Annotated in this window: 37 protein-coding genes, 1 tRNA gene and 1 riboswitch (1 of these 39 cut by a window edge); of the genes, 21 read left to right on the plus strand and 17 right to left on the minus strand. The window is 30.8% G+C overall.

The window, feature by feature from the left end; genetic code table 11:
• Together nhaA and GFV00_RS05750 are read left to right on the plus strand one after the other, a co-directional pair.
• Nucleotides 1-842, plus strand: the 3' portion of a protein-coding gene (gene nhaA, locus GFV00_RS05745) for a Na+/H+ antiporter NhaA (protein WP_255449740.1). Its footprint begins 322 nt before the window's first position; 842 of the gene's 1,164 nt are visible here — the last part of the coding sequence; its start codon lies off the left edge, out of view; the stop codon is at nucleotides 840-842.
• A gap of 43 nt (nucleotides 843-885) precedes the next feature.
• Complete coding sequence (locus tag GFV00_RS05750) at nucleotides 886-3,801, plus strand: pitrilysin family protein (RefSeq protein WP_160556879.1); 2,916 nt, start codon at nucleotides 886-888, stop codon at nucleotides 3,799-3,801.
• A 158-nt stretch (nucleotides 3,802-3,959) separates the two neighbouring features.
• Here GFV00_RS05750 and GFV00_RS05755 read toward each other — a convergent pair whose 3' ends face one another.
• The 4 genes from GFV00_RS05755 to aroQ form a co-directional block, all read right to left on the minus strand.
• Nucleotides 3,960-4,583: an L-threonylcarbamoyladenylate synthase gene (locus GFV00_RS05755; protein WP_160556878.1), complete on the minus strand. Its 624-nt coding sequence runs from the start codon at nucleotides 4,581-4,583 to the stop codon at nucleotides 3,960-3,962.
• Between the two features lie 32 nt (nucleotides 4,584-4,615).
• Complete coding sequence (msrB, locus tag GFV00_RS05760; protein ID WP_255410572.1) at nucleotides 4,616-5,005, minus strand: peptide-methionine (R)-S-oxide reductase MsrB; 390 nt, start codon at nucleotides 5,003-5,005, stop codon at nucleotides 4,616-4,618.
• Nucleotides 5,006-5,158: 153 nt separating this feature from the next.
• On the minus strand, nucleotides 5,159-6,175 hold the full coding sequence (locus tag GFV00_RS05765) for an AI-2E family transporter (RefSeq protein ID WP_160556877.1): 1,017 nt from the start codon (nucleotides 6,173-6,175) through the stop codon (nucleotides 5,159-5,161).
• Between the two features lie 36 nt (nucleotides 6,176-6,211).
• The gene (gene aroQ / locus GFV00_RS05770; RefSeq protein ID WP_105296851.1) at nucleotides 6,212-6,640 is read right to left on the minus strand and encodes a type II 3-dehydroquinate dehydratase; all 429 of its coding nucleotides are present in this window, start codon (nucleotides 6,638-6,640) and stop codon (nucleotides 6,212-6,214) included.
• A 97-nt stretch (nucleotides 6,641-6,737) separates the two neighbouring features.
• On the opposite strand from aroQ, the gene GFV00_RS05775 reads away from it, so the two are divergent.
• Nucleotides 6,738-6,821 (plus strand) — tRNA-Leu (locus GFV00_RS05775).
• 168 nt (nucleotides 6,822-6,989) lie between these two features.
• Here GFV00_RS05775 and GFV00_RS05780 read toward each other — a convergent pair.
• The 4 genes from GFV00_RS05780 to GFV00_RS05795 form a co-directional block, all read right to left on the minus strand.
• Complete coding sequence (locus GFV00_RS05780) at nucleotides 6,990-8,153, minus strand: HNH endonuclease (RefSeq protein WP_160556876.1); 1,164 nt, start codon at nucleotides 8,151-8,153, stop codon at nucleotides 6,990-6,992.
• Nucleotides 8,146-9,939: a hypothetical protein gene (locus GFV00_RS05785; protein ID WP_160556875.1), complete on the minus strand. Its 1,794-nt coding sequence runs from the start codon at nucleotides 9,937-9,939 to the stop codon at nucleotides 8,146-8,148. The genes GFV00_RS05780 and GFV00_RS05785 overlap by 8 nt, the downstream gene beginning before the upstream one ends.
• A gap of 418 nt (nucleotides 9,940-10,357) precedes the next feature.
• Nucleotides 10,358-10,993: an NAD(P)H-dependent oxidoreductase gene (locus GFV00_RS05790; protein ID WP_160541640.1), complete on the minus strand. Its 636-nt coding sequence runs from the start codon at nucleotides 10,991-10,993 to the stop codon at nucleotides 10,358-10,360.
• A 20-nt stretch (nucleotides 10,994-11,013) separates the two neighbouring features.
• Nucleotides 11,014-11,478: a MarR family winged helix-turn-helix transcriptional regulator gene (locus GFV00_RS05795; protein ID WP_160556874.1), complete on the minus strand. Its 465-nt coding sequence runs from the start codon at nucleotides 11,476-11,478 to the stop codon at nucleotides 11,014-11,016.
• 296 nt (nucleotides 11,479-11,774) lie between these two features.
• Between GFV00_RS05795 and metN the strand changes: the two genes are divergently transcribed.
• The 12 genes from metN to GFV00_RS05855 all read left to right on the plus strand — a co-directional run bounded on the left by metN (nucleotide 11,775) and on the right by GFV00_RS05855 (nucleotide 24,020).
• Nucleotides 11,775-12,806, plus strand: coding sequence for a methionine ABC transporter ATP-binding protein MetN (gene metN, locus GFV00_RS05800; protein ID WP_160541638.1), 1,032 nt, complete (start codon nucleotides 11,775-11,777; stop codon nucleotides 12,804-12,806).
• Nucleotides 12,799-13,452: a methionine ABC transporter permease MetI gene (metI, locus tag GFV00_RS05805; RefSeq protein WP_105296857.1), complete on the plus strand. Its 654-nt coding sequence runs from the start codon at nucleotides 12,799-12,801 to the stop codon at nucleotides 13,450-13,452. The genes metN and metI overlap by 8 nt, the downstream gene beginning before the upstream one ends.
• 31 nt (nucleotides 13,453-13,483) lie before the next feature.
• Complete coding sequence (metQ, locus tag GFV00_RS05810; protein ID WP_160556873.1) at nucleotides 13,484-14,287, plus strand: methionine ABC transporter substrate-binding lipoprotein MetQ; 804 nt, start codon at nucleotides 13,484-13,486, stop codon at nucleotides 14,285-14,287.
• Nucleotides 14,288-14,316: 29 nt separating this feature from the next.
• On the plus strand, nucleotides 14,317-14,976 hold the full coding sequence (gene mtgA, locus GFV00_RS05815; protein WP_160556872.1) for a monofunctional biosynthetic peptidoglycan transglycosylase: 660 nt from the start codon (nucleotides 14,317-14,319) through the stop codon (nucleotides 14,974-14,976).
• A 25-nt stretch (nucleotides 14,977-15,001) separates the two neighbouring features.
• Nucleotides 15,002-16,246: a type IX secretion system plug protein domain-containing protein gene (locus GFV00_RS05820; protein ID WP_160556871.1), complete on the plus strand. Its 1,245-nt coding sequence runs from the start codon at nucleotides 15,002-15,004 to the stop codon at nucleotides 16,244-16,246.
• A 152-nt stretch (nucleotides 16,247-16,398) separates the two neighbouring features.
• A complete protein-coding gene (locus GFV00_RS05825) occupies nucleotides 16,399-16,791 on the plus strand; it encodes a hypothetical protein (protein ID WP_160556870.1) in 393 nt (130 codons plus the stop codon).
• A gap of 36 nt (nucleotides 16,792-16,827) precedes the next feature.
• Nucleotides 16,828-17,835 carry an aspartate-semialdehyde dehydrogenase gene (locus tag GFV00_RS05830; RefSeq protein WP_160556869.1) on the plus strand — a complete coding sequence of 336 codons (1,008 nt, stop codon included), beginning with the start codon at nucleotides 16,828-16,830 and terminating at the stop codon, nucleotides 17,833-17,835.
• A gap of 106 nt (nucleotides 17,836-17,941) precedes the next feature.
• Nucleotides 17,942-19,699 (plus strand): ABC transporter ATP-binding protein, encoded by a 1,758-nt coding sequence (locus tag GFV00_RS05835; protein ID WP_160556868.1) that lies wholly within the window; start codon nucleotides 17,942-17,944, stop codon nucleotides 19,697-19,699.
• A 120-nt stretch (nucleotides 19,700-19,819) separates the two neighbouring features.
• On the plus strand, nucleotides 19,820-20,203 hold the full coding sequence (locus GFV00_RS05840; protein WP_105296864.1) for a DUF3276 family protein: 384 nt from the start codon (nucleotides 19,820-19,822) through the stop codon (nucleotides 20,201-20,203).
• A 216-nt stretch (nucleotides 20,204-20,419) separates the two neighbouring features.
• A complete protein-coding gene (locus GFV00_RS05845) occupies nucleotides 20,420-21,130 on the plus strand; it encodes a C40 family peptidase (RefSeq protein ID WP_160556867.1) in 711 nt (236 codons plus the stop codon).
• A gap of 11 nt (nucleotides 21,131-21,141) precedes the next feature.
• Nucleotides 21,142-21,236: riboswitch (TPP riboswitch) on the plus strand.
• A 58-nt stretch (nucleotides 21,237-21,294) separates the two neighbouring features.
• Nucleotides 21,295-23,433 (plus strand): TonB-dependent receptor, encoded by a 2,139-nt coding sequence (locus tag GFV00_RS05850; protein WP_160556866.1) that lies wholly within the window; start codon nucleotides 21,295-21,297, stop codon nucleotides 23,431-23,433.
• 89 nt (nucleotides 23,434-23,522) lie between these two features.
• Entirely contained in the window at nucleotides 23,523-24,020 is a 498-nt protein-coding gene (locus GFV00_RS05855) for a DUF255 domain-containing protein (RefSeq protein WP_160556865.1), read from the plus strand.
• Here the strand turns inward: GFV00_RS05855 and GFV00_RS05860 are convergent.
• Nucleotides 24,007-26,001, minus strand: a complete 1,995-nt coding sequence (locus GFV00_RS05860) for a ComEC/Rec2 family competence protein (RefSeq protein WP_160556864.1) — start codon at nucleotides 25,999-26,001, stop codon at nucleotides 24,007-24,009. The genes GFV00_RS05855 and GFV00_RS05860 overlap by 14 nt on opposite strands.
• Nucleotides 26,002-26,162: 161 nt before the next feature.
• Between GFV00_RS05860 and GFV00_RS05865 the strand changes: the two genes are divergently transcribed.
• Together GFV00_RS05865 and GFV00_RS05870 are read left to right on the plus strand one after the other, a co-directional pair.
• Nucleotides 26,163-28,625 (plus strand): TonB-dependent receptor, encoded by a 2,463-nt coding sequence (locus GFV00_RS05865; protein ID WP_160556863.1) that lies wholly within the window; start codon nucleotides 26,163-26,165, stop codon nucleotides 28,623-28,625.
• A gap of 188 nt (nucleotides 28,626-28,813) precedes the next feature.
• Nucleotides 28,814-29,422 carry a TetR/AcrR family transcriptional regulator gene (locus GFV00_RS05870; RefSeq protein ID WP_160556862.1) on the plus strand — a complete coding sequence of 203 codons (609 nt, stop codon included), beginning with the start codon at nucleotides 28,814-28,816 and terminating at the stop codon, nucleotides 29,420-29,422.
• On the opposite strand, the gene GFV00_RS05875 is transcribed toward GFV00_RS05870, so the two are convergent.
• Nucleotides 29,419-30,630, minus strand: a complete 1,212-nt coding sequence (locus GFV00_RS05875; RefSeq protein ID WP_160556861.1) for a mechanosensitive ion channel family protein — start codon at nucleotides 30,628-30,630, stop codon at nucleotides 29,419-29,421. The genes GFV00_RS05870 and GFV00_RS05875 overlap by 4 nt on opposite strands.
• Before the next feature lie 95 nt (nucleotides 30,631-30,725).
• On the opposite strand from GFV00_RS05875, the gene GFV00_RS05880 reads away from it, so the two are divergent.
• Together GFV00_RS05880 and GFV00_RS05885 are read left to right on the plus strand one after the other, a co-directional pair.
• Nucleotides 30,726-31,226 (plus strand): DUF456 domain-containing protein, encoded by a 501-nt coding sequence (locus GFV00_RS05880; protein WP_105296872.1) that lies wholly within the window; start codon nucleotides 30,726-30,728, stop codon nucleotides 31,224-31,226.
• Nucleotides 31,227-31,266: 40 nt separating this feature from the next.
• Nucleotides 31,267-32,130, plus strand: a complete 864-nt coding sequence (locus GFV00_RS05885; protein ID WP_160556860.1) for an MBL fold metallo-hydrolase — start codon at nucleotides 31,267-31,269, stop codon at nucleotides 32,128-32,130.
• Nucleotides 32,131-32,189: 59 nt separating this feature from the next.
• Here the strand turns inward: GFV00_RS05885 and pta are convergent, their stop codons facing one another.
• Both pta and GFV00_RS05895 read right to left on the minus strand, forming a co-directional pair.
• Complete coding sequence (pta, locus tag GFV00_RS05890; protein WP_160556859.1) at nucleotides 32,190-34,283, minus strand: phosphate acetyltransferase; 2,094 nt, start codon at nucleotides 34,281-34,283, stop codon at nucleotides 32,190-32,192.
• A gap of 141 nt (nucleotides 34,284-34,424) precedes the next feature.
• Entirely contained in the window at nucleotides 34,425-35,198 is a 774-nt protein-coding gene (locus GFV00_RS05895) for an MBL fold metallo-hydrolase (RefSeq protein WP_160556858.1), read from the minus strand.
• Nucleotides 35,199-35,232: 34 nt separating this feature from the next.
• Between GFV00_RS05895 and GFV00_RS05900 the strand changes: the two genes are divergently transcribed.
• Together GFV00_RS05900 and GFV00_RS05905 are read left to right on the plus strand one after the other, a co-directional pair.
• Nucleotides 35,233-36,660 carry a TonB-dependent receptor gene (locus GFV00_RS05900; protein ID WP_160556857.1) on the plus strand — a complete coding sequence of 476 codons (1,428 nt, stop codon included), beginning with the start codon at nucleotides 35,233-35,235 and terminating at the stop codon, nucleotides 36,658-36,660.
• Nucleotides 36,661-36,672: 12 nt separating this feature from the next.
• On the plus strand, nucleotides 36,673-36,990 hold the full coding sequence (locus GFV00_RS05905; protein WP_160556856.1) for a DUF4286 family protein: 318 nt from the start codon (nucleotides 36,673-36,675) through the stop codon (nucleotides 36,988-36,990).
• Between the two features lie 61 nt (nucleotides 36,991-37,051).
• Here the strand turns inward: GFV00_RS05905 and hemL are convergent, their stop codons facing one another.
• From hemL to GFV00_RS05930, 5 genes are all read right to left on the minus strand, one after another.
• Complete coding sequence (hemL, locus tag GFV00_RS05910; protein WP_160556855.1) at nucleotides 37,052-38,338, minus strand: glutamate-1-semialdehyde 2,1-aminomutase; 1,287 nt, start codon at nucleotides 38,336-38,338, stop codon at nucleotides 37,052-37,054.
• Between the two features lie 14 nt (nucleotides 38,339-38,352).
• On the minus strand, nucleotides 38,353-39,438 hold the full coding sequence (locus tag GFV00_RS05915; RefSeq protein WP_160556854.1) for a glucosaminidase domain-containing protein: 1,086 nt from the start codon (nucleotides 39,436-39,438) through the stop codon (nucleotides 38,353-38,355).
• The gene (locus GFV00_RS05920; protein ID WP_160556853.1) at nucleotides 39,435-40,340 is read right to left on the minus strand and encodes a 1-aminocyclopropane-1-carboxylate deaminase/D-cysteine desulfhydrase; all 906 of its coding nucleotides are present in this window, start codon (nucleotides 40,338-40,340) and stop codon (nucleotides 39,435-39,437) included. The genes GFV00_RS05915 and GFV00_RS05920 overlap by 4 nt, the downstream gene beginning before the upstream one ends.
• Nucleotides 40,341-40,480: 140 nt before the next feature.
• Nucleotides 40,481-41,869, minus strand: a complete 1,389-nt coding sequence (locus GFV00_RS05925) for a peptide MFS transporter (RefSeq protein ID WP_160556852.1) — start codon at nucleotides 41,867-41,869, stop codon at nucleotides 40,481-40,483.
• 33 nt (nucleotides 41,870-41,902) lie between these two features.
• On the minus strand, nucleotides 41,903-43,405 hold the full coding sequence (locus tag GFV00_RS05930; protein WP_185149989.1) for a peptide MFS transporter: 1,503 nt from the start codon (nucleotides 43,403-43,405) through the stop codon (nucleotides 41,903-41,905).
• Between the last annotated feature and the right edge of the window lie 721 nt (nucleotides 43,406-44,126).

Here is a 44,126-nt window from a genome sequence, read left to right on the forward strand (position 1 = left end):
GAATATATGCATATTTAAATTTCGGAAAAGATACCATTTCAGGTGCAGGAATTCCTATGGCAACCGATATAGCATTTGCTTTGGGGGTATTGAGTTTATTAGGAAAAAAAATTCCCTTGTCTCTCCGTGTTTTTCTTACTGCCTTAGCTGTAATTGACGATTTAGGGGCTATTTTAGTTATAGCCTTTTTTTACACTAAAAAACTTTCTTGGATCTTTTTATTTTTTGCCTTATTCATATGGACGATACTATTACTTTTTAAAAAACTAAAGATCAATCATTTATATTTATATATAATCGGCGGTATAGGAATTTGGTATTGCTTACTTAATTCCGGTGTACATGCAACTCTTGCGGGTATACTACTGGCATTTGCCATACCCTTTGAAGGAGGTAATCCCCATGGTCAAGCCATGAAATTACTATCTATACTCCAATTACCTGTCAATTTTATAATACTTCCTCTTTTTGCACTTGCCAACACAGCCTTATCTATTCAATTAAATATTCAAGAGCTTTTCTCTCAATCGTACACTCTTGGAATATTTTTTGGCTTAATCGTTGGAAAACCTTTAGGAATTATTTTATTTACTTATCTGGCTTGTGCTTTGAAATTTTGTAGGCTTCCTTCGGAAACAGATTGGAAGCAAATGATAGGAATCGGTTTTTTAGGTGGAATTGGATTTACTATGTCTATTTTTATTACCTTACTGGCTTTTAATCCGGCTATACATGCCGACTATATAACTCATGCTAAAATTATGATTCTATTTTCCTCCCTATGTTCTGCTTTAATTGGATATATATACTTATATTTTATATTCCGAAAAAATAAAATCTAACAAAAATCTTTTGTATTTTCACACCTTTAAACCTAATAATAATATGAAAAAAATATTTTTATTACTTGTATTAACATTTTTTATAATGACCACGAATGCACAAACCTATAAAACTAAAACAGTAACAGATTCAAAGGGATATACTTATGAAACGGTAACGAACGATCCCTCCAATTCAAGAATTTATACACTGAAAAATGGTTTAAAAGTATATTTATCCCGAAATAATGATGAACCAAGAATTCAAACATACATTCCGGTACGTACCGGATCTGCTAATGATCCGTCCGAGAATACCGGCCTTGCTCATTATTTAGAGCATATGATGTTTAAGGGAACCAGTAAACTCGGAACTTCTGATTGGGACAAAGAATCTGTATTATTAAACCGTATTTCAGATTTATACGAACAACATAAAGCCGAAAAAAATCCAAAAAAGAAAAAGGAAATTTATAAAAAAATAGATGAAGTATCCCAAGAATCATCTAAATACGCCATTGCTAACGAATACGACAAATTAATTTCAGAATTGGGCGCAACCGGAACCAATGCGCATACTTGGCTAGATGAAACGGTTTATAAAAACAATATTCCATCCAACGAATTAGAAAGATGGTTATTTGTTGAAAAAGAACGATTTTCCGAATTAGTTTTACGTCTCTTTCACACAGAATTGGAAGCTGTTTATGAAGAATTTAATCGTGCTCAAGACAACGATATGCGTTTAGTTAATTATGAATTGATGGATGCTCTATTTCCTACCCATCCTTATGGACAACAAACCACTATAGGAACATCCGAGCATTTGAAAAATCCATCCATGAAAGCAATTCATGAATATTATGAGACTTATTATGTTCCTAATAATATGGCAATTGTATTGGTGGGCGACTTAAATTTTGATGAAACCATACAATTAGTCGATACCTATTTCGGCAGTTTCAAATATAAAGAATTGCCCGTTTTGAAAAAACCCATTGAACAGCCGTTGACCTCTGTTGTTAAAAGAGTAGTAAAAAGTCCATCTTCAGAAAGAATCCAATTAGCTTTTAGGTGTAGTGGAGCCGGAAGCAAGGAGGCTCTTTACGTTAAAATGGTTAATATGATTTTGAATAATTCCGGTGCGGGGTTAATCGATATAAATATCAATCAAAAACAATTAGCTCAAGGGGCTGGATCTTACATATCTATTTTTAAAGACTATGGTCTTCATTCCTTATATGGAGCTCCAAGAGAAGGACAATCTTTGGAACAAGTACAAAAACTTTTACTAGATCAGTTAGAAATCATAAAAAAAGGAAATTTTGATGATTGGTTGATTAAAGCTATTGTCAATGATTTAAAAACGCAACGCATCAGCAGCTGGGACACAGCTAACGGAGTAGCAACTCAAATGTATAATGCTTTTATCCAAAATTTATCTTGGCAACAAATTTTAGATGAATTTAATGAGTTGGATAAAATGAATAAAGAGAGTATTGTAAAATTTGCCAATGAATTTTATAAGGATAATTATGTTGTGGTTTATAAAGAAAAAGGAACCAATGATAAACTGGTCCGAGTAGAAAATCCGGGAATAACTCCTATAACTTTAAATCGTACGGAACAATCAGATTTTTATAAAAAATTCTCGCAACTTACCGAAAAAGAAATTCAACCTCAATTTATAGACTATAAAAAATTAATAACTTTTGATCATGTAAAAAATATTCCTCTTTCTTATATTAAAAATTCAAATAACGAATTAGGAAATTTATATTATATATTTGACTTTGGATCAGATAACAATGAAGAATTGGATCTGGCCTTAAATTATCTTTCCCTTCTGGGCACTGATAAGTATACAAAATCCAATCTTGAAAAAGAGTTCTATAAAATAGGAATCAGTTATTCTATTCAGGTTCAAAATGAACAAATATTCCTAAACTTGCAAGGTTTAGAAAAAAATATCCCAAAAGGTATAGAATTATTTGAACATTTTTTGCAAAATGCTAATCCTGATTCAGAAACATATCAAAAATATGTACAAACTATACTTAAAGCCAGAAAAAATTCTAAATTAAATAAACAGGCAATACTGAATGCTTTAGCTTTGTATGCCCGTTATGGAGAAAATAATAGATTAAGAAATTCTATTTCTGAAGCGGATTTATTAAACAAAAAACCTGCGGACTTAGTTAAGATATGTAAAAGTTTATTCGATTACAAACATGAAATATTTTACTATGGACCGAATGAATCTGTTATTAAAAAAGCGGTTCAAAAATATCATAATTTCGGAAGCGGAAAAGAGTATAATTCCCCTATAACTTATAAGGAACTTGCATCTGACGGCAGCTTGTTTTTTGCTCCGTACGACATAGTACAAGCCGAAATACTTTTCCAATCAAGAGGAAATAAATTTGATGTAGCTAAAATGCCTTATGCAAAAGTATTTGGTGAGTATTTCGGCAGAGGTCTGTCTTCCATTGTTTTTCAAGAAATTCGTGAAAGTAAATCATTAGCTTATTCTGCTTACGCCAGTTATACCATCGCCTCTGATAAGGATAAATACGATTATGTTTCTTCCTATATTGGAACTCAAGCCAATAAATTACCACAAGCAGTTGACGCAATGAAAGATTTAATGAACAATATGCCTGAAATTACTAAACAATTTGACAATGCTAAAAAAAGTGCTTTAAAACAAATTGCTTCAGACCGTATTACTAAATCAGCAATTTATTGGTCCTATCTTTCCGCCAAAAAAAGAGGAATTGATTACGATTTAAGAAAAGATATGTATTCTCAAATACAAACATTGCAACTTAAGGATCTTAAAGATTTTTTTAATCGTGAAATCAAGGGAAAAACCTATAATGTATCTTTAATTGGAAAAAAGGAAAATCTCAATTGGAATTCGGTTAAAAAATTAGGAACTGTTCATGAATTGTCTATTGATGAATTATTTAATTATTAATACATCTTATTCTACATGAATTGTTTAAATTAATATCCTATTAAAAAAGAAAATTTTCAAATTTTTATAAGAAAAGAACCGAATAATTATATTCGGTTCTTTTTTACTTTTTATGTAAACTGACTTTTTCGATCAGAAATAGTAAATGTAAATGGAGATTAAATGTACAGATCTAAATCTCCTTTTCCCTGACGGAGTATTTCAGGACTCCCGGAAGTTAAATCTACAACCGTGGAAGGAGTATAACCTCCCGCACCGCTATCAATAACTATATCTACTAATTTATCATATTTCTCGGCTATTAATTCGGGATCTGTAATATATTCTAAAATCTCGTCATCATCATGTGTTGAAGTGGATGCTATGGGATTGCCTAAATTTTCAACGATCATTCTAGGAATACTATGATCGGGAATTCTAATTCCTACTGTTTTTTTATTCTTATAATAAGAGGGCAGCGTATTGGAAGCTGCAAGAATATAAGTAAAAGGCCCCGGCAAAGTTCTTTTCAGAAGTTTAAATAGATTCGTTTCAATGGGCTTAGTGTACTGAGATAAATTTCTTAAATCATTACAAACAAAGGAAAAGTTTGTTTTTTCCAGTTTAACATTTTTAATTCTGGAAAGCTTTTCCATGGCTTTTTGATTAAAAATATCACAACCCAATCCATAAACCGTATCGGTAGGATAAACAATAATTCCTCCCTTTTTTAATACCTCAACTATTTCATTAATTGCTTTCTCTGAAGGATTTTCCGGATAAATTCTTAGGATTTTGGCCATAATGTTATTTCTTACAATTGGTAAACAATGTATTATTCTTTTACAAAATCCAGTGAAGCAGAGTTAACACAATATCTCAATCCGGTTTTTGTAGGGCCATCATTGAACACATGTCCTAAATGACTCCCGCAATTAGCACAAAGGATTTCCATTCGGGTCATACCATGAGAGGTATCTAATTTTTCGATAATTCGGCCTTTGGCTATTTCATGATCAAAGCTGGGCCATCCGCAATGCGAATCAAATTTAGAATCACTATCAAACAGAACCGCACCACAAGCTTTACAAGTATACACTCCTTTTTCAAAATGCATATTGAATTTTCCACTGTAAGGAGCCTCTGTTCCTTTTTCTCTCAAAATGTAATATTCTTCGGGAGAAAGCTGCTTTTTCCACTCTTCTTCTGATTTTGTTACCTTCATTTTTGTTTCTTTTTTTGTTACTTCTAATCTGTCTTTAGAAATGCAAGATAGTATGAGTAATCCCAAACCTATACTAACTGCCGACTGAAACAGTTTATTGAATTTATTCATGGTAAAAAACAAAATTCATTCCAATAGTAGAACTACATTTTCTTAAGGATTATCGCTAAATTCGTTATTGTAAACATCTAAAAGCAGGAAAAAGCTGGATAATAATATAGGACCGAAAATTAATCCGATAAATCCAAAAATATTCATTCCTAATATTACCCCAAAGATGGTAATTAACGGATGCACATCGTCCAGTTTTTTAAGTAATGTAAATCTCACGATATTGTCCGATGTTCCAATAATTATAATGCCGTACAATAAAATAAATATGGATTGCCAGGTTTCTCCGGAAGTGAACAATAAAATGGCAACCGGAACATACGCCAATGCAGAACCTACGATAGGCAACATGGATGTAAAAGTTGTAACCGCAAACCAAAACCATAAATTATCCAATCCTACAATGGCATAGCCGACAGCTCCTACCATTCCTTGAACAACAGCAACTAATGGGATGCCTATGGCATTGGATTGAATCATTTTTTTCAACCTTTGTCCTAGCCTTTCGGTATTTTGTTTTTTTAAAGGAGACCATTTTAAAAAGGTGCTTTCAATTTTCCTGATATTCATAATCATAAAATAGAATAAAACAAAGGAAAAGAAAAAAACAACTACAGAATTTACCGTTGAATTTAATATTTTAGGCACAACCTTGCCTACCCAGGTGGTCGCTTGAATGATATTGTCTTTGCTAAGTATATTTAGTCCGTATTTTGTTTGTAAATCATTTACAATACTGACCAGTGAATTATTTATTTTATCAAAATAAGTTATAGCCGTATGTACCTGAGAATAGGTCAATTCAATAATAAAATAAACCGGAATCGAAATGATCAATAAGGCAAGAAGAAAAACTATACTAATTGATATCCATTTTTTCAATCCCTTTTTTTCTGTCAGATATAAGAAAAAATCTTTGGATAAGGCATATAATGTAATTGCTCCTAAAAAGCTGGGAAGAAATATAGCCAACTGACTTATAATAAGGATAAAAAGAGATATTATTATAATCAAAAACAATACCTGATGTATTACTTTTCCACTTATTTTTTCATTCATTTATACTATCAATTACTTATTATTTATACTCGCTAGTTAAGGTTGCTTCATTTTTATTAAATATTCAATAGCTTCTTCATAACCGGGTAATCCTTTGCCTTTAATCTGATGTACACAAGCATCTTTAATGACTGAAATTTTTCTAAATTCTTCTCTTTTTTCAATATCGGAAATATGAACTTCAATAGCCGGTGCGGTTACTGATTTTATAGCATCGTGTATTGCATAGGAATAATGGGTATATGCTCCCGGATTAATTACAATACCTTCACATTTAAAACCTTTTTCATGAATCTTATCAATAATCGAGCCCTCATGGTTGGTTTGATAGTATTCTAATTCCACATCAATAAATTTTTTTTGCAAATGTTTAAAATAATCTTCAAAAGAATAATGACCGTAAATATCTGTTTCTCTTTGTCCAAGCAGGTTTAAATTAGGACCGTTTATAATTAATATTTTCATAATCTTTTTTTACGAATATAAGGAAGAATGAATGAAATAAAAACATAAATTTTGGCGAAAAAGAATATTTAAGTATATTTGCACACCTGAAAAACATGCCCAGGTGGCGGAATTGGTAGACGCGCTGGACTCAAAATCCAGTGGTAGCAATATCGTGCGGGTTCGATTCCCGCCCTGGGTACATGCAAATCGCAACTGTTTATAAATAAACAAGTTGCGATTTTTTTATATAATATACCTATTTGATTTCTTTAACTTTTACCTAAACCTTTTTAGCAACCCCTAGCTTTACCGCCTGGTTTTTACTATCTTTTCGATCTCTCTGATTTTTATCGAATTTTTGTAAAAATTAGCTAAATTTATTTTTTATTGCACCCGTTGCAAAAGCAATATCTTTGGTTAATTTAGCTAAAGGTCTTTTAGTAAATTCTTTTTCATCATAAAAATTACCGTAAGCTAATTGATAGGCCTCTTCTAAGGTCAGATGAATATCGGGAAATGCTTGCTGTAAGGTTTCTATATATTTATCATTAAATAATAATCTTTTCTTTATAATCTCTTGTACAATATCTCTGTGTTCATTTGCTATTTTATTATATTCAAAAACTTTGATATTTCCCTTTACTTTTTCTTGTAAACGTTGTTCCTCATTTTCCTCATTTATCTTAGTGAAAACCTTTATTTCATCAGTTTTGCCAATGGCCCCCAAATAGGTTTCCGGTTTGTAATCATATTTTATTAATTGGTGCTTAGGATTGGATTCATAGGGCGACAAATATTTTTCATAGGAAAAATCAACAGTTCCTTTACAGTCTCTATTGCAAACACTACATGAAGGAATCAAATTAAAAAAATTTAGTGCTAATAAAGGATGTTTACTTTTGGGCAAGAAATGATCAAGTTCGGGCCTGGTTATTTTTTTTACTCCTTTAGATAAAGTAAACGTATATTGGCGATTGCAATAGCAACATACTTGTATTCCTAGTTTTTTAGTCAGTTGATAGGGTCCCCATTCTTTTTCCGGTGTAATTTTCTGAAACCAGTTTTCATAATCAAAAATCTTATTTAGCAAAATTTTATAATTCCTATATTTTTCTTCATATTTTTTATATAGAACGATGTCTTCTTCATTTGAACTTAAATCCAAACCTAAAATACGACGACAATTAGTATGTAAATCATTAAGTATCTTTAAAACCTTTTTGAAATCTTTAAGTTCTTCACGGAATAAAGATTTATTTTTTAATTTTTTATATTTTTTATCAACACTTTTATTGTCTTTAAAGATTACTTTAATAAAAGAATCATATTGTGAATGATGAAGCTTATCTTTTTTTATATTATTTTCAATATCATCGTCTTCAATTTTTCCTTGATGGATTAATTGTATCGTTTCAAATAAATTTATATAAAATTTAATTCTTTTTTTAACTTCTTCAGAAATAAATGCAATGTGTTGATCTCTGGCAGTTAACAGATCAGATTCTGAAATACATTCTCGTATACTAATCATGAGTTTTGTTTTTAAGATTTTTAAGATAATTTAATCTTTCTTCCAATTCTTGTATTTCATTATCTATGGAAGGCCCAAAAGCCTCATTATACATTTTAATGAGCTTACTTTGGATAATATGTTCGTCAACCATACGGATTAATTTTCTAATCCTTTGTTGTTCTTCTTGTGAAATGTCAATGTGTTGATTATTGTTTTTATTTTCAATCATCTTATTCAAAACATGGATCACTTCTTCAATTTTCTTTTTAGCAAAATCTCCCACTAATCCATCTTCTAAAAAAAAGGAATCTGCCAATAAATTTGAAATATTAGCGCCAAAAGTTTTTCTTTTGTTTGTTAATACTTTCGTACATTTTTCACCTTTTCCCAAAAAAAGGATATTTTGATGAGGTATATCTGAAAGAGTTAGAGGGTCATGCGTGGTAAAAATGATTTGAAGCTTTTTATTAACAAAAATTAATGGTAGAACTTCTAAAAGCATGTTAATGTATTTCTTCTTCCACAAAGGGTGAAAGCATACATCTGCTTCATCCAGTAAAATTAAATATTCATCTGTATTATTCAATTTGTCCCTCTTTTTTTCAATACGGTAAACTTGTTCATTGAAAATTGAAAATTGTTCGTACATCAATTTTTCTCCACTGCTTAACTCTCTATCTGTAGAAAAATTAAATAAAGGCTCATCAGTAACTTTAAAATGTTTTTTAAATTCTTTTGTAAAATCCTGATATGCATCTATAATTTCTAATGTATTTAAATTACTAGCGTTGAAATAGTAATCGTGACGAATATCAAATTCATTTGATTTTTCAATTGTTGATAACAAAACTTCAATTAATTTTTTTATTTCTTGTACAGGTAATTCAAATTCTTGATTATCAACTTTGATATATGCATTATCTAAAAACCAATAAAAAGCATCTTTAAGACCATATATTTTTTTAGTTTTTAAATATTCCACTGTTTTACCACCTCTTATAAAACCTTCTCGTATATATATGTTACCTGTTTTTTCAAAAATTGAATGCACTCTCTTTATTACAGCCTCAATAATTTCCACTTTAAATAACTCTTTATTTCTATTAATTGAATTATCTCTACTCTCAAATATTTTTTTTCTTTCTTTTTGTTTTCTGTCTCTATCATCTTTAAAATATTGAAAAAAAGGCTTAAATATATCCGGAATATTATAATAATCTTTATTGGAATAATTTAGTTTAATATTTATATTATTTATCGAAGGCAGTCCCAGTTCCAATAATTTATTATATACTTTTTGATTTTGAATTAAACTTAAAATTTTTTCAAACATTGCATTATTATGAACTTTCAACAACCTTGAAAAATCTGAATTTAAATGCTCACTACCCTCTTTTAATAACGAAAACTTTGAAAGTGTTAGAACATTTTTGGTGTTTAAAATGACACTCGGAGTATCATCATATCCAAGAATCGAATTATAATAGAGTATTAGTTTAGAATTATGGGGTATTTTTTTACCATCCGTTCCTATAAATTGGCAGTTACCATCTCTTATGGCTTTTAGCAAAGTGGATTTACCCGCACCGTTATTTCCTACAATAGCGGATACCGATTGAATATTTTCTCCCCAAAAATTTGAAATGTACTTAGGCTCTTTTTTTGAACCTGATGAATTTTTATTTTCAATATAATTTAAATCTGTACCCATCGCCTCATTAACCAGATTTAGTGTTAACGCCTCATGATCTGAGCCGAAAATATAAGGCAAGGTCCTTTTAGGGATATGTATTTTAGAAATCATAATATATTAGTTTTTTCAGATAATAAAGATAAAAATTTGTCTTGATTGAAATAAATTTTTTTAATCTTTATTTTTTTATTTGTCTAACATATATTTTACATTCTAAATACCTTAAAACTTTTTTATATCTATAAACAGAGACGTTTTACTTAATGTTTCGATTAATTTTTTAAGGATTATATACATATATCGTAAATTGTGTATCCGTTAAGTTCCTATAGGAAACAATAGGTATAACTTATCCTCCGGGCATACCCTCTTACCCCTAATTAGTTTTCGATGGCTATTTCATTACTTTTTAACTGCTTAACTGTAATTTTTAAATTTTCATACTCATCCAAAAAAATAAGAGAACTTTAATAATAAAGCCTCTTATTATTTTTAAAGATTAAAATTTTGTGTAAACTAGGTTCTTTCTCTAAACTATTTTAATTAAAAAATCTTTTTTAGGGTGTCTAACTTTTGGATAATTAACTAACCAGTCATTCTCTTCATCTCGGTAACCCAAAGGAAGCATGACAACACTTCTTAAACCAAGTTCGCGTAATTGTAAAAGTTCGTCTATAGCCTGATTATCGAATCCCTCCATCGGAGTAGTATCAACTTTTAATTCTGCAGCAGCAGCAATCGATAATCCAAAAGCTATGTACGCTTGTCGTGCTGCATGTTCAAAATTATTTTCAGCAGCTGAATTCAGATATACTCCTTTAATACGATCCGTATAGCTTTGATAAGCATCAGATGGCTGATTGCGTTCTCTTGTTATATGTCCGTAAATAGTATCGATTCTTTCTTCTGTATAATTATCCCAAGCAGCAAAAACTAAAATATGTGAACAATCTTCCACTTGTTTTTGGTCCTTAGACAGGGAAACCATCTTTTGCTTTAATTTCTGATTAGTAATTTCTATAACCTTAAACGGTTGTAATCCGGAAGAAGTGGGAGCTAACCAAGCTGCTTCAATGATTTGATCTACCAACGATTGTTCAACTTTTTTTGAGGCATCGAATTTTTTTGTTGCATACCTCCATTTAAGTGAGTCTATTAATTCCATATAATTAATTTTAAATAATATTATTTTGATTCTGATTTATTCTTGCATTTATTCTTACATTTTGCCGTAACAATAGATAATAACTTATAAAATTCTTTCTGAAGCTCTGATAATTCATTTTGCTCCATTTCCAATTCTGCCTTAAGGGTATGAGGAATTATCCATGCTTCATCTTTCATTTTCCTTCCTTGATCTGAAAGATGGATCAACATATGTCTTTCATCTCTAGTAGACCGACATCTCTTTATAAGTCCGTTTTCCTCCATTCTTTTAAGCAGTGGAGTTAAGGTTCCACTATCTAACCACAACATTTCGCCTATATCTCTCACGCACATTTCTTCATTTTCCCATAAAACTAACATCACTAGATACTGAGGATAAGTTACCCCTAATTTTTCTAAATGTGGCCTATAAAGCGTTGTAATCAGTCGGGACAACGCATAGATGGGAAAACATAATTGATCTTTTAATTGTAAACTTTCCATATTGTTTTTAGATTGAGTAAAATTAAATTGCACACAATTAATATGCAAGTTTTTTAGTTTATTTTATTAATAAATTTATTTTCAAGAGTTCTTACTTGGTTTAATTATATACTATTTCATTTTATAGAATTTACACCTCCCAAAAAACTAATTTATTATAAACTTATAATGGTTCGGATGATTTAAAATGTTTCTCCTAGCAGTAAATGTTGTAATTTAATATGAGTTTCTATATACTATTTGTACCTTTGCACAAATCCTAATCGTATAAAGACTTAAAAAATTTAATCAATTAAATGATTGAGTTAAAAAATATTACTAAAACATTCGAACATAAAGGCAAAAAAAACATAGCCCTTTCCAATATTTCTCTGTCGGTTTCCGAAGGAAAAATAGTTGGTGTAATTGGTGAATCCGGTGCAGGAAAAAGCACACTGATAAGATGTGTTAATTTACTGGAAAGGCCTAATTCAGGAGAGGTTTGGATTGATGGTCAAAATTTGATGGAATTATCTCCTTCCAAATTAACCTCTGCCCGTAGGAATATAGGAATGATTTTTCAGCATTTCAATCTGCTTTCCTCCCGAACTGTATTTGATAACATTGCTTTTCCTTTGGAATTAAATCATACTCCCAAGACTAAAATAAAAAATAGAGTTTATGAATTGGTTGAAATGGTAGGACTTACGGATAAATTAGACAGTTATCCGGCGAACCTTTCCGGAGGACAAAAACAGAGAGTTGCTATTGCCAGAACGTTGGCCAACAACCCTAAAGTTTTATTATCCGACGAAGCAACCAGTGCTTTAGACCCCTCCACTACTCGCTCCATTTTATCTCTACTCAAAGATTTAAATAAGGAATTGGGAATCACTATTTTATTGATTACCCATGAAATGGATGTGGTAAAACAAATTTGTGATGATATAGCTGTCATGAACGGTGGAAAACTAATTGAACAAGGAAGTGTTTCTGAAATTTTTTCAAATCCTAAAACGGAATTAGCTCAGCGTTTTATATCTTCATCCTTACATTTAGAGATACCGGTAGATTATCAAAAACGCATTACCCATATGCCGGAAGAAGGAAAACATCCTTTACTAAAACTACAGATTTCTGGTAATACGGTCGATGAACCGGTATTATCCGAAATTTCCAGATTATTTGATATTAACAACAATATTATAAGCGCTCAAATGGATTATGCGGGGGGAGTTAAATTCGGGGTCATGCTAACGGAAATTATCGGTACGATTTCTAAAGAAATGGCTGCCATTGAGTATTTAAAAAGTAAAAACATTAAAGTAACTTTATTAGGATATGTCTAATTCAATTATTGATCTCTTAGCAAAAGGAACTTGGGAAACCATAGTCATGACTTTTGTCTCCGGCTTTTTCGGTTATTTGATAGGATTGCCTGTCGGAATCCTTCTATTTATTACCCGCAAAGGCCAATTTAAAGAAAGTCTTGTTTTCAATCAAACGGTTTCCACCCTAGTAAATATATTCCGCGCCATTCCTTTTATTATTTTAATTGTTTGGATGATTCCTTTTACGCGGATGATTGTTGGAACTTCCATAGGAGTACCTGCAGCCTTAGTTCCTCTAAGTTTGGGAATTGCCCCGTTCATTGCCAGAATGGTTGAAAACAGCCTGTTGGAAGTACCTAACGGTTTAGTTGAAGCTTCCAAAGCTATGGGAGCAACTCCTTTTCAAATTATTAAAAAAGTATTGTTACCCGAAGCATTGCCTTCATTAATTAATTGCGCTACCATTTCATTAATTACTTTAGTCGGTTATTCGGCTATGGGAGGAACTGTTGGAGCCGGTGGATTGGGAAAAATTGGATATCAAGAAGGATACGTAAACAAGAATATGGAAATTATGAATTTTGTTTTATTATTATTAGTTTTACTTGTTTTTGCGATCCAATTTGTCGGAGATTATCTTTCAAAAAAAGTGGATCATCGTTAAAAATTTAAAAAAAATCTAAAATAATATCATAATGAGAAAACTAATAGTATTTACCTTACTTGCTTCTGTTTTTTTTCTAAGTTCTTGCAAGAAAGACCGAGCAAATAATCCTAATTTTATTAAGGTTGGAGTTGAATCGGGGCCGGAGTTTGTGGTTGCTCAAACCGCTCAAAAAGTTGCTAAAGAAGAATACGGGCTAGATGTTGAATTGGTTGAATTCAATGATTATATTTTACCGAATACGGCACTTAATGACGGGGATATTGATATTAATATTATTCAACATAAACCATTTTTGGATAATATCATCAAACAAAGAGGATATAAACTTGCCATAGTAGGAAATACTTTTATTTATCCATTGGCCGGATATTCTAAAAAAATAAAATCGCTTGATCAATTACAACCCGGCAGTACTATAGGAATTCCAAATGATGCCACCAACAGAGGAAGAGCATTATTGCTTCTTCAAAAAGAAGGATTAATCAAATTAAAAGATCCTAAAAGCCTTATTTCAAGCGCTTCTGATATAATTGAAAATCCTAAAAATTTAAAGATAGTCGATATGGATCCTGCTATTTTAACTGAAATTCTAAATGATGATAAAGTAGCTGTTGCCATTATCAATAATACATTTGCAGCTAAAGACGGTTTTACATTAAAAGATGGTCTTTTTGTTGAAGACAAAGATTCCCCTTATATGAATGTAATCGTTTCAAGAGAAGATAATAAAGATGCTGAAAATGTAAAAACATTTGTTAAAGCTTATCAATCGGATGAAGTTGCAGAAACTACCGATCGAGAATTTAAGGGAGGAGCTGTTAAAGGCTGGTAATTCATCCGTTTTTAATCAATCAAATTTTAATGAAGATTTTTAGATGGATTAAATGGATTTTTATTGGTTTATGGGTACTTTCTATTGTAATGGTTTTTGTATACAAATGGTTGCCTGTTCCATACACAGAACTTATGTTAAAAAGATTTTTTGTGAATGGCTCAAGCATTGAAAAAAAATGGATTCCGATAGAAAGTATGAATAATTCCATAAAACTTGCGGTAATTTCCAGTGAAGATCAAAATTATTTTAAACACGGTGGATTTGATTTTAAAGAGATTCAAAAAATAATTGAAAAACAAGGATCTCCCAAAAGAGGAGGAAGCACCATTTCACAACAAACCGCGAAAAATGTTTTTTTATGGGAGGGTAGAAATTATGTCAGAAAGGGTCTGGAAGTATATTTCACTTGCCTCATTGAGTGGATTTGGGGTAAAAAAAGAATATTGGAAGTCTATTTAAATGTAATAGAATTCGGTGATGGAATTTATGGGATAGAAGCCGCTTCTCAACATTATTTTCACAAATCGGCTTCTCAGCTCACAAAAAGCGAGGCTGCAATTTTAGCTGCTCTTTTACCCAATCCCCGAGAATATGGAAAAAAAATTAATGGAAAGTTCATTCAAAAAAGAAAACTATGGATCATGCGACAAATGTCTAATTTACAAGGCTCTGTAAATTTTCTGTAGTATATATAAATTAAAAAAACTAAAAATGCTTAAAAAGATTCTCTTCTTCTGCATATTTTCTCAGCTCTGTTTTTCTCAGCAGGCTTTAGAAAAAGTATACAGCTCATCCGTTAACGGTATACAATTATTCAATCCCGATACGAATGATGAAACTCCTTTTATCTCCATGAACAAAGGTATGTTTGTGCTTACTTTTGATCTGTTAGATAAAGGCTACGAAAAAATTTACTATACTATTAAGCATTACGACAGAAATTGGAATGAAGACCATCTTTTTGAATCAGAATATATCGATGGATATACCTTACCTCAAATATACGATTATCAACCTTCCTTTAATACGAGACAAAATTACACTCATTATACCTTAGAATTTCCAAATAAAGACATGCAACCTAAGGTTTCAGGAAATTATCTTCTAACTGTTTTTACTGATAACCACAAACCTTTATTCAGTAAGAGAATTGCGTTTTACGACGATTTTGCTCATATTAATGTTGGATATGAGAGGTATTCTACATCTAAAAACCCGAACATAACACAGCGAGTAAAAGCACAAGCTGTCATTTCGGGAATAAATTCAATCTCCACCCGACAACTTTCTTTATGTTTACTTCAAAATAACAATTGGCAAACTGCGATCTATAATATAGAACCACAGTTTGTAAACGGTAATTCTTTCACGTTCGGACAACTTACCAATGCTTTTGAAGGCGGTAATGAATTTTATACATTCGATACCAAAAATATTTCCATCCCGGGTTACGGAGTTTTTAAATCGGAAGAAAATAACCCACTTTATCTTACCTATTTATATTCCATTGCTCCGTATCCGCTTGACTATGCCTATAATCCTGATGTCAACGGTGCTTATTATTTCAGGAGATTTGATCTTAACCAGGAAAGGGATGCCCGAACAGAAGGCGATTATACTCCGGTAACATTTTCTTTGGAACTTAAACAGCCTTTAGAAAATAAAGATTTGTATGTTGTAGGATTATTCAATAATTATGAACTTTCCGATTCTAATCGGATGATTTACGATGAAAATCAAGGTTTATACGTAAAAACAATGCTATTAAAACAAGGGTATTATAATTACACTATTGCAACCGTTGACAAAAAAAACAACCATTTTAGCATTTCAGAAATTCCCGGTTCATTTTGGCAAACAGAAAACCTATATCAAGGTTTGTTATATTATACTCCTTTTGGTGGCACTTATGACGCACTTATAGGCTACGGAGAAATTAGAGCCAACAGATTATAATTCTTATCTAGTTATGCGGTATTTAAAATTTCAATAAAAATGATTAAAATACCCTTATATTTCAATAGGTTTACTATTTTTGTTACATATTAAAATGAAATAGAATCAAATTTATGTATATCCTTTTTAAAAACATACACCATTATGTAGGTATGATTACCCTCGTTTTTGTTTTATTACTTACTGTTGTATCGTTTATTTATTATTTACAGGAAAGACCTGTCAGTGGTCAGGTGAAAAGAATCTCTCTTATAACTTTGATATTCACACATACACAGATACTTCTTGGAATACTATTATTTTTCAGCTCTCCTATCTTTCAAAATGCCGGCATGAAAGATATTATGGGAATTGCTGCAATACGAAGAAATTATATAGAACATCCTTTCTCTATGGTTTTGGTTGGAGTTTTAATTACTATTGTAAATGCAAAGATTAAAAAAGCACCTAAAATTTCAGTTTGGACACTTCTTATGTCTGTCGTCTCACTTGCTTTAGTACTCGGAATGATTCCTAGAGCATTTTGGAACAGTTTATTACCCTAAAAGATAAATAATTAAAAATCATTAAAGTATATATTTATGAAAATTGCAATTGTTGGAGTAAGCGGAGCTGTTGGGCAAGAGCTTCTCAAAGTTTTAGACCAAAGAAATTTTCCTTTAACTGAATTAGTACTTTTCGGATCCAAGAGAAGTGCCGGACAAGTTTATAAATTCAAGGACAAGGAATATACAGTCAAGGAACTTCAACATAATGACGATTTTAAAGGGGTAGATATTGCTTTAGTTTCTGCAGGAGGAGGTACTTCGTTGAATTTTGCGGAAACCATCACTAAATATGGTGCGATCATGATTGATAATTCATCTGCGTTTAGAATGGATGATGATGTACCCTTAGTAGTACCGGAAGTAAATGCGGAAGATGCATTGAATTCTCCAAAAAATATTATTGCAAATCCCAATTGTACAACCATTCAAATGGTAGTATCTTTAAAACCTATTGAACAATTATCACATATAAAAAGGGTGCATGTTTCTTCGTATCAATCAGCATCCGGAGCTGGTGCTTCTGCAATGAAAGAATTGATTGAACAAGCAAAACAATCAACTGCCGGAGAGGAGGTCCTAGTTGAAAAATTTGCTCACCAATTGGCTTTTAATTTAATCCCTCATATTGATGTGTTTACTGAAAACGGATATACTAAAGAAGAAATGAAAATGTATAATGAAACTCGTAAAATTATGCATTCCGATATACAGGTATCTGCAACCTGCGTTCGTGTTCCTGTTATGCGGGCACATTCTGAAAGCATATGGGTGGAAACTGAGGATGAATTAACCGTTGAACAAATTAGAAATGCTTTTGAAAATTTCAATGGGTTAATTGTTGAGGATAATCCTTCAGAAAATAAATATCCTATGCCTTTATTCTTATCAGGAAGTGACGAAGTTTTTGTAGGGAGAATTAGAAAAGACCTTACCAATCCTAAAGGTATTGCTTTCTGGAGTGTAAGTGATCAAATACGTAAGGGTGCTGCTTTAAATGCTGTTCAAATTGCAGAATATTTGATTAAACATAAAAAAAGATAAATCGCAATCTATACCATAGATGACAAAGTGTATCCGATTGAATCCAATCAGATACACTTTTTAGTTTATACGAAATAAAAACTACAAGTTTTGTAACTTTGCTTTTATGAGTGCCTTAAAAACTTTAAATCCATATTTTTTAAAACACAAAAAACTCCTTCTGTATGGAGTTGTATTTATTATACTTTCCAATTTTTTAACTATTTACCCTGTAAAATTTATTGGAAAGGCCATTAATATTATTGCTCAATCTCTTACCCATTCAGATTTGCTAGATAAAAAGCAATTAATGAAGCAGCTTCTTCTTTATGGAGGAATTATCGTGCTGGCTCCAATCACTTCCGGAATCATGAAGTTTTATATGAGGCAAACCATAATCGTTGCTTCCAGAAGAATCGAATTTGAACTTAAAAATAATATATATAAACATTATCAAACACTTTCTTTCAGTTTTTATAAAAAATCTAAAATTGGAGACCTCATGAATCGCATCAGCGAAGATGTGGTAAATGTCCGTCAATATTTAGGCCCCGGAATTATGTATAGTGCTAACTTATTTATAATGCTTATACTGATTCTCGGGTATATGCTGGCTTCTGATCCGGTGATGACCTTTTATGCAATCCTTCCCTTACCCTTCCTTTCTTATTTTATATACAACCAAAGTACTATTATTAATAAAAAAACTAAAATTGTACAAGGCAAACAATCGGAACTTTCCTCTTTTGTACAAGACTCTTTTTCCGGGATAAGAGTTATCAAATCGTTCACTAAAGAAGACTATATCATATCAAAATATATAAATCAATCCAATCAATATAGAAATGAATCGCTTTCGCTTTCAACCACAGAGGCCATTTTTTCTCCTTTAATGGTTTTAATCATCGGATTAAGCAACTTATTTATACTCTATATTGGAGGCCAAAGATATATAGATGGTAAAATAAACGTCGGAACTATTACAGATTTTTTTCTTTACCTTAATGTTTTAATTTGGCCATTTACAGCTTTAGGGTGGGTTATATCTATGGTACGAAGAGCTGAAGCCTCCATGGAAAGAATTAATGATTTCTTGAACGTTAAAGAGGAGGTTAAAAATACCAACTTTAATGTTTATCCTATAAAGGGTAAAATCAGATTTGAAAATGTTTCTTACACCTATCCGAATACAGGAATACAAGCTCTTAACCGTGTATCTTTTGAAATACAACCCGGAGAAACGATTGTGTTTATGGGAAAGACCGGATCGGGAAAAACAACTATTGCTCTGTTATTGGAACGTCTTATTGAGCCGGATTCAGGAGCAATTTATATTGATGATGAACCTTTGTCCCAACATAATTTAAATGTAATACGAGATAAAATCGGATACGTACCTCAGGAAAGTTTTCTTTTTTCGGATACCATTTTCAATAACATTTCTTACGGGGTTGAAAATGCGACATTGGAACAAGTTGAAAAATATGCTAAAAAAGCAGAAATTCATTCCAATATTATCGAATTTAAAGATAAATATCAAACGGAAGTAGGTGAACGAGGGGTAACCCTATCGGGAGGTCAAAAACAGCGTATATCGATTTCAAGAGCATTGATTAAAGATCCTACCATATTTTTATTTGATGACAGTTTATCCGCTGTCGATACTGAAACAGAAGAAAAAATATTATCTAATATTGAAAATGACATTGATATTAAAACAACAGTAATTATTACTCACCGTGTTTCATCCGCTAAACATTCAGATAAAATCATTGTGCTGGATCAAGGACAAATAAATGAGATAGGAACTCATGCAGATCTTATTTTAAATCAAGGTTTTTATTCTGAATTATATAAAAAACAAATTACGCAAAAACTATCATAAAAACAATTATAATATTAAGAGTATTTTTTATATTTTTGCTCTGTTTAAACAAAAAAAATTAAATTTTATTATCCCTTAAAAGATATAATTTAAGGCAATAAAAAACAAAACACATATATGATGAATGATTTTGAAAATGTAGAGAAGAAAGAAAACGAAATTTTCTCTAAAGTATTAAGAGCAGGAAAAAGAACTTATTTTTTCGATGTAAGAGAAACTAAAGCAGGTGATTATTATCTAACAATTACTGAGAGCAAAAAGAATATTTCTGAAGAAGGCGCTTTAGGTTTCAAGAAATTTAAAATCTATTTATATAAAGAAGATTTTAAAAATTTCAAAGACATCTTTGAAGAAACTACTGCTTTCATTATTAAAGAAACCGGAGAAAAAGTTATTTCCGAAAGACATAGAGACGATTTTCATCTTCAATCCGAAGAAAATAAAGACAATGCAAATTCAGCAAATATTTCAAATTATACTAACGTTGAATTCGATGACATTTAGATAGCATTTTTTAAAAATCTAAATTTATACCATATAAAAAAGCAGATATTTATCTTGAAAATATCTGTTTTTTATTGCACCTATTTCATTAACTTTTATTTAACATATTCTAAACATTGTGTTAAATATATATAAAAAAAGTTAAATTGATCGTATAAATATCTATATGATTCTTATTTTTGATCAACATAAATTAGTTGTATCATCTTTGAATATATGAAGTCTTTAATAAAAATACTCTCTGTAATTATAGTAATTTCAACTTCTGCTACCTCGTGTGTATCTAATTACGTAGCAAGTAATAACGATACCTATAAATATCCTACTACTAACGAAATGCTGGTTTATCATCCTAAAACTGTTAAACTTTACAGTACGGCATCGGTTAGTGATGAAAATTATTCTACAACATTAAGAAAAGATGCTGCTTTACTAGAAAACAGCAATATCTATGCCGAAAGCAGATTTTCAACTAGAGCTTATAATTTACTAAGTGAAGCCAGAACTTATTTAGGAACTCCTTATAAATACGGAGGAACAACAAGAAGAGGTATAGATTGCTCTTCTTTTGTTCAGCATGTGTTTGCTGCATTAAACATTTCTTTGCCTCGTACATCAATTGAACAATCTCATAGAGGAACTTTCGTTTCTAAACATAATCTAAAAAAAGGAGACCTTATTTTCTTTGCTCATACTCCTAAAAGCAGAATTTCTCATGTAGGTATTGTTGAAAGCGTAAGCCCAACCGGGGAAATATTTTTTATTCACGCGTCTTCGTCCAAAGGGGTTACTATTTCTTCGCTGGATACTGCTTATTGGAGAGCGAAATTCAGAACAGGTAAAAGAATTTTAGATTCAGATATTGATATTCAAAAAATACATGAAGAAGCTCAAAATGATACTAGCCTAGCTAAAGCTTCTGTATAAAAATTAATTTTAACACTACGAAGGGGTGCTGTATATAACGGCTGAGATTATACCCTAAGAACCTGGACAAGTAATGTTGTCAAGGGAAATCTTAGATAAAGATTTCAAATTTTTGAAATCTTATTTTTTTTAGTCCTGTAACATATCCCTGAAATTTATTTATTATGAAAAAAAGGGATTGGTTTTATTTATTAGTTGTCGCTCTTTTTAGTTTAAGCCTACAAGGACAGATTAAGAAAGATTCTTTAATTGAATTGAAAGAAATTATTGTTTCAGGCAATGCTCCCATTACTAAAGAACGTATTACCTCAAAACAACTGGAAGGCAAAAATTTAGGTCAAGATATCCCCTACTTGTTAAAAAATAATCTTTCGGTAGTTTCCACTTCAGATGCCGGAGCGGGAGTGGGTTATACCAGTTTAAGAATAAGAGGCAGTGACCAGACACGAATAAATGTTACTTTAAATGGAGTCCCTATCAACAATGCAGAATCTCAAGGTCCTTTTTGGGTAAATATGCCTGATATTGCCTCTTCATTATCTAACCTTACCATACAACGGGGAGTAGGTACGTCAACGGAAGGAACGGGATCTTTCGGTGCTAGTATTAATGCAAAAACTCAAACACCGTCTAAAACTCCTTATTTCCAATCAGATCAATCTGTGGGTTCGTTTAAAACTCATAAGCACACTTTTGGACTTGGTACGGGCAAATTTTTTAACGAAACGCTTTCTTTAGATGCTAAAGTATCTTTTATAAAGTCTGATGGATATATAGACCGTGCGTTTTCTGATCTTTTCTCTTATTATGTCCATGGTCTGTACGAAAAAAATAAGACATCTATCGGGTTAATGACATTTGGCGGACAAGAAAAAACCTATCAAGCTTGGAATGGTGTTAATGAAGAAATGATGAAGAAAAGAAGAACATTTAATTCATGCGGAGCCATTTATGATCAAGATGGAAATATTATCCGATATTATAGTAATGAAACCGATAATTATAATCAAGATCATTATCATTTATATTTTAAACAAAGGTTTACTAATTCTTGGGTATTAAATTCCACGCTTTTTTATACTCGTGGTAAAGGATATTATGAAGAGTATAAACAAGATTCCAAATTATCCAATTATAAATTAAAGAATCTTATAATAGGCAATGAAACCATTTCGCGTTCAGATTTGATTCGAAGGCAATGGCTGGATAATAATTTTTACGGAATAATAAATCGTGTAACCGGAACGATTAATAATTGGAATCTTGAAATTGGAATGGGTGCAAATACCTATAAAGGATATCATTACGGAAATGTTATTTGGGCTCAATATATTTCAAATGGTTTGAAAGATCATGAATATTACAGAAATAAAGCCAATAAAGACGAGTTTTCAGGCTTTTTTAAAGTAATAGTAACTCTTACACCCAACTTGGACTTATTTGGAGATATTCAATATCGATCCATACAATATAAAGGTCATGACCTCCCGGGTGGAGAAAGTGTTTATAAGAATGGTGGACCTATAAAATTTGATAAAAACTATAATTTTATTAATCCCAAAATCGGAACATCGTATAAAATTGATAAAGGTTCTATCTATTTCACCTACGGATTAGCTCAACGTGAGCCCAGCCGAAACGATATATTGGAAAACGAAAATGTAAAAGCAGAACTTCTTCATAATGTGGAGTTAGGAATCCAACAAAATTTCCGTGAATTTTCATATTCTGCAAACTGGTACGGAATGTATTATATTAACCAATTAGTATTAAGCGGTAAAATAAATGATGTAGGAAGTTTTATACGAGAAAACAGCGGTAAAAGTTATCGAACCGGAATTGAACTTTCGGCAGCCTATCAATTTTCATCTCAATTTTCACTTTCTGCTAATTCAACCTTAAGCATTAATAAAAATATAAATTTTAAAAAGGAAACTGATTCAGATATAAAAAAACTAGGAAATACTACGATCGCTTTCTCTCCCGCTTATATTGGAAATGTTATAGCAGAATGGAAGCCTATAAAAAATTTAAATTGCAAATGGATGAACCAATACGTTAGCAGTCAATATCTGACCAATGAAGAGCCTAAAAATGGAAAATTGGACAGTTATTTTATTTCTGACATGATATTTGAATTTTCTCCATCACTTTTTTCAATGAAATCTTTTAATTTGAAACTTGCCTTAAATAATATTTTCAATACTAAATATGAAAACAACGGATATTATTATGATAATACTCCTTTTTATTATCCTCAAGCCGGATTTAATTTTTTAACAGGCATCAGCTTCAAATTCTAACTATATGCTTTTGTGAAAACCTCGGATAAAAAGTTTATTTTAGTTGACTGATTCTATTTAAATATATATTTTTGTATTAAAGATTTAATATGAAAAATCTGTTTATTTTATTTTTTGCCTTATCGATTATAAACTTATCTGCTCAAGATAAAAAATTAATCCAGTGGAGAAATTTATCAGAAGGTGACAGCCTTCAAGTGCATGGAGATAATAGGTTGTTGTTTGTAGATATTTTTACTGACTGGTGCGGTCCTTGTAAATTTTTAGATAAGTATACATTCCAAAATCAAGAAGTAGCTTCTTATATTAATGAGAATTTTATCCCGGTTAAATTTAATGCAGAATCTAAAGAATCCATAACTTTTAAAGGAAATACGTTCGATTACATTACAAACGGACAAGCCGGAATACAATCTTGGGCTTATTATGCACTAGGAGGAAATTTAAGATATCCTTCCATGGTATTAATAAATGAAAGAGGAGAAACAGTTTCAGTAATTTCAGGATTTATGCAGCCCGAAGAGTTTTTGAATACTATAAAAAATGTAAAATCTCAATTAGACAAAAATTTAGTCAAAGACAACTAATAAAAGCTCCTTGCCTTGAGGTATACCAACATTTTGAAGAATTATTGTTGTAACGCCTATGCTTATTATTGTTTCCTGTAATTATAATTGTAACGTCTGAAACTATTTCACATTCAAATAATGGATTATTTACAATCAGATAATCAACGGAATCCTTACAATTTTTTGAAGATTTATTTAATATTTGAATTTTTTTACCTTCCCATTTATAAATTTTATCTTCTTTAGAAGGTCTTATTTGTATCTCATTGATTCTTTCTCCTATGCTGTAAGGATCTATAATATATCGCTTTACTAGTTCCCAATTTTCAGTTGAATCTCCTACGACTAGCAATTTTTTTCCATCCCTGAATCCCAGTAAAGAATTTTTATGATTGAATACTATAAAATTTTTCTTTCCGGATAAATGATAATCATTATATAAAATACTCAACTGAAAGAGAACTATGCACAATAAAGGCGGAATTAGATGGTTCAATTTTAATCCTGAAAGATAATTTTTTAAAAAAATCAGAGAAAATGAGATCAAAAACAATTCCCATAAACTCAATGGAATATTTTTTAGCATTAGTGGTTCTACCGAAGATATATAATAGGTAGAATCCACCAAAATCTTAACTAAAAAATCATAAATAGATGAAAAATATTCCTGATACTCCCACGGTAAGAAAACCAAAAATAACTCTACTATTGATGAATAAGTAATTATAAATGTATAAGGTATTATCAAAATATTGATAGGAATCGATAACAATGAAAATTGATGAAAATAAAATAATACAAAAGGAAGCGTTCCTATCTGTGCAGCTAAAGTAACCGCTAATGGATTTACGATCCATTTATTAATTTTTTTATTCTTACTTTTCATATGATAAATCAAGATGGGGGACAACCAGACAATAAAAAATACGGCTATATAACTTAATTGAAAACCCACGGAATATATTTCATTCGGATCGCATAAAAGAATAATGAAAGCAGATAAGGCCATACTGTGATAGATAGAACCGGTACGTTTCAACAATTCAAAACAATAATAAATCGTTATCATTAAGCATGATCGGAAAACAGAAGAGGTAAGTCCGACCAAACAGCCAAAAAACCATACAAATAGTAATGAAATGATAATGATGGTTTTTCTGTTTCCACTTTTCATCATTAGGGTTAATAGGTTGAAAATAATACCAAATAACAGAGCAATATGCATTCCTGATATGGCTATTAAATGCATAATTCCGGATTTGGAATAAACATTAATAGATTCTTTTTTCATTTCCGACCGATCACCCAATAAATATGCTTTTAAAAATTCTTTTGAATCTTCTCCTAATGTTGAATTTTCAATTTTTTTAACTAAATACTGATTAAAATTTTTAATCGAATAAATTAGTGATGCATGCGGCGATTCTGAAATAATCTCATATACTCTGCCCGTCTGCAAAATATAATTTCTTTTTAGATAATTCGAATAATCAAATTGATGGGGATTCAAAGCTCCTGTCGGATCAGTAATTGTAAGCTTCAAAATATATTCATTGCCTAGAGTTAAAACCGAATTATATTTTTGTTTATCAACAAAGAGCATAATAGATCCGTTGGTTGCAAACTGTTTGTTTTTATATATAATACTTGTAACCTCTGCAGTATATTTTCGAAAATTTTTAGTTGAATTGTTTTGCTCTTTTAATATAACTGTTAGTATTTGAGATTTTCCATTTTCCTTATAATTTATATAATGATCATCTAATAAACTGTTATTTAATTCAACCACAACCATTCCAAGTAAACTCCAGCTTACTAAAGTTAAAATTGAAAATATGCCTTTGTAATCAGCTTTATTTATAATAAATCCTAAGAGCACTAAAAGTAACCCCAATAAAATTAATACATAAGGAATCGGAATGAAAATGAGATCACATAAAAAAATCCCCATTATCAAAGCCAAAAAATAATATACATAAGGATTTTTTGAAAAATTCATAGAAGTTTATTTAGCTAAAAATAAAAAATTTAAAGTTGAAAGTATATAAAATTCTGCATTTTATTACATTTTTTTTCAATATAGATTTTAGTATTTTATTTAATACTATTATATTTACTACTGTAAAAGAATACAAAAACAAACTAATTAAATTAATATTTATGAATCTAAAGTATAAAGCATTAGATCTATTTTGCTTTTTAAGCATTATGGCTCCTACGGCTATTGGTTTTGCACAAAACATATCTCCGGATTCAACTCAAATTTCAGAAAAAGAAATTGACGATGTTGTAGTCATTGGAAAAGGAGTTATTGATGTTGTAAAAGAAAGAGAAACCCCTATTGCTGTCTCTATTATTAAAAAACAAGAAATCAGGGATAAAGGAGGAAATCAGGAATTTCCTGCACTTATGAAAAATGCACCTTCCATTTATGTTAATGATGCCACCGGATATGGGGACTCAAAAATGATTACAAGAGGATTTAATCAATCCAATACTGCTGTTTTGATAAATGGCCAGCCAGTTAATGGTATGGAAAGCGGAAGTGTGTATTGGACTAATTGGACCGGATTAATAGACATTGCCAACACCATCCAAGTACAAAGAGGTCTTGGGTCTTCTAAACTTGCTATATCTTCCGTTGGCGGCACCATAAATATTGTAACTAAAGCCACCGACAAGAAAGCCGGTTCAACGGCTCGATTTTTAATGGGCAATGACGGTTTTTGGAGAACTACCTATGAATACAACAGCGGTTTACAGGGAAAATGGGGAGTATCTTTTTCAACCTCAACGTGGAGAGGCGACGGGTACAACAGAGGAACTAAAGGTTATGGTCAAAATTACTTTTTATCAATTGGCTTTCAACCCAATGAAAAGCATAATTTCAATTTTATAATTTTTGGAGCACCTCAAAATCATGATCAAAATTATTATACAAAAATATCTGATTTTAAAAGATATGGTTACCGATATAATGTAAATCAAGGGTGGTTACACGGAAAAGAACTTTTATTACGAACCAATTACTATCATAAATCAGTAGCCAATTTAAATTGGGACTGGAAAATCAATGAAAAAAGTACTTTGTCTACCGTGTTCTACGGCTCTTTAGGAAGAGGTGGAGGAACCGGAGGATATGGCTCTAAATACATTGAAACTCAAAACATTTCGACTCCTCAAAGTCCCAACACCATACCCGGAAGCAGAAATCAGGAAAATGGAACCATCAGTTGGGATGCAATTTTCGATTATAATTCAACACATAATACCGATGGAATAGGAACAGGTAGTGATAATTTCATCATACGATCTTCGGTAAACAATCATCAATGGTACGGGCTGGTATCCAACTTTAATCATAAATTTAAAAAACATTTTGAGTTTAATGTCGGAATTGATGGGAGAGCTTATACGGGTACTCATTTTCAACAAGCCAATAACTTTTTAGGATTATCCGGAATTACTGACAATATTTCAACCAATGTAAACGGTACCCATACTGCAACTAAAAACTATAATATTAATCCTTGGAGTTCCTTATTTAGAAATGTAAGTAGGGGGCAAAGATTGAGTTTTGATTACGATGAAACCATTCAATATATTGGAGCATTCGGACAATTTGAATATGTTAATCCATTTATGAGCGCCTTTATACAAGGAGTAATTTCCGAACAATATAATTCAAGAAAAGATCGATTTAATTACACTCCCAACCATCAAAAATCTAAAACGCTAAATAATACCGGTTACAATATCAAAGGAGGAGTAAATTTTAAAATTAATGAAAATCACAATATTTTCGGAAATGCCGGATATTATTCCAGACAGCCTTTTCAGAATAATTTATTTTTAAATTGGAAAAATGATGTCAACCCGCTAGCTGATAATGAGGAAATCATTGGCTTTGAAATCGGATATGAACTTCACTATAACTTTTTGGATTTAAGTATAAATTTATACAGAACCAGTTGGAATAACAGAGTTGAAACTATTTCAAACGAAAGCATCAATCAAATTGAAAATCGATCAGGCATCGATGAACTCCATCAGGGAATAGAAGTGGAATTTCTTGCCAAGCCTATTAGAAAATTACATTTTAAAGGGCATTTATCTTTAGGCAATTGGAAATATAATGGTAATGCGCATTCTACAACGTACGATTCCAATAATTTGTCCAATATTTTAAGTGAAAAGGATATTTTATTGGATGATGTAAAAACTTCAAACGCTCCCCAATTCAGTTATGGAGTTGGTTTAGTGTATAAAGCGTTTAAAAATTTCACTTTTGATGCTGACTTAAACAGATATGAAAAATTATATTCGGATTTTGATGTATCCCGGGCGGCTACAAATACAAAAATCGATTTAATTGAGCTTCCCAATTATTTTACTTTAGATATGGGAGCTTCGTATACTTTATATTTTGACAAAGCCTCATTACGTTTTAGAGCCAATGTCAACAATGCATTAAATGATGTATTTATGACCTATTCTAAAACCAATATAAAATCCGGCGATAAAGGAGCAGAAAACGTGAAATTTAAAGGAATCGATACCGCGAATCAGGTCTATTTCGGCAATGGAAGAACTTGGAATTTCGGTGTTACCTACAATTTTTAGTTGATATGTTAACGATAAATAATCCTACATACTCATAAGATGTTATATTTGATTATTTGGATCTAATTCATACGTGATTAAATTCTAAAATATTTTGGTAATTACTTGATAATTACAATAAATAGTAGAGTAAAATAGTAATTATTTTACTCTATTTTTATTATTTTTGTTTGAATAGCATTAACATTATGGATGTAATTAAAGATCAAATTATTAATAAATCAATTGAGCTGTTTACTCAAATAGGAGTTAAAGTAGTCACCATGGACATGATCAGTAAAGATTTATGCATGTCCAAAAAAACTATCTATGAACATTTTTCCAGTAAAGAAGATTTAATAAAAAATACATTCAGTAAATGCATCACCGCTGCTATTCAAGAACTTGAAAATAAAATTAAAAATTGCCCGAATATCATTCAACAAAAATTTATTATTCTTGAAGACAGCAGCCATTTTATTTTTTTTAAAGAAAACCAAACCTTATTTCAACTAAAGAGTTTTTATCCGGATATATATACCGAAATGATTTCTTTACAAAACAATTCCTTAAAAACGTTAATTAAAACAAATATTATTTTAGGCATTGAGGATGGATTATACAGATCTAAAATCAATAAAAAATTAACGGTTGAATATTTTTACCTGATTGAAAAGATTATAGCTATTGATGATAAACTTTCAGAAGTTAACGTAAATGATAACGTTGTGAAAAAATATTTTATAGAGTTATTAATACGTTCAATTGCTACCAAAAAAGGTTGTAAAGAACTTGAAAAATATATTTCTAAAAATTAAGAAGGAATTACCGAAACAGTTTTAAGTCCGAAAAAAGATGAAATGGAAATGATATGCTCAAAAACTTCTGCTTGAACTTCTTCATATTCATTCAAATCCGAAGTATTGGTAAAGCAATAAACCTCTAAAGGAATTCCATAAATCGTCGGATCTAACAGTCTTATCAAAATTGTATCTTTTTGAGATATGTGAGAATTTTTTTTAAGATAAACTTGTACATACTTTCTAAATATTCCCATATTTGTATGACTTACGCCTTCATCCAATGTAATAGTGGTAAAATATTCTTTGAGAAGGCTACTATTTTTCAGCTCTTCAAACTCTTTTTTTCCTAAAAACTCAATGGATTGGCTATTGAAAACAATTGACCTTTTTATTCTTCGAGTATGTGAAGTTTTCATGGGGTCATAGTTTCTAACTTCTGTGGATATTAAATCATAAGTGGGTATGGTAGACACGGTTTTGTCTTTATTTAAAATTTTAGTGGTAATTAAATTAATGTCCACTATGCTTCCTTCCAAATTATATTTGGAGATTGAAATGTAGTCGCCCGATTTTAATTGTTTGGAGTTAGAAATATTAATTCCTGCCACAAAACCTAATATAGGATCTTTGAATACCAGAATTATAACAGCCATGGTAGCCCCTATAAAGGTAAAAATATTAGAGCTTGTTAAATCAAATACAATTGAGATAATTATAAAGCTGGATAATACTATTATTAACATTTTAAGAAGTTCCAAAAACGTATTTAATCCAACGGTAACATAGCTTCTGTCTCTATTTTTTACTTGAGCATAAGAATTGATAACACTAATTAGAAATTTAGCAATAAACGTTATTAAAAATATACTGAATGCTAGATCTAAAATATGAAAACTTTGAGGATGAGGGTAAAAAATAACAGGCACTAATAAATAACATATTCCCAAAGGTAAGAGACGAAAGAAACTGGTAAATACATTTTTCTCAATAAAGGTATTCATCCAAATATTTTTTGTATTCGGAACAATTTTCAATACAATTTTTAATAATACTTTACGCTGTAAAAAATCTAAAATCAAAAAAATAACCAGTATTATTAAAACTTTACTTGCTATTTGAGTAACTAAAACCACTTCATCGGGAAAATGATTCGAAATATAGCGATCCAACTGATCGATTATCGTATTTTGGTTTTTTTGCCTTAATGTAGTTGCCTCATTCATTAATCCGCTAAGTTTATATCAATTTATTAGAGATAAAGAGAAAAGTTTATAATATATTAAGTATCTTTATAGTTACTTTTAATGTATCATATTTTATGCCTGATTTAATTTGGATAATTTTAATATTTATTCTCATACTTATTGGAATTATAGGCTCCGTTTTACCTGCATTACCGGGAACACCTATAGCATTTATAGGTTTATTAGTTTATAAGTTATGCCCTCTTGGCGAAAATTTAAGTTGGTGGTGGATTTCTTTTTGTGCGATTTTAACCATATTAGGAATGGTCATTAACTATTTTATGCCTATTCTTACTGTTAAAAAATTCGGTGGATCCAAATACGGCGCTATCGGAGCTACTATTGGAACATTGATAGGTTTTATCGTACCCTATGGTTTTCTGTACGGACCTTTTTTAGGAGCCTTTGTTGGAGAATTGATTTATGATTTTATGAATAAAAGAGGGGCCTTAAAAGCCTCTTTGGGTGCTTTACTGAGTTATTTTCTTTGTATGGGCGTTAATATAATTATATGTGGAATCATGATGACCATTTTTATTATCCATCTTACCTTTACTTATTTTAGCGTTAATTGATAAATAAACTTTATATTTAAAGTATCAAATACAATACTTTATGAAATTATATCCGATTGAAACCGGAAATTTTAAACTCGATGGAGGCGCTATGTTCGGCATTGTACCTAAATCTATCTGGCAAAAAACACATCCTGCAGATTCTAATAATTTGGTCGATTTAGCTATGAGATGTCTTCTTATTGAAGATGGCAAAAGACTAATATTAATTGATACGGGTATTGGAAACAAGCAAAATAAAAAATTTTTTGGATATTATTATTTATGGGGCGATTTTTCTTTAGAAAAATCCTTAGCACGATATGGCTTTACCTATGATGATATTACTGATGTTTTTCTTACTCATTTACATTTAGATCATTGCGGGGGAGCCATTAAATGGAATAAAAGCAAATCGGGTTATAAACCAACATTCAAAAATGCTATTTATTGGAGTAATGAAGATCATTGGAATTGGGCCGTCCAACCTAATTTAAGAGAAAAAGCTTCTTTTTTAAAAGAAAACATTCTTCCCATTAAAGAAAGTGGACAATTGCAATTTATATCCATTCCTAAAGATAATTTTCTTAAAGATTCACCCTTAGGCTTTGATATATATTTTGTTAATGGACATACAGATAAGCAAATGTTACCCGTAATAATTTATGAGGGAAAAACAATAATCTATGCTGCTGATTTGTTACCTACTACCGGACATATTCCAATTCCTTATATTGCCGGATATGACACCCGCCCCCTACTCACTATACCCGAAAAGGAACAAATTTTAAATCTTGCCGAATCTCAAAATTATTTTTTCTTTTTTGAACATGATACCGTTCATGAACTGTGTACAGTTAAAAAAACAGAAAAAGGAATCAGGCTCGATCAAACGTTTAGCTTTTTGGATATTTTTGGAAAATAAAAAACTCTATCAATCGTAATCAATGATAGAGTTTTTTTACTTCTTTAAATACTATTTTTTTAATTATCGTTGGCTGCTTGTATAGCTGTAATTACAACAGTATTGTAAATATCTTCTATTTTTGCGCCTCTACTTAAGTCATTGATTGGTTTTCTCAATCCTTGAAGTACAGGTCCCAGCGCTAGTCCTCCGGATTCCCTTTGCACCGCTTTATATGTATTATTACCGGTATTTAAATCCGGGAAAATCAATACATTTGCCTTACCTGCAACTAAAGACCCCGGCATTTTACTGCTACCTACACTTGGAACCACCGCAGCATCATATTGAATCGGTCCTTCAATTAATAAGTCAGGACGCAAAGATTTTACCAGCTCTGTTGCTTTTCTAACTTTATCCACATCTACTCCCGCTCCTGAATATCCGGATGAATAAGAAAGCATGGCTATTTTCGGCTCAATTCCAAATTCTTTTGCAGTTCCTGCAGCAGAAATTGCTATATCTGCCAACTGTTCGTAAGTAGGATTAGGAACAATAGCACAATCACCGTAAACTAGTACCCTATCTTGCAAGAGCATGAAAAATACGGAAGAAACGGTTTTAATTCCCGGTTTAGTTTTAACAAATTGTAATGCAGGACGTATCGTGTGAGCCGTAGTATTTTGAGCTCCCGAAACCATTCCATCTGCATCTCCTTTATACACCATCATTGTCCCAAAATAGGAGGCATCCAACATTAAATCTTTAGCCTGAGCATGTTCCATACCCTTATCTTTTCTAAGTTCATATAAGGTATCAACATAATTATTAAGCTTATCATTTTCCGTATTATCTAAAACAGAAATCAGATCCGTATTCCAACTTAGTCCCAGTTGGTTAACTTTTTGTATAATTTCATCCGGTTTACCTAAAATTGTGATCTTTACAATTTCATCATCCGCTAACATGGAAGCGGCGCGTAAAATTCTCTCATCTCCACCTTCCGGTAAAACTATATGTTTGTGGGCTGCTTTAGCTTCTTTCAACAAATTATACTGGAACATTCTAGGGGTAATTCCTTCAATTTTAAATGAAGAAATTCTCTTATCAAGCTCCGGCACATCCACATATTGTTCAAACAGGTCAATATTACGTTTAATTTTTGCCGTGTTTTCAGGATAAATTGTTGATTTAATATTGTCAATAGCTGTTGCTGCTTCAAATGTTCCCATATCAACAAGCATAATAGGCATGTTTACACTCGATCCGTCAATCATTTTCATAATTGAAGCATCAGGACCTATTCCGGCAGTTAGTATTATTCCTGAAATTCTTTTAAAATTAGATAAGTTGGAAAGTAAAGTTCCAACGATTAAATCGGATCGATCACCGGGAAGTATTACAACGCAATCTTCTTCAACATAGTTAATGAATTGAGAAAGTAACATACCTCCAATCATAAACTTAGTAATAGATCGATTTAAATTTTCACTTCCGTGAAGTACTTTAGCTCCTAAAACATCAGCCACTTCTTTTAGTGTAGGAAAGCTTAAAGGTTTATCGTTAGGAATTATAGATAATAAAACGGAATCACCAATGCGTTTCTTACTTTTAGTAATAACTTCTTCTATATCTTTATCACATTTATTAACAATTACCGCAATAACTTTATTATCCTTCTTTAAAAAATTGTTTAATTCCAGACTTATATTTTTAGCTAAATCGTGCGAATTTTTAAATGAATCTTTTACAACAAGAACGACCGGAATATTTAAAGATTTAGCAATGATAACATTCAAATCATATTCTAACGAAGTACTACCTGCTGATATATCAGTACCATCGATTAGTACAAAGTCAAATCTATCTTCTAATGCTTTATACTTTTGAATAATACTATCGTATGCCTCATTTAATCTGCCACTATTTTGAAGATCAATAATTTCACTTTTAGTAAAAGCGTATGCATCTTCATAACTCTGATTGAGATTAAAATAAGAAATCATAGTTTCAATATGGTTGTCTTTTATCCCATCATCTAAATCATCAATAATAGGACGAAAATAACCAATATTCGGTGTTCTTCTCATTACCATTTGCAATATCCCCAAGCTAATCAAAGATTTTCCGCTATAAGGACATGTAGCCGCTACATATACTGATCTATTGTTCATTTAATATTATAATTGTAAATATTGCAAAAGTACAAAATTGAGGAATATACATTTAATTAAATTTATAAATTAAAATATATCTAAATAATGCCTTTTATTTATTATAAAATATGATTTTTAGTAAAAATATATGCATTCTTATTAAAATTCAACTTTCAATCCGTCATAAGCTAAAAAAACATGATTAGGCAATGTTTTTTCCACCTCTTCATGAAACCCTAATTGATAGCTGATGTGTGTTAAATAAGCCTTTTTAGGCTTAACTTTCTCAATGATTTCCAATGCCTCAAACAAAGTAAAATGGGAAGCATGAGCTTCCTTTCTTAAAGCATTGATAACTAATACTTTTGAAAATTTAATTTTTTCTATTTCTTCTTCAGAAATAGAGGAAGCATCAGTGATATATGATAATCCCCCTATTTTATATCCTAAAATGGGCAACTTACCGTGTAAAATATGTATGGGTTGAATAGAAACATCTTGAAAAGAGATATCACCATTCACTGAATGTAATTCAAAACCGGGAGCACCCGGATATTTTACTTCTGCAAAAGCATAAGAAAATCTTCTTTTTATATCTTCTAATACCCTTTCCTTTCCAAAAATAGGAATATCTTGTCCTTTTAAAAAATTGATGGGACGCAAATCATCTAATCCTCCAATATGGTCTGTGTGTTCATGCGTTATTAATACGGCATCTACATTGGATTTATTTTCACGCAACATTTGCTGTCTGAAATCAGGACCGCAGTCAATTAATAAATCCAAACCTTTATATTGAACCAATGCAGAAGTTCGTAATCTTTTATCTTTTTCATCTTGAGACTTACATACCGGATCATTTGAACCTATAACCGGAATTCCTTGAGAAGTTCCTGTCCCTAAGAATGTTATATTACTTTTTTGTAGTACCATAATTTTTGTAAATTTACGAACAAAAGTTGAAAATATGCTCTCTCATAAACAAGTACTAACCCCTAGGCAAAAAGCTCTTCAGATTAATTTAAATAAAGATATTTATGGGACTTTTTCTGAAATAGGAGCAGGTCAGGAAACCGTACGCTATTTTTTTAGAGCGGGCGCAGCTTCTAAAACTATTGCCAAAGCAATTTCTGCCTATGATAAAGAAGTAAGTGATTCTATTTATGGAAAAGAACCGGATAATAGATATGTTTCTCAAACAAGATTGCATAAAATGCTTGACCATGAAATTGAATTAATTGAGAAACGAATCGATAGAAGCAATTGTTCAGGCAGAAAATTTTTTTCATATGCCAACACGGTTACTACCATCAATTTTAATAAAACTTTTAAAGGACATGGTTGGGTTGGAATCCGATTTCAATTACATGAATTAGAACCGTATAATGAAATTATTTTACATGTTCGTTTCCATGAAAACGACACTAAATTACAACAGGAAACCTTAGGTATTTTAGGAGTAAATTTAATTTATGGTTCTTTTTTTTACAGCGATAATCCCAAAAAAATAATTTCATCTCTTTATGATGAACTAAGTACTGATCAGATTGAAATTGATATGATTAATTTCAGCGGACCGGATTATGCTGCTGTGGACAATCGTTTAATGAGCTTACAGTTAGTAAAAAACGGAATGGCAGATGCAGCTGTTTTTGAGCCTAACGGAAAAAATGTTCTTCCCGCGGATGAATTATATAATAAAAATATTTTCGCATTAAGAGGAAGTTTCCGTCCGGTTACCCATGTAAACATTGATATGTGTAATCAAGGTTTGAAAATGTTTATGAATGAAAAAAAGGTTACTAAAGAAAATACTAAGGTACTATTTGAGATTACTTTATCCAACCTGCTTGCTTCCGGAGAGATCAATGAACAAGATTTTCTAGATCGGGCGGATGTTTTAGGAAAATTAGGATATACTGTTTTAATTTCTAATTTTTCCGAATATTATCGTTTAGTAGATTATTTCAGCAGATTTACTACGGAACGAATCGGTATTTCAATGGGTGTTAATAATTTATTGGACATTTTTAAAGAAGGATATTATAACCACTTAAGCGGTGGTATTATGGAAGCTTTTGGAAAGCTGTTTAAGCAGCATATGCGAATTTATCTTTATCCATATGTTGATCAAGAAACAGGAGAATTTCTCAATTCTGAAAATTTAAAAGTTAATGAAAGCCTTAAAGATTTATACAAATATTTCAAAAAAAATAAGAGGATTGTAGATATTAAAGATTATAATGAATCCTATCTCAGAATTTATGGAAAGCAAATTCTTACTCAGATTGCTTCCGGTAAAAACGGTTGGGAGATTAATATGCCCAATGAAGTTGCCGATATGATTAAAGAAAAGGGTATGTTCGGATACTCAGTGGATTATGCTATTAATTAATGTTTTAATGAAATGATTATATATTCAGAAAGTTTTCACGTTGAATATCCTTTAGAAAAAGAATGGATCGATTGGGTTAAAAATACTTTAATCCCTGAAATGTATGAAATTCAAATATTTACTAAGGTTATATTTTCAAAAGTTATTTCTCATCCGGATGAATCAGGATGTACCTATTCGCTCCAATATTATGCCGCTAACAAAAAAGATTTAGAAGACTTTTATAAAAACCATTCCGATCGATTTGCTCAATTATTATTTCATAAGTTTGGAACTCGAGTCTTGCCTTTTAAAACTGAATTAGAGCTACTTGAAAGTTTCGAATTTTAATTTGCCATTTCTTCTATATAAAAATAAAATACACTATACAAAGTAATTTATTATTTTCCAATCAAAGAGAGGATATAAATTTTTTTGTATAATCTAATGTTTTTTCAATTTCAATATCTTTTATACAATCAGAAATAAACCATGTTTCATAACCTGAAGGCGGCAAATATATTCCGTGGTTTAGTAGATAATGAAAATATTTATTAAACATTTCATGATCAGCTTTTGTTGCATCATCAAAGTTTGAAACTTCTGATATACCAAAAAATACGGTCATCATCGATGAACATTGATTAATACATACAGGTATACCGGCGTTTTTAAAAATAGTTCTTAATTCATCGGATAGGATTTTTGTAGTCTGCGTAATTCTATTGAAAATATCTAAATTATCTTTCAGTATGGATAAGGTTGTATATCCGGCCCTCATAGCAATTGGATTTCCGGATAAAGTTCCCGCTTGATAAACCTTACCAACCGGAGATAAACAATCCATTATTTCCTTTCGAGCGGCAAATGCTCCAACGGGCATTCCACCTCCAATAATTTTACCATAAGTTACTATATCTGCCTGAATGTTAAAAAACTCTTGAGCTCCACCCATCTTTGCTCGAAAACCTGTCATGACTTCGTCAAAAATCAGTAATGACTGATTTTCTTCACATAGTTGCTTTAACTTAACAAGAAAATCTCCTTTAGGAGATATACATCCCATATTACCTGCTATAGGTTCTAGTATAACTGCTGCAATTTCGCCCTTATTCTTTTCGAAAACAGATTTTACAGATTCGATATCGTTATATTTAGCTAACAAAGTATCCTTTGCCGTTCCTTCCGTTACCCCCGGACTATTAGGATTTCCAAAGGTAACAGCACCACTTCCGGCTTTTATAAGAAAGGAGTCAGAATGTCCATGATAGCACCCTTCAAACTTAATAAATTTATTTCTTGATGTAAAACCTCTTGCTAATCGAATTGCAGACATACAGGCTTCCGTACCTGAATTAACCATTCTTATTTTATCAATAGAAGGAACAGAAGAGGTAATCAATTTAGCAATTTCTGTTTCTAATTCTGTAGGAGTTCCAAATGAAAACCCATTTTGCATTTGCTCTTTTACTGCTTCTACTACTTGGGGATGATTATGACCTAGAATCATGGGACCCCATGAGTTTATATAATCTATATATGTGTTTCCGTCTTCATCTGTAAGATATGCACCTTTTGCCGATTTCATAAAAACCGGAACTCCTCCGACAGATTTAAATGCTCTAACGGGCGAATTTACCCCTCCGGGTATATATTGTTGTGCCTCTTGAAATAAAGCCTTACTTCTTTTAAATAACATCTAACAACCCTATTTTAACTTTTTCTCCCTTTTAGTAAAATTCTATCTCCTTGTTTAGGCTCATCTCCCGGAAACATTAAATTTCTTTTGTATAATTCAATTAAGGAAATACCATTTTCTTGGGCTATATCGTACATCTTCTCTCCTTCCTTTACAATATGTTCTTTGTTGATTCCTTTTTTCTTTTTTGGATCTAAAAAGATTTTTTGGTTAATTACTAAACTATCTTGAAAGAGTAAATCATTATAAGATTTTAATTGATTTAATGAGATGTGATAGGCTTTTGAAATATCTTCCAACGTATCTCCTTTCCTTAATATTATATATCTTACTTTCCCATTGGGATGAATTCTAATTCTAGAGCTAGGGAATTCAAAATTATTGGTCTTAACGGCTGCTATTTTCTTTACATTTTCTACTTTATTAGCCGTTACTTTAACCGGAGTTGTTTTTTTGGGAACATCAATTTTTACTGTTTTAGAATTAGCATCTGCCAACAAAATTGATGATTCATCTACCTTTTCAATACTATTATTGGATTTATATGTATCAGGATATAACTCTGCTAATTTTTTATCTACATTATCAGAGGTTAAAGAATCAAATTGGTACAATTTATATCTTTCAATTAAATTGATTAACATATATGCGTACTTAGGATTAGTAGCATACCCTGCTTTTCTTAAACCATGTGCCCATGCTTTATAATCTTTTCTATCTAATTGAAACAGTTTTTTATAATAGGGTCTTTCTGCTAAAAACAAAGAATGGTCTCTGTAAGATTCTTTTGCGGAGGTATATTTTCTAAAACATTCTCCTCTGGCATCATCATCATGATACATTCTCCCTCCGGTCCAATCATTTTTACATTTAATGCCAAAATGATTATTTCCTACCTGTGCTAAAATACTCTGCCCGTTACCTGTTTCTAAAATTCCTTGTGCTAAGGTAATACTTGCAGGAATTTGATACATTTCCATTTCCTCTACCGCAATTTTAGCATAGGTTTGAATGTATAATTCATCTTTTTTTACAGATTCTTGAGCCAGAATGAAATTTCCTAAAACAATCGCTATTAGAAATATTCCAAATTTTTTCATGTTACAATTATAGGTTTATTTTTCTTCTTTAAGTACTTATTCATTTCTTTAATCCCTTGTAAACCTCCTGTGTGTATTGCTAAAATTTTTTTGTCCTTATGGATTTGCCCCTTTTTTAACATGTCTCTTAATCCGAACATCATTTTTCCTGTATATATAGGATCAAGGGGTATATGATTGAGATTATAAAATTCGTTAATAAAATCGATTAATTCATTCGTAATTTTAGCGTATCCTCCAAAGTGGTACTCCAAATTTACTATAAAATTTTCTTTGCTAGTATGTTTTAATAATTCTTTAACTAAAAAATGAGCGTTTTTTAATACCGGAAATCCGATTACTTGTTGGTGAGGAAATGCTCCTACAGATAATCCCGAAACAGTTCCTCCGGTACCCATTGCAGAAGTAATTATGTCATAAGAAGAGGTTTTTTCTGATAGTATTTCTGCTGCTCCTTTTACAGCCAATGAATTTGTTCCGCCCTCAGGTACTAAATAATGATTAGGAATGGTATTAAGTATATTTTGTATATAACTCGACTGTTCTTTTAATCTATATTCATGTCTGGGTACAAAAATAAATTCCATGCCATAAGTGGAAGCTTCTGTTAGAGTTAAATTATCTTTCCATTTATCAACAATTTCTTCTCCTCGAATTATACCTATAGATTGGAAACCATTTTCATTAGCTGCTGCCGCACAGGCTACAATATGGTTAGACATTGCTCCGCCGAAAGTTACCAATATTTTCTTTCCTAATTCTTTAGCTTTTTGAATATTATATTTTAATTTCCAAAATTTATTTCCTGAAATGACGGGATGAATCAGATCTTCTCTTTTTATATGAAGAACTTGATCTGTTTGTAACCCCGGAAATTGAAAAGTTTGTATAGGTACATTCATCTTATTTTAATGAATTTATTTTTATATGAATATATCTAATGATTTAATAAACATTCCATAAACAACTAAAGCATATTCATTTATACTAATTTAAATAAAGAATATGCTTTAGTGATATAACTTTTTAATTATTTTTAATCTTATCTTACTCCATGCATCATTTTTACTAGTACTTTATTTAATGCGATCATTAATACTCCACAAATGATTACAAATAATGAAATATATAAAAATATTCTACCTGCTCCTAAGGTTTCGACTGTAGAAGCTAAAAAGCCTCCTACTATATTTGCAATAAAGGATGCCATTAGCCATACTCCCATTAATAGAGATGCTAATTTAGGAGGTGCCAATTTTGTTACTACGGAAAGCCCGACAGGCGACAAACATAATTCCCCTATGGTATGAACAAGATACGTTAAAATTAACCACCATATACTCGCTTTAATGGTAACATCGGCTATATCGCCCCCTCGTTCTGCAACTGCTCCTAACATAAAGAAAAATCCAACCCCTAAAATTATCATTCCTAATCCCATTTTTAACGGAGTCGTTAGTTTTTGTCCTAATTTACTATTCCAAAAATACGCAAAGATCGGAGCTAAAACTACTATAAAAAATGGATTTACCGATTGGAATAATGAAGTGGGTATATTGTATTCTCCAATAAAAGGCAAATTTACATTTCTGTCGATAAATTTATCTGTATACAATGATAAAGATGAACCGGCTTGCTCAAATCCTGCAAAAAAGAAAATGGCAAAAAAGAAATAAATAAATATAACAGCAACTCTTTGTTTTTCATTCTTAGTTAGTGGAACGTTTGGATTTACATCACTATTTGTATCGTTTTTGGTGACTTTTCCTTGAGGTTTTAACCCTAGATCTCCTAAATATTTTTTCGCCAACGTATTATAGGTAATTTGTCCAAAAAACATTCCGATTGCAGCTGCGAGGAAACCATATTTGTACCCATATGATATTATTTTTCCTGCGGCATCTCTTGTAGAGAAAATATCATCGGTCAATATTCCCACAATAATGGGAGCAATCAATGCTCCTAAATTTATGCCCATATAAAAAATAGAGAATGCTGAGTCTCTTTTAGGATCGCCATCTGCATATAAACCACCTACCAAAGTTGATATATTGGGTTTAAAAAATCCATTTCCTATAATTAGAAGGAATAACCCTACATACAGTCCACTTTGGGTATTTAATGAAAACAATGCCAGTTGCCCACACATCATTATAATTCCCCCTATTGTAATGGAATGTCTTTGTCCTAAATATTTATCTGCCAACCAACCTCCAATTAATGGAGTAAAATAAACAAACCCCGTAAAGAAACCATATATTAAGCTGGCTGTTTGAGCATCTATACCTAAACCTCCTTCTAAATAAGATTTTGTAAGATATAGTATTAAAATTCCTCTCATCCCATAATACGAAAATCGTTCCCACATTTCTGTTAAAAACAGTAGGTATAACCCTTTAGGATGCCCTTTTTTAACTTGAGTTTCTGTCATAATATAATTTATACTTAGTTTTACTTATTATTATTATTTAACTTCTTGCATTAATTTCCTTATCAAAGGAGAAAATAGTATTAAAGCAATACCGGTAATTAATGCATAATTGGCCAATTGTCCGAATCCTGTAGTATATGAATATAATTTAGTTACTAAAGATGCATTTTCATCCGGAGAAGACATTTCTGCCCCTAAAAGACCTGCTACATATTGTGCATAAGAACTGGCTAAGAACCACATTCCCATCATCATTCCTGACAAATTTTTGGGAGATAATTTGGTAACTATAGATAAGCCTACCGGAGATAAACAAAGTTCTGCGAACGTCATAACCAAATAGGCTATTGTAAAGATATTTAAAGATGTCATTCCGTTGGAATCGGCAAAATATCTTGTACTATATAAAATATAAAAAGAGCCGGAAAGAAATAAAAATCCCAATCCAAATTTTATTACCGTATTGGGCTCTAATTTTATTTTTGCCAACCATAGCCATAATAATCCAAATAAAGGACTTAAGATTATTACAAATAAAGCATTGGAGCTATTATTTACAATATTGGGATCAATATTAAAAAACAGTAATTTATGACTTAGGTTTCCTTCGGCAAAAATGGCCAAAGCTCCTCCACTTTGTTCAAAAAATGCAAAAAATAGTATTGAAAAAATAATTAAAATCATCGCAGCAACAAGTTTTTTTCTTATTTGTGCGCTTTTTATTTTAATAAGTTCTATAATAAACAAAGCTATTGCCAACGGACCAATGGTATACATAAAATAATCCGTGTATCGAGTATTATGTATCATGGCATAAATAACAGGTATGCATAATAATACTCCTAAGTACACAAACATCTCACGTGTTCTCCTGGTTGAAGGTTTCATATCTATCAATGGTGAGTCACCAATAGGTCCTAAATATTTTTTGGTTGCTAAGAAGATTAAAATACCTATTAGCATTACTATAGCTGCGGCTAAAAAGCATAAATTCCAGGAATGATATTTTCCCAAATAAACACATAAAACACCACCAAATAAGGCTCCTAAATTTATACCTGAATAAAACAATCCAAATCCTGCATCTCTTCGTGGATCTATTTCACTGTATAAATCTCCAACCATAGTGGAAATGTTAGGCTTAAAAAATCCTGTTCCAATTATTGATAATGTTATTCCAAAATAAAAAAAATCATGTGGAGAATAAGCGATAATTAAATTACCTAAAACCATGGTTAAACCTCCAATGAAAAGAGATTTTTTAAATCCTAATATTTTATCTGCCAAAATCCCCCCAATAAAAGTAAAAGCGTAAATAAATGCTTGTATCGCTCCATATTTAAGGTTAGAATCTTTATCAGTAACTCCTAATTGACCCACCATAAAAATTGTAAGAACTCCTCTCATACCATAGAAGCAGAAACGTTCCCACATTTCAATCAAAAATAGATATATTAGCTGTTTTGGATATTTTCCGCGAAAATTATGAATTTCTTCTAGAGTAAGTTCTTTATTTTTTTGGATATTGTCATTCATATTATTATCACTGTTAGTAGTATTAATCGTTTTAAATTCATAAATGCTTAAAAATCAATTATTTAATTTTTTTAATTGATTTTTTACTATCAAAAATACTAAAAATTCCTAAAATCAAATAGAAGTATAAGCAATAATCTCAAAAATAATATAATTTATGAATAAAAAATAAAGCATATTTATTTTATTATCTAAATTTTTTTTTACTTAATAATGAAATAATTTTAAGCTATTATTACTAACAATAAATATAAAGACGTATTTTTTTATTGATTTATTAAACTAATTGGTATAAATATTTACAACAAACTATGATGCAAAATAATTTTCTAATCAGATTAATTTATTATTAATTATTTAATTCATTAGATAATTACTTTTAAGTAGTTATTGTATTATGAAATTTGAATTCTCTTAGCTAAAAAATCCATCAAAAAAGAGTTACAAAAGAAATAGAATCAATAAAACCTATTTCTCTAAAATATGTGATTTCAAAAGCTATTTAGATTTACTATTTTTAAATAATAAGGTCCTTATCGGGACTGAGATTGTTTTTAATAACCTCAAAGAATATGTATAGTAAATTTCATCATAGACAGTAAAAGTCTGATATAAAATTATGAGAGTTAGCTTATGAGTTTAGCTAAATTAAAAGTTTATAAGTTTAAAATTCCACCAACCAAAAAAACCACTTCAATACAAAACAAAAAAAGCCTTGTAT

This window comes from Apibacter sp. B3935 (assembly GCF_009827705.1).
In the GTDB taxonomy this organism is placed as follows: Bacteria; Bacteroidota; Bacteroidia; order Flavobacteriales; family Weeksellaceae; genus Apibacter.

What these genes read in the sequence shown, in the direction of transcription:
- GFV00_RS05750 (WP_160556879.1), top strand. Translation starts at nt 886, where the DNA reads ATGAAAAAAATATTTTTATTACTTGTATTAACATTTTTTATAATGACC.
- GFV00_RS05755 (WP_160556878.1), bottom strand. Translation starts at nt 4,583, where the DNA reads ATGGCCAAAATCCTAAGAATTTATCCGGAAAATCCTTCAGAGAAAGCA.
- msrB (WP_255410572.1), bottom strand. Translation starts at nt 5,005, where the DNA reads ATGAAGGTAACAAAATCAGAAGAAGAGTGGAAAAAGCAGCTTTCTCCC.
- GFV00_RS05765 (WP_160556877.1), bottom strand. Translation starts at nt 6,175, where the DNA reads ATGAATGAAAAAATAAGTGGAAAAGTAATACATCAGGTATTGTTTTTG.
- aroQ (WP_105296851.1), bottom strand. Translation starts at nt 6,640, where the DNA reads ATGAAAATATTAATTATAAACGGTCCTAATTTAAACCTGCTTGGACAA.
- GFV00_RS05780 (WP_160556876.1), bottom strand. Translation starts at nt 8,153, where the DNA reads ATGATTAGTATACGAGAATGTATTTCAGAATCTGATCTGTTAACTGCC.
- GFV00_RS05785 (WP_160556875.1), bottom strand. Translation starts at nt 9,939, where the DNA reads ATGATTTCTAAAATACATATCCCTAAAAGGACCTTGCCTTATATTTTC.
- GFV00_RS05790 (WP_160541640.1), bottom strand. Translation starts at nt 10,993, where the DNA reads ATGGAATTAATAGACTCACTTAAATGGAGGTATGCAACAAAAAAATTC.
- GFV00_RS05795 (WP_160556874.1), bottom strand. Translation starts at nt 11,478, where the DNA reads ATGGAAAGTTTACAATTAAAAGATCAATTATGTTTTCCCATCTATGCG.
- metN (WP_160541638.1), top strand. Translation starts at nt 11,775, where the DNA reads ATGATTGAGTTAAAAAATATTACTAAAACATTCGAACATAAAGGCAAA.
- metI (WP_105296857.1), top strand. Translation starts at nt 12,799, where the DNA reads ATGTCTAATTCAATTATTGATCTCTTAGCAAAAGGAACTTGGGAAACC.
- metQ (WP_160556873.1), top strand. Translation starts at nt 13,484, where the DNA reads ATGAGAAAACTAATAGTATTTACCTTACTTGCTTCTGTTTTTTTTCTA.
- mtgA (WP_160556872.1), top strand. Translation starts at nt 14,317, where the DNA reads ATGAAGATTTTTAGATGGATTAAATGGATTTTTATTGGTTTATGGGTA.
- GFV00_RS05820 (WP_160556871.1), top strand. Translation starts at nt 15,002, where the DNA reads ATGCTTAAAAAGATTCTCTTCTTCTGCATATTTTCTCAGCTCTGTTTT.
- GFV00_RS05825 (WP_160556870.1), top strand. Translation starts at nt 16,399, where the DNA reads ATGATTACCCTCGTTTTTGTTTTATTACTTACTGTTGTATCGTTTATT.
- GFV00_RS05830 (WP_160556869.1), top strand. Translation starts at nt 16,828, where the DNA reads ATGAAAATTGCAATTGTTGGAGTAAGCGGAGCTGTTGGGCAAGAGCTT.
- GFV00_RS05835 (WP_160556868.1), top strand. Translation starts at nt 17,942, where the DNA reads ATGAGTGCCTTAAAAACTTTAAATCCATATTTTTTAAAACACAAAAAA.
- GFV00_RS05840 (WP_105296864.1), top strand. Translation starts at nt 19,820, where the DNA reads ATGAATGATTTTGAAAATGTAGAGAAGAAAGAAAACGAAATTTTCTCT.
- GFV00_RS05845 (WP_160556867.1), top strand. Translation starts at nt 20,420, where the DNA reads ATGAAGTCTTTAATAAAAATACTCTCTGTAATTATAGTAATTTCAACT.
- GFV00_RS05850 (WP_160556866.1), top strand. Translation starts at nt 21,295, where the DNA reads ATGAAAAAAAGGGATTGGTTTTATTTATTAGTTGTCGCTCTTTTTAGT.
- GFV00_RS05855 (WP_160556865.1), top strand. Translation starts at nt 23,523, where the DNA reads ATGAAAAATCTGTTTATTTTATTTTTTGCCTTATCGATTATAAACTTA.
- GFV00_RS05860 (WP_160556864.1), bottom strand. Translation starts at nt 26,001, where the DNA reads ATGAATTTTTCAAAAAATCCTTATGTATATTATTTTTTGGCTTTGATA.
- GFV00_RS05865 (WP_160556863.1), top strand. Translation starts at nt 26,163, where the DNA reads ATGAATCTAAAGTATAAAGCATTAGATCTATTTTGCTTTTTAAGCATT.
- GFV00_RS05870 (WP_160556862.1), top strand. Translation starts at nt 28,814, where the DNA reads ATGGATGTAATTAAAGATCAAATTATTAATAAATCAATTGAGCTGTTT.
- GFV00_RS05875 (WP_160556861.1), bottom strand. Translation starts at nt 30,630, where the DNA reads ATGAATGAGGCAACTACATTAAGGCAAAAAAACCAAAATACGATAATC.
- GFV00_RS05880 (WP_105296872.1), top strand. Translation starts at nt 30,726, where the DNA reads ATGCCTGATTTAATTTGGATAATTTTAATATTTATTCTCATACTTATT.
- GFV00_RS05885 (WP_160556860.1), top strand. Translation starts at nt 31,267, where the DNA reads ATGAAATTATATCCGATTGAAACCGGAAATTTTAAACTCGATGGAGGC.
- pta (WP_160556859.1), bottom strand. Translation starts at nt 34,283, where the DNA reads ATGAACAATAGATCAGTATATGTAGCGGCTACATGTCCTTATAGCGGA.
- GFV00_RS05895 (WP_160556858.1), bottom strand. Translation starts at nt 35,198, where the DNA reads ATGGTACTACAAAAAAGTAATATAACATTCTTAGGGACAGGAACTTCT.
- GFV00_RS05900 (WP_160556857.1), top strand. Translation starts at nt 35,233, where the DNA reads ATGCTCTCTCATAAACAAGTACTAACCCCTAGGCAAAAAGCTCTTCAG.
- GFV00_RS05905 (WP_160556856.1), top strand. Translation starts at nt 36,673, where the DNA reads ATGATTATATATTCAGAAAGTTTTCACGTTGAATATCCTTTAGAAAAA.
- hemL (WP_160556855.1), bottom strand. Translation starts at nt 38,338, where the DNA reads ATGTTATTTAAAAGAAGTAAGGCTTTATTTCAAGAGGCACAACAATAT.
- GFV00_RS05915 (WP_160556854.1), bottom strand. Translation starts at nt 39,438, where the DNA reads ATGAAAAAATTTGGAATATTTCTAATAGCGATTGTTTTAGGAAATTTC.
- GFV00_RS05920 (WP_160556853.1), bottom strand. Translation starts at nt 40,340, where the DNA reads ATGAATGTACCTATACAAACTTTTCAATTTCCGGGGTTACAAACAGAT.
- GFV00_RS05925 (WP_160556852.1), bottom strand. Translation starts at nt 41,869, where the DNA reads ATGACAGAAACTCAAGTTAAAAAAGGGCATCCTAAAGGGTTATACCTA.
- GFV00_RS05930 (WP_185149989.1), bottom strand. Translation starts at nt 43,405, where the DNA reads ATGAATGACAATATCCAAAAAAATAAAGAACTTACTCTAGAAGAAATT.